Source organism: Povalibacter uvarum (assembly GCF_014202975.1).
Lineage (GTDB): Bacteria > Pseudomonadota > Gammaproteobacteria > Steroidobacterales > Steroidobacteraceae > Steroidobacter > Steroidobacter uvarum.
In genome coordinates, this window is the sequence record NZ_JACHHZ010000006.1 from 519042 (window position 1) to 576712 (window position 57671).

The 57671-nt window shown below is 63.1% G+C and carries 53 protein-coding genes (2 of these 53 cut by a window edge); 27 read left to right on the forward strand and 26 right to left on the reverse strand.

Translation table 11 applies throughout. From position 1 onward, the window contains the following. Positions 1-41: the 3' portion of a hypothetical protein gene (locus tag HNQ60_RS24560; RefSeq protein WP_184335419.1), read on the forward strand. The gene continues 226 nt to the left of window position 1, outside the view; only the last 41 of its 267 coding nucleotides appear in the window; the start codon falls outside the window, past its left edge; it ends in the stop codon at positions 39-41. A 113-nt stretch (positions 42-154) separates the two neighbouring features. On the opposite strand, the gene HNQ60_RS24565 is transcribed toward HNQ60_RS24560, so the two are convergent. Continuing rightward, positions 155-1147 (reverse strand): SDR family oxidoreductase, encoded by a 993-nt coding sequence (locus HNQ60_RS24565; protein WP_184335420.1) that lies wholly within the window; start codon positions 1145-1147, stop codon positions 155-157. 129 nt (positions 1148-1276) lie between these two features. On the opposite strand from HNQ60_RS24565, the gene HNQ60_RS24570 reads away from it, so the two are divergent. Then, the gene (locus tag HNQ60_RS24570) at positions 1277-1435 is read left to right on the forward strand and encodes a DUF3309 family protein (protein ID WP_184335421.1); all 159 of its coding nucleotides are present in this window, start codon (positions 1277-1279) and stop codon (positions 1433-1435) included. 176 nt (positions 1436-1611) lie between these two features. Here the strand turns inward: HNQ60_RS24570 and HNQ60_RS24575 are convergent, their stop codons facing one another. Further along, a complete protein-coding gene (locus HNQ60_RS24575) occupies positions 1612-2148 on the reverse strand; it encodes a hemerythrin domain-containing protein (RefSeq protein ID WP_184335422.1) in 537 nt (178 codons plus the stop codon). 362 nt (positions 2149-2510) lie between these two features. Between HNQ60_RS24575 and HNQ60_RS24580 the strand changes: the two genes are divergently transcribed. Both HNQ60_RS24580 and HNQ60_RS24585 read left to right on the forward strand, forming a co-directional pair. Beyond that, on the forward strand, positions 2511-4538 hold the full coding sequence (locus HNQ60_RS24580; protein WP_184335423.1) for a serine/threonine-protein kinase: 2028 nt from the start codon (positions 2511-2513) through the stop codon (positions 4536-4538). 363 nt (positions 4539-4901) lie between these two features. Beyond that, the gene (locus HNQ60_RS24585) at positions 4902-5789 is read left to right on the forward strand and encodes a dienelactone hydrolase family protein (RefSeq protein ID WP_184335424.1); all 888 of its coding nucleotides are present in this window, start codon (positions 4902-4904) and stop codon (positions 5787-5789) included. A gap of 6 nt (positions 5790-5795) precedes the next feature. On the opposite strand, the gene HNQ60_RS24590 is transcribed toward HNQ60_RS24585, so the two are convergent. Beyond that, positions 5796-6104 (reverse strand): hypothetical protein, encoded by a 309-nt coding sequence (locus HNQ60_RS24590; RefSeq protein ID WP_184335425.1) that lies wholly within the window; start codon positions 6102-6104, stop codon positions 5796-5798. Between the two features lie 251 nt (positions 6105-6355). Between HNQ60_RS24590 and HNQ60_RS24595 the strand changes: the two genes are divergently transcribed. The 4 genes from HNQ60_RS24595 (at position 6356) to HNQ60_RS24610 (ending at position 9779) form a co-directional block, all read left to right on the forward strand. After that, the gene (locus HNQ60_RS24595) at positions 6356-7225 is read left to right on the forward strand and encodes a MipA/OmpV family protein (RefSeq protein ID WP_184335426.1); all 870 of its coding nucleotides are present in this window, start codon (positions 6356-6358) and stop codon (positions 7223-7225) included. Between the two features lie 133 nt (positions 7226-7358). Next, entirely contained in the window at positions 7359-7613 is a 255-nt protein-coding gene (locus HNQ60_RS28405) for a DUF3019 domain-containing protein (RefSeq protein WP_407676467.1), read from the forward strand. Between the two features lie 134 nt (positions 7614-7747). Beyond that, positions 7748-8458, forward strand: a complete 711-nt coding sequence (locus tag HNQ60_RS24605; protein WP_184335427.1) for a response regulator — start codon at positions 7748-7750, stop codon at positions 8456-8458. 10 nt (positions 8459-8468) lie between these two features. Next, entirely contained in the window at positions 8469-9779 is a 1311-nt protein-coding gene (locus tag HNQ60_RS24610) for an ATP-binding protein (protein WP_184335428.1), read from the forward strand. 39 nt (positions 9780-9818) lie between these two features. Here the strand turns inward: HNQ60_RS24610 and HNQ60_RS24615 are convergent, their stop codons facing one another. Further along, positions 9819-10349 carry a GNAT family N-acetyltransferase gene (locus tag HNQ60_RS24615; protein ID WP_221304424.1) on the reverse strand — a complete coding sequence of 177 codons (531 nt, stop codon included), beginning with the start codon at positions 10347-10349 and terminating at the stop codon, positions 9819-9821. 197 nt (positions 10350-10546) lie between these two features. Here HNQ60_RS24615 and HNQ60_RS24620 point away from each other — a divergent pair, with 197 nt between their 5' ends. The 11 genes from HNQ60_RS24620 (at position 10547) to HNQ60_RS24670 (ending at position 23450) form a co-directional block, all read left to right on the forward strand. Further along, the gene (locus HNQ60_RS24620) at positions 10547-12130 is read left to right on the forward strand and encodes a flavin monoamine oxidase family protein (RefSeq protein WP_184335430.1); all 1584 of its coding nucleotides are present in this window, start codon (positions 10547-10549) and stop codon (positions 12128-12130) included. Continuing rightward, entirely contained in the window at positions 12127-12729 is a 603-nt protein-coding gene (locus tag HNQ60_RS24625; protein ID WP_184335431.1) for a c-type cytochrome, read from the forward strand. The genes HNQ60_RS24620 and HNQ60_RS24625 overlap by 4 nt, the downstream gene beginning before the upstream one ends. 26 nt (positions 12730-12755) lie before the next feature. Next, entirely contained in the window at positions 12756-13277 is a 522-nt protein-coding gene (locus tag HNQ60_RS24630; RefSeq protein WP_184335432.1) for a RidA family protein, read from the forward strand. Positions 13278-13870: 593 nt separating this feature from the next. After that, on the forward strand, positions 13871-16462 hold the full coding sequence (locus HNQ60_RS24635; RefSeq protein ID WP_184335433.1) for a TonB-dependent receptor plug domain-containing protein: 2592 nt from the start codon (positions 13871-13873) through the stop codon (positions 16460-16462). 131 nt (positions 16463-16593) lie between these two features. Further along, on the forward strand, positions 16594-17274 hold the full coding sequence (locus HNQ60_RS24640) for an alpha/beta hydrolase family protein (protein ID WP_184335434.1): 681 nt from the start codon (positions 16594-16596) through the stop codon (positions 17272-17274). 3 nt (positions 17275-17277) lie between these two features. Continuing rightward, entirely contained in the window at positions 17278-17478 is a 201-nt protein-coding gene (locus tag HNQ60_RS24645; protein ID WP_184335435.1) for a hypothetical protein, read from the forward strand. Positions 17479-17592: 114 nt separating this feature from the next. Next, on the forward strand, positions 17593-20295 hold the full coding sequence (ligD, locus tag HNQ60_RS24650) for a non-homologous end-joining DNA ligase (RefSeq protein ID WP_184335436.1): 2703 nt from the start codon (positions 17593-17595) through the stop codon (positions 20293-20295). A 92-nt stretch (positions 20296-20387) separates the two neighbouring features. Continuing rightward, entirely contained in the window at positions 20388-21260 is an 873-nt protein-coding gene (gene ku, locus HNQ60_RS24655) for a non-homologous end joining protein Ku (protein WP_184335437.1), read from the forward strand. A 120-nt stretch (positions 21261-21380) separates the two neighbouring features. Beyond that, entirely contained in the window at positions 21381-22232 is an 852-nt protein-coding gene (locus tag HNQ60_RS24660; RefSeq protein WP_184335438.1) for a tetratricopeptide repeat protein, read from the forward strand. 53 nt (positions 22233-22285) lie between these two features. Continuing rightward, positions 22286-22993, forward strand: a complete 708-nt coding sequence (locus HNQ60_RS24665) for a DUF72 domain-containing protein (RefSeq protein WP_184335439.1) — start codon at positions 22286-22288, stop codon at positions 22991-22993. Between the two features lies 1 nt (position 22994). Further along, entirely contained in the window at positions 22995-23450 is a 456-nt protein-coding gene (locus HNQ60_RS24670) for an AAA family ATPase (protein WP_184335440.1), read from the forward strand. Positions 23451-23584: 134 nt separating this feature from the next. Here HNQ60_RS24670 and HNQ60_RS24675 read toward each other — a convergent pair whose 3' ends face one another. The 6 genes from HNQ60_RS24675 to HNQ60_RS24700 all read right to left on the reverse strand — a co-directional run bounded on the left by HNQ60_RS24675 (position 23585) and on the right by HNQ60_RS24700 (position 27856). Continuing rightward, positions 23585-24346: an ABC transporter ATP-binding protein gene (locus HNQ60_RS24675; protein WP_184335441.1), complete on the reverse strand. Its 762-nt coding sequence runs from the start codon at positions 24344-24346 to the stop codon at positions 23585-23587. A gap of 55 nt (positions 24347-24401) precedes the next feature. Beyond that, positions 24402-25160, reverse strand: coding sequence for an ABC transporter permease (locus tag HNQ60_RS24680; protein ID WP_184335560.1), 759 nt, complete (start codon positions 25158-25160; stop codon positions 24402-24404). A 17-nt stretch (positions 25161-25177) separates the two neighbouring features. Then, positions 25178-25615, reverse strand: coding sequence for a cupredoxin domain-containing protein (locus HNQ60_RS24685; protein ID WP_221304427.1), 438 nt, complete (start codon positions 25613-25615; stop codon positions 25178-25180). After that, entirely contained in the window at positions 25612-26238 is a 627-nt protein-coding gene (locus HNQ60_RS24690; RefSeq protein ID WP_184335442.1) for an SCO family protein, read from the reverse strand. Before HNQ60_RS24690 ends, HNQ60_RS24685 begins: the two co-directional genes overlap by 4 nt. Positions 26239-26355: 117 nt before the next feature. Further along, positions 26356-27339: an ABC transporter substrate-binding protein gene (locus HNQ60_RS24695; RefSeq protein WP_184335443.1), complete on the reverse strand. Its 984-nt coding sequence runs from the start codon at positions 27337-27339 to the stop codon at positions 26356-26358. Between the two features lie 175 nt (positions 27340-27514). Next, positions 27515-27856, reverse strand: coding sequence for an MmcQ/YjbR family DNA-binding protein (locus tag HNQ60_RS24700; RefSeq protein ID WP_184335444.1), 342 nt, complete (start codon positions 27854-27856; stop codon positions 27515-27517). 210 nt (positions 27857-28066) lie between these two features. Between HNQ60_RS24700 and HNQ60_RS24705 the strand changes: the two genes are divergently transcribed. Beyond that, positions 28067-28477, forward strand: coding sequence for a hypothetical protein (locus HNQ60_RS24705; RefSeq protein WP_184335445.1), 411 nt, complete (start codon positions 28067-28069; stop codon positions 28475-28477). 21 nt (positions 28478-28498) lie between these two features. Here HNQ60_RS24705 and HNQ60_RS24710 read toward each other — a convergent pair whose 3' ends face one another. The 5 genes from HNQ60_RS24710 to HNQ60_RS24730 form a co-directional block, all read right to left on the reverse strand. Next, the gene (locus HNQ60_RS24710) at positions 28499-29260 is read right to left on the reverse strand and encodes a DUF899 domain-containing protein (protein WP_184335562.1); all 762 of its coding nucleotides are present in this window, start codon (positions 29258-29260) and stop codon (positions 28499-28501) included. Positions 29261-29351: 91 nt separating this feature from the next. Next, positions 29352-30647, reverse strand: coding sequence for an RNA polymerase sigma factor (locus tag HNQ60_RS24715; RefSeq protein WP_184335446.1), 1296 nt, complete (start codon positions 30645-30647; stop codon positions 29352-29354). Then, positions 30644-31006: a YciI family protein gene (locus HNQ60_RS24720; protein ID WP_184335447.1), complete on the reverse strand. Its 363-nt coding sequence runs from the start codon at positions 31004-31006 to the stop codon at positions 30644-30646. Before HNQ60_RS24720 ends, HNQ60_RS24715 begins: the two co-directional genes overlap by 4 nt. Positions 31007-31059: 53 nt before the next feature. Beyond that, positions 31060-31230: a hypothetical protein gene (locus HNQ60_RS24725; protein ID WP_184335448.1), complete on the reverse strand. Its 171-nt coding sequence runs from the start codon at positions 31228-31230 to the stop codon at positions 31060-31062. A 339-nt stretch (positions 31231-31569) separates the two neighbouring features. Beyond that, complete coding sequence (locus HNQ60_RS24730) at positions 31570-32634, reverse strand: NAD(P)H-dependent flavin oxidoreductase (RefSeq protein WP_184335449.1); 1065 nt, start codon at positions 32632-32634, stop codon at positions 31570-31572. Between the two features lie 104 nt (positions 32635-32738). Between HNQ60_RS24730 and HNQ60_RS24735 the strand changes: the two genes are divergently transcribed. Next, positions 32739-33731 (forward strand): ketopantoate reductase family protein, encoded by a 993-nt coding sequence (locus HNQ60_RS24735; protein ID WP_221304429.1) that lies wholly within the window; start codon positions 32739-32741, stop codon positions 33729-33731. A 116-nt stretch (positions 33732-33847) separates the two neighbouring features. Here the strand turns inward: HNQ60_RS24735 and HNQ60_RS24740 are convergent, their stop codons facing one another. Beyond that, positions 33848-34087, reverse strand: coding sequence for a hypothetical protein (locus HNQ60_RS24740; RefSeq protein ID WP_184335451.1), 240 nt, complete (start codon positions 34085-34087; stop codon positions 33848-33850). A gap of 185 nt (positions 34088-34272) precedes the next feature. On the opposite strand from HNQ60_RS24740, the gene HNQ60_RS24745 reads away from it, so the two are divergent. Further along, positions 34273-35055 carry a ParA family protein gene (locus HNQ60_RS24745; RefSeq protein WP_184335452.1) on the forward strand — a complete coding sequence of 261 codons (783 nt, stop codon included), beginning with the start codon at positions 34273-34275 and terminating at the stop codon, positions 35053-35055. Positions 35056-35155: 100 nt separating this feature from the next. On the opposite strand, the gene HNQ60_RS24750 is transcribed toward HNQ60_RS24745, so the two are convergent. The 6 genes from HNQ60_RS24750 to HNQ60_RS24775 form a co-directional block, all read right to left on the reverse strand. After that, on the reverse strand, positions 35156-35398 hold the full coding sequence (locus tag HNQ60_RS24750) for a hypothetical protein (protein WP_184335453.1): 243 nt from the start codon (positions 35396-35398) through the stop codon (positions 35156-35158). Between the two features lie 306 nt (positions 35399-35704). Further along, a complete protein-coding gene (locus HNQ60_RS24755; RefSeq protein ID WP_184335454.1) occupies positions 35705-36412 on the reverse strand; it encodes a DUF6901 family protein in 708 nt (235 codons plus the stop codon). Continuing rightward, on the reverse strand, positions 36409-37764 hold the full coding sequence (gene ppnN, locus HNQ60_RS24760; RefSeq protein WP_221304451.1) for a nucleotide 5'-monophosphate nucleosidase PpnN: 1356 nt from the start codon (positions 37762-37764) through the stop codon (positions 36409-36411). Before ppnN ends, HNQ60_RS24755 begins: the two co-directional genes overlap by 4 nt. Positions 37765-37823: 59 nt before the next feature. Further along, entirely contained in the window at positions 37824-38402 is a 579-nt protein-coding gene (locus tag HNQ60_RS24765; RefSeq protein ID WP_184335455.1) for a L,D-transpeptidase family protein, read from the reverse strand. A gap of 177 nt (positions 38403-38579) precedes the next feature. Continuing rightward, entirely contained in the window at positions 38580-38906 is a 327-nt protein-coding gene (locus tag HNQ60_RS24770) for a hypothetical protein (RefSeq protein WP_184335456.1), read from the reverse strand. A gap of 59 nt (positions 38907-38965) precedes the next feature. Further along, positions 38966-41119 (reverse strand): LysM peptidoglycan-binding domain-containing protein, encoded by a 2154-nt coding sequence (locus tag HNQ60_RS24775; protein ID WP_184335457.1) that lies wholly within the window; start codon positions 41117-41119, stop codon positions 38966-38968. Positions 41120-41613: 494 nt separating this feature from the next. On the opposite strand from HNQ60_RS24775, the gene HNQ60_RS24780 reads away from it, so the two are divergent. Then, complete coding sequence (locus HNQ60_RS24780; protein WP_184335458.1) at positions 41614-42258, forward strand: hypothetical protein; 645 nt, start codon at positions 41614-41616, stop codon at positions 42256-42258. Positions 42259-42327: 69 nt separating this feature from the next. Here HNQ60_RS24780 and HNQ60_RS24785 read toward each other — a convergent pair whose 3' ends face one another. Continuing rightward, complete coding sequence (locus HNQ60_RS24785; RefSeq protein ID WP_184335459.1) at positions 42328-43152, reverse strand: hypothetical protein; 825 nt, start codon at positions 43150-43152, stop codon at positions 42328-42330. 270 nt (positions 43153-43422) lie between these two features. After that, positions 43423-46458, reverse strand: coding sequence for a TonB-dependent receptor (locus HNQ60_RS24790; RefSeq protein ID WP_184335460.1), 3036 nt, complete (start codon positions 46456-46458; stop codon positions 43423-43425). A 424-nt stretch (positions 46459-46882) separates the two neighbouring features. On the opposite strand from HNQ60_RS24790, the gene HNQ60_RS24795 reads away from it, so the two are divergent. The 3 genes from HNQ60_RS24795 (at position 46883) to HNQ60_RS24805 (ending at position 55743) form a co-directional block, all read left to right on the forward strand. Then, positions 46883-49987, forward strand: a complete 3105-nt coding sequence (locus HNQ60_RS24795; protein ID WP_184335461.1) for a discoidin domain-containing protein — start codon at positions 46883-46885, stop codon at positions 49985-49987. A 125-nt stretch (positions 49988-50112) separates the two neighbouring features. Beyond that, positions 50113-54558, forward strand: coding sequence for an ATP-binding protein (locus tag HNQ60_RS24800; protein ID WP_184335462.1), 4446 nt, complete (start codon positions 50113-50115; stop codon positions 54556-54558). Between the two features lie 225 nt (positions 54559-54783). Further along, positions 54784-55743: a PEP-CTERM sorting domain-containing protein gene (locus HNQ60_RS24805; protein WP_184335463.1), complete on the forward strand. Its 960-nt coding sequence runs from the start codon at positions 54784-54786 to the stop codon at positions 55741-55743. A gap of 1 nt (position 55744) precedes the next feature. Here HNQ60_RS24805 and HNQ60_RS24810 read toward each other — a convergent pair whose 3' ends face one another. After that, complete coding sequence (locus HNQ60_RS24810; protein WP_184335464.1) at positions 55745-56863, reverse strand: glycoside hydrolase family 88/105 protein; 1119 nt, start codon at positions 56861-56863, stop codon at positions 55745-55747. A gap of 53 nt (positions 56864-56916) precedes the next feature. Next, positions 56917-57369: a hypothetical protein gene (locus HNQ60_RS24815; protein ID WP_184335465.1), complete on the reverse strand. Its 453-nt coding sequence runs from the start codon at positions 57367-57369 to the stop codon at positions 56917-56919. Positions 57370-57567: 198 nt separating this feature from the next. On the opposite strand from HNQ60_RS24815, the gene HNQ60_RS24820 reads away from it, so the two are divergent. Beyond that, positions 57568-57671, forward strand: the beginning of a protein-coding gene (locus HNQ60_RS24820; protein ID WP_184335466.1) for an alpha/beta hydrolase. The gene runs 1309 nt beyond the window's last position; the window shows 104 of its 1413 coding nt (coding positions 1-104); it begins with the start codon at positions 57568-57570; its stop codon lies beyond the right edge, outside the window.

Genomic DNA, 57671 nt, shown 5'->3' on the forward strand with positions numbered 1-57671 from the left:
TGTTCGTGGTGACGAGCGTGGCGCAGCTGACGGGGGCGTGATGTCACTCGCGCGAAAGCGTGAGTCCATCCGGATTCGGATAGGATGGATTCCCGCTTTCGCGGCAATGACGGAGTGCTTCGCATGACGTCCGACTGAAGTCGGACCCACAGGCCTAATACCCGCCGATGATCGGCAGGATCTCGCCCGTGATGTAACTCGAGCACTGCGACGAGGCCAGAAACACATACGCCGGTGCAATCTCCTCCGGTTGCGCCGGACGTTTCATCGGCGTATCCGAGCCGAACTTGGACACGTCAGCGGCCTTCTTGTCGGCCGGGTTGAGCGGCGTCCACACGGGGCCTGGCGCAATTGCATTCACGCGAATACCGCGTTCGATCAACTGGCCCGCCAGCGATCTCGTGAACGCGTGAATGCCGCCCTTGGTGGTCGAGTAGTCCAGAAGGTGCTTGCTCCCTTCCAGGCCAGTCACTGATCCCGTGTTCAGAATCACGCCGCCCCGCTTCAGGTGCGGCACGGCCGCTTTCGTCATGTAGAAGTAGCCGTAGAGATTGGTCTTGAGCGTTTCGTCGAAATGCTCCTCGGTGATGTCTTCGATGGACTTCGCGTGCAACTGAAACGCCGCGTTGTTCACGAGAATGTCCAGCTGACCGAACTCGTCGACGACCTGTTCGATGGCCTTGGCACAGAACGCCTTCGCGGTCACATCGCCCGCGATCAGCAGGCACCGGCGCCCTTCTTCCTCCACGGCACGCTGCGTTTCCTTTGCGTCGCCGTGTTCTTCCAGATACACGATCGCGACGTCGGCCCCTTCCCGCGCGAACAACGTCGCGACTGCGCGGCCGATGCCGGAGTCTCCACCGGTGATCAGCGCGACTTTATCGAGGAGCTTCTCCGAACCTTTGTAGAAGGGCGCGTCGTACATCGGTGCCGGCTCGAGTTGCGCCTCGCTGCCAGGTTTCGCGATGTGCTGTTTGGGAAAAGGCGGGACTGGATATCGACGCGCGCCTGTTTGCGGCGCCGAGCCGGATTGCTTCGCCTGCGCCTTTTGATCCTTCCTGTCGATCCCACGCTGGAGCTTGCGATGCACCGAAGCCGTCGAGGATGGTCTTTGCCCCTCACGCCGCCGAGCCGCAGTTCGCGCCATGCGTTGATCCTCTCCGCAGATGTATCGCCAGAAGGGAAAGATCACCCATACGCAATTGTTCCTGCGTCGCCCACGAACTTTCGACAGCGATGGGCGTTGTCACAGCACATCACGTCGTGAGGATCCGTCATGTCGCTGGGCACCATTCTTCTCATCGTTCTCATCCTGCTGCTCGTAGGCGCATTGCCGTCGTGGCCTTACAGCACCGGGTGGGGCTACGGTCCCAGCGGCCTGCTGGGTCTCGTGGTCGTCGTGCTCATCGTTCTCCTGCTGATGGGGCGACTATGAGAGCGGGCAGCAGCGCGACGCGCGCAATCGACGATGAGTTTTCCGTCACTCCCGCGCAGGCGGGAGTCCATCCTGATGCAGATTCAGATGGGCTCCCGCTTGCGCGGGAATGACTCGATACTGACTACACCCTCTGGCTTGCCAGCTGATAGCTAGCTGGCCAGCCCGCTTCCGAATCATGCATTCGCGTGCGTTCCCCGCTGCGTCCGCTTTCTGCCGTTCGCCGATGACTCGCCCATCAGCTCCGCCTTACGGGCTGCGAGTTGTTCACCGAGTTCCTTCAGATCCATCTTGGCCTTCTTCGCTTCGGCGAACATGCCGCCGGGCTGCTCCTCTTCCTTGACGTGATGTTTGATCATTTCGGAGAGGACCTTCACCTTGGCATCGAAGAATTCTTCGTCCGGACCGGAGGCTTCGATCTGTTCGATCAGGCGCTTTGCGCCATCGTGTTCGACGATCGCCTCGTGATGAAGCTCCGTATCCTCGGTGGCTTCGAAGAACGCGGGATAGAGGATCTCCTCTTCGATCTGCGTATGGACCCGCAAGGCCAGGCAGATCTGAGCAGCGAGCTGCGTCTTGCGCGAGTCGGCGCGCGCCTTTTCGAACTCGCCGAACCATTTCTCGACCTGACGGTGATCAGCCTTCAGGAGGCTGATTGCATCTTTGCGCGCAGTGCGGGTCGAGGCGCGACGCGCGGTGCTGGAACGTGGCATGAAACTTCTCCTTGCGTTGGCTATCGAGAAGAGAGACGAGAAGGCAACGCGCGCGATCGGAGACAGTTCCTAAGGAGAAGCGGTTAGCGGTTGGCGGTTAGTGGTTAGTTAGGAAAGGAGTCGAGGCGAGTTTGGGCGCTCTGGGACGGCGCACTCGTCGCAAGCGAACGGCAGGAAGAACTGGCCGTTCGTGCGCACACCGTTCATGACATGACTGAGTCGCGAGAGATGTAAGCAATCCGCTCTCGTGGTCGTCCGTTCGGGTGCGTTGGACCCGCGGATCGCGGCTGTTCCGATGGCTCCCATTCGGTAAAAACCGTCTACACTCGGCGTCCCTCCGAGAACAGCAGGATGCTGTGCCAATGTCCGAGTCGATCACCGTTCCCGGCTATCGCATCGAACGCAAGCTGGGCCAGGGCGGCATGGCCGCCGTGTACCTCGCGATCCAGCAGAGCTTCGAGCGCGAAGTGGCGCTCAAGATCATGTCGCCGCTGCTCAACTCGGATCCGAGCTTCACGACGCGCTTCATGCGCGAGGCGCGCATCGTCGCGCACATGCATCACGCATCGATCGTGCCTGTATTCGATGTCGGCGAGCACAAGCCGTATCACTACCTGTCGATGGAATACCTGCCGGGCGGAGATCTCAAGCAACGCATCCTGCAGGGCCTCGGCAGTCCGCAACTGGTCAGTGACGTGTGCATGGCGCTTTGCCCCGCACTCGACCTGGCGCATCGCAAGGGCTTCGTGCACCGGGACATCAAGCCCGAGAACATTCTCTTTCGCGAGGACGGCACACCGGTTCTCACCGATTTCGGCATCGCACGCGCCGTCGACAGCGGCACGTCGCTCACGATGGCCGGCATGCTTGTCGGCACGCCGAGCTACATGAGCCCGGAACAGGTGAAGGGACAGGAACTCGATGGCCGTTCCGACCTCTATTCGCTCGGCATCGTCTGCTACGAAATCCTGACGGGCACCGTGCCGTTCCGCGCCGACTCGACGCTGTCGGTCGCGCTGAAGCATCTGAGCGAGCCGTTACCGACGCTGCCAGCAAACCTCGCGATGTACCAGGCGTTCCTCAACAAGCTCACCGCAAAGGAACGCGGTGAACGCTTTGCGAGCGGCTCGGAGATATTGAAGGCGCTGCGACATCTCGAGTCTCACTACCGCACCGCTGATGTGACCCTGCTGCGGCCGCTCCCGGAGGAACTCAGGTCGGCGCCGTTGCTTCGAACACTGCCAGCGAAGGCGAAGGCATCGGTCATTACGCTTTCCACGCAACTGAAGGACCTGTGGACCAGGGTCCCGCCGCTGCCGAAGATCCCGTGGTCGAAAATCACGCCGTCGAAGCCCGCGATCGACAAGCGCACGGCAATGGGGATCGGCTCCGGAGTCGCGGCACTCCTGCTCGTCGCGATCCTGATCCGCGTACAGAGCAATGAATCGCCCGAAGAGCAAGTCGCACGAGCGCCGGCGCTCGTGGCGGCCACACCAGCGGCGGCGACCGCCTCCCCATCGCTGAGGGAGCAAACAGCAGACAGCTCGATCGCTCCAGCTCCAGTGGCTACAGCAGAACCGGAGGCGATCGCGGAAGAGCTCGACCCTGTTGCCGAAGCCGCGCGTATCGCCCAGCTTGCGGAAGCACGAGCGCAGAGACAGGCCGAACGGCAGCGGCAACTGGAGCAGCAGCGCAGGCGCGAAGCGGAACAACAGGCTGCGGCGCAAGCAGCGAAGCAGGAACAGATTGAGAAGCTGCTCGCGTCCGCGCAGACGTTGTACGCACAGGGCTCGCTGGCTCTGCCCTCAGGCGCGAGCGCGGCCGACCGATACCAGGAAGTCCTTCAACTGCAGCCCGGGCAGCCCGAGGCGATGGCCGGCAAGCAGCGCATTGCGAACGTGCTCGCTCAGGAAGCCGAGCACGCCCGGTCTGTTCGCGATGCCGATGCTTTGCGCCGCCTGATCCCGCAGATCGCGTGGGTGCAGCCGGGTCATCCGAAGCTCGTCGAACTTCAGAGCCAGCTCGCCGCGCTCGAGGCGAGCCCGACGGAACTGACACGACGTCAGGCAGCCAATCTCGAGAAGGCCGCGCGCCACGTAGCCAAAGCGTACGAGCTCATCGAGCGCAAGCCGTATGACATTCGTGCGGCAGATGCGGCGACGGACGAATACGATCGCGCCGCGTCCGCGGTCGCGATGGCACCGGGATTGCCGCTGCTCAAGGAACGGCTGATCTCTTCATACCCGCAGGCAGTGCGCACCGAGCTCAATGACAACGACACCAGGAATGCGCTGAAGATGATCAATCTCGCCCGCAAGCGAAAGTGGCTGAGCCCGGAGCTGGAGCAGATGGAGGCGAGCATTCAAAGAGGGAGCGTGGCGGCGGACTAGGCAACAGCGGGCAGCTCTTGTTGTGGGTCCGGCTTTAGCCGGACGTCAGGCCGACAGGCCTCTGTCGCTTCGCGATGACGTCCGACTAAAGTCGGACCCACAATCAGGACAAGCCAGACAACCCGCGTTGGGCCGACAGGCCTCTGTCGGTGGCGCGATGACGTCCGGCTGAAGCCGGACCCACAACCAGACCAGATGCGGACGCCCGCGCGTCGCTGCGAAGTAATACCCGGCAAACGACAAGCTATTAGCCCGGATAAAGAGAAGAACTATGATGCGGCCGGACGAGCGCCCCTTTTCCGAGTTCTCCCTCTGGCTAGCTGCCAGTGGCTAGCCGGCTAACAGCTTCTCAACGAGCCTCCCATGTCCCGCAAAACATCGAGTGATTTCTCTCCCGAAGTCCTCCGCCTCTTCGACCAATACGTCCATGGCCAGCTCACGCGCCGCGGATTCCTCGACGGGGCAGCGAAGTTCGCCGTCGGCGGCCTGACTGCTGCCGGGCTGCTCGAAGCGCTGAGCCCCCAGTTCGCACAGGCCCAGCAGATCGCGCCGTCGGATCCGCGATTGAAAACGGAGTTCGTCGAGATCCCCGCGCCGGGATACGGCAAGGTCCATGCGTACGTCGCGAGACCGACGGATGCGAAGGGCAAACTTCCCGTGGTCCTCGTCGTTCACGAGAATCGTGGTCTCAATCCGCACATCGAGGACATCGCGAGACGCGTCGCCCTCGACAACTTCATCGCGGTTGCGCCGGACGCGCTTTTCCCGGTCGGCGGATATCCGGGAAATGAAGACAAAGCGCGCGAACTGTTTGGCCAGCTCGACCAGGCGAAGACGCGCGAAGACTTCGTCGCGACTGCGCGCTATCTGAAGGCGCTGCCGGAAGGGAATGGAAAGCTCGGCGTGGTGGGCTTTTGCTATGGCGGCGGCATCGCGAACTTCCTCGCAACGCGCGTACCCGATCTCAACGCGGCCGTGCCCTTCTATGGCTCAGCGGCACCACTCGAAGACGTGCCGAAGATCAAGTCGCCGCTGCTGATTCAGTTCGCAGCAACCGACGAGCGCATCAACGCGCAGTGGCCGGCGTACGAAGCGGCGCTGAAGGCCGCGAACGTTCCCTACGAAGCTCACACCTATCCGGGCACGCAGCACGGCTTCAACAACGACACGACGCCGCGATACGACGAAGCGGCGGCCAAACTCGCGTGGGGAAGGACGATCGGATTCTTCAACCAGCACCTGCGCGGCTGAAGGCCTTCAGAAGCTGGTGGTCTGCCCGGCGCTCGTCACGAACTCATCGATCACGAAAACCGCGGGCGCCATGTCGAGCGTTTCCAGAGGTTCAGTCGGAGGCTGAACCGAGGGCGCGCCGACTGAAGTCCCCGGCCCTTCCGCGACATCACGCGCCTGCGACTGATCCTGCGATGGCGTACCCGCATTGCGCAGCGAAGGCGGCAGGTCGTCGCACAGCGCACCGGACAGCCGCTCGTAGCCTGCGTCAGCGCAAGCGACGAGTCCTGCCGTCGAAAGCACGGCGAGCAATAGGCGGGTGAAAGCCGGTGCCATGATGGAAACGATGCTCCCCTTGTATACCTGTCGATCAGTCTCCAGCGACTCCATCGTCGCCGCGATCGGGGATCGGATCTGTGCCCCTTTTGTAAAAGATGTAACGGCCTGGCCGACGGTTTCGAGACCCGGAGCGGGAACGTACATTTGCGTTACAAATGTCTAAGAACGTTCTACACACCGCCCGGGACGACTCTGCAACAATTGACTCGCGTCCATTCCGGACCGAAGGATTCAGGAACCATTCATCGATGCACGGGTTCGGGCACAAATCGTTGTCCGCCTCACCGGCGATTGCGCTGCTGCTCGCAGCGTTCAGCGCCCCTGTGCTCGCGGCACCCGCCAGCGGCGGCTGCACCGCACCGTCGACCGATTGCGTGGAAGTCGGCCAGCTGAAGCTCAGTGTCTCGCTGGGCGCCGGGTCCCGATCGAATCCGGTGCTGGGCGAGTCCGACATCCCGCTGGTGATCATTCCCCAGATCAGCTACTACGGAAAACGGTTCTTCCTCGAGAACCTGGACCTCGGATTCACGCTCCACGAAGGCGAGTCCAACACATTCAACCTCATCGCGTCGCCCGGTTACGACCGCGTGTTCTTTTATCGCGACGACCTGCAGAATTTCTTCGTCAGCGGCGCCACCGGCGCGGTTTCCGCGGCCGCCCCGCTGCTCGGGCAGGAGGATTTCTCGCAGGAATTCGACGTCCGTCCCCGCCGCACAACCTACCTGGCCGGCCCCGAATGGCTGTTCCAGTACGGAAATTTCGTGGGCCAGGTCGACGCCCTCTACGAAGTCACCGGCCGGCACGACGGATATGAGGTGCGCGCAGCGGTGGCTGCCCCTATCATCCAGTCCGAACATTCACTGGTGATCAGCGCGGGACTGACCTGGAAGAGCGCCGAGCTCGTCCACTACTACTATGGGGTCGATGGTTTGTATGAGCCGGGATCGGCACTCAGCCCGTTCCTCAAGCTCGGGTATACACGAGCCCTGTCGGACCGCTGGAGCGTCAACGCGTTCATCCACTACGAGCGCCTCGGCAGCTCCATCGCTGACAGCCCGATCGTTTCCGACGACGGCGTCACCACGGCGTTCGCCGGCGTCGTATTCAGGATTCTTTAGCGCGATCGCCCTCGCCGCCCTGGCCTGTGGCGTCGCGAACGCGGCCAGCCAGGTCCAGCACGAGAACATCACGCTCGAACTGCAGCCGCGGGTCTGCACGCTTTCCGCCGACGACAACGTCTGCGAGACCACGATCCGGGCTCAGTGGCGCGCGCCGAAAGACGAATCCCTGTGCCTCGTCATCGTCGACCGGCCGGACATCAAGCGCTGCTGGGAGAATTTTTCGAACGGCACCTACAACGTCGAACTGTCGTTCGAAAGAGACCTGACGGTCGAACTGCGCGACCCACAGCTGCGGCAGGTGCTGGTCTCGGAAACGATCGCCGTGATCAAGCAGGCCCTGCAGCTGCGCCGCAAACGGCGCCAGCCGTGGAATCTTCTTTACTAGAAGTTGGATAGCGGATAGCGGATGGCGGATGGTCAAAAACGAAGGAAGCCCGATCGATCCATTGCATGCTGAACTCGACATCAAAGCCTCTGGCTATCCGCTATCCGCTATCCGCTATCCGCCATCCACTTCTCATGAACTCCCCCACCACCCCCCTCGTTCTCCTCGTCGAAGATGACGCCCGGCTCGCTGAGCTGGTGCGGACGTATCTCACCGCCAATGGTTTTCGCGTGAACGTGGAGAATCGGGGCGATCGCGTCGTCGAGCGCGTACAGAGGGAGAATCCCGATGTCGTGATCCTGGATCTCGGGCTGCCGGTGAAGGATGGCTTTTCCGTTTGCCGCGAGCTGCGGACGATCTACTCCGCGCCGATTCTGATACTGACGGCGCGCGACAGCGACATCGATCACGTCGTCGGACTCGAGCTGGGCGCTGATGACTACGTGATCAAGCCTGTCGAGCCGCGCGTGCTCGTCGCACGCATTCAGGCGTTGTTGCGGCGGGGACGAGCGCCGGGCGCCGCGGACGGCCGAACCCTGCGATTCGGCACGCTGTCCATAAACAGCGCAGCACGATCCGTAGCGCTGGGCGACCAGCCAGTGTCGCTGTCCAGCAATGAATTCGACCTGCTCTTCTTCCTCGCGACCCGCGCGGGGCAGATCCAGTCGCGCGAGACGCTCTACCAGCAACTGTATCGTCGCGACTACGACGGTCTCGACCGCACCCTCGACGTGCGTATTTCGCATCTGCGCAAGAAGCTCGGCGACACAGGCAGTCCCGAAAAGATCCGGACCGTCTGGGGACACGGCTACATGTTCGTGTCGGAAGCCTGGGAAACGGCTTGAATCCCTCCGCATGACGCGGCACTTCCTGCAGCTATATCTCCTGATCGTTGCAACGCTGGCGGCCGTCAGCTGGGGCCAGGAGCGCCTCTGGCAGGCCTACGCAAAACGCAACCCGGTGGAGATCGCCGCTGAGAACCCATCGCAGGTTGCGATGCTCGATGTGCTCGAATCACAGTTGCGCGCGCTGCCCGCCGATCGGCGCCGCGAATTCGTCCAGGACCTCGCACACGATAGCGCCGTCGACATCGAGCTCTTCGACCTCAAGGACATCGCGGGCGACGATATTCTCGCGAGCCTCTCGCGTGGCGACGTGGCGTACATGAGCGCGGCCACCGGACAGACGTGGATGCTGAAGCAAGTGAACGGCGATCCCGCGGTGCTCGCGTTTCGCTACGTACCTCACGAGCCGCGTCGAGGTGCTCTCGATTGGACGCTCGCTTTCATGTTCTACGCAGCCATCGCGCTGGTGATCATGATGTGGCTCTGGCCGCTGCGGCGCGATCTGCAGCGCCTCGAACACGCGACGAGCACGTTCGGCAATCGCAACTGGAAGTTCAACGCAGACATCAGTCCACGATCGCAGATCCATCCGCTCGCCCAGGCCTTCCAGCGCATGGCGGCGCGAATCGACGGGCTGATCCGTTCGCACAAGGACATGTCGCACGCGATGTCGCATGAGATCAAGACACCGCTCGCCCGCATGCGCTTCGAAGTGGAAGTCGCCCGATCGGCGACCTCGCCCGAGAAAATGGCCGAGCACCTGACCAACATCAACACCGACATCACCGAGCTCAATGCGTTCGTCACGGCAACGCTCGACTACGCGATCCTCGAACGCGCGGAGGTCGCGCTCAATCTCGCCGGACACGATTTCACGACCATTCTTCCTGCAGTAACGGAATCCGTACGACGCACCAGCCGCACGTCACTTGCGCTGATCTGCGAAGTTGACCCCGCAGCGACCCGCGTTCGTTGCGACGCGCATCTCATGGAAACGGTGTTGCGGAATCTCGTCTACAACGCACTGCGTTACGCGCGCGAAAAAATCGTCGTGAGATTCGCCGTCGAAGACGACACGCGATACACCCTCAGCGTGGAGGACGACGGTCCCGGGGTGCCCGAAGCGGATCGCGAGCGCGTTTTCGAATCGTTCGTGCAACTCGACCACACGCCACAGCACAAGTCCGGATTCGGACTGGGACTCGCCATCGTCCAACGGGTCGTGGAATGGCATGGGGGGAGCGCGGCGGTGGAAGCGGCGACGTTGGGAGGAGCGAGGTTTGTGGTGAGATGGCAGGGCGGCCAGCCATTAGCCAGCTAGCCACTAGCTGCTGGCCAGAAGGAGGATCCGGACTCGCACCTAGCCCGCCTTCGACATCCTCACGAACTCGATCGACAGCTCGGCGCCCAGCGGGTACGACACTCGCTCGTCTGCCTGGTAGCCGCACGCTTCATACAGACGCACTCCCGGCAGCGTCGCCATCATCTCGAATCTCGTGAATCCCCGCGCTCGCGCCGCGCGCTCGCACGCTTCCAGAATCGCCTTCCCGATCCCGCGCCGCGCATGATCCGGATCGACAAAGAACGCCCGGATCTTCGCAGCATCCTTCTCGGGATCCAGGTCACCGACTTCCCGATCGGCACGCGCGTCTCCGCCGAACAGCGTCCGGCGATAACTCCATCCGCCGCAACCCACCAAATGCCCCGCTTCCTCGGCAACGAAGTACGTACCGTCGAGAATGAGCTGCGTATCGACACCGAACGCGCCGCGTAAAGCACCTTCGATCTGCTGCGGCGAGTAGTCCTGCGTGCTGAGCCCGCGCGCGGACCGCGCAATCAGCGCCTGCAGCAGGGGTTTCTCTTCGAGTGTCGCGGGTCGTATCTGGAACATGTCCCGCATTGATCCACGGCAACGAGGGATCGCGCAAGCCGCAGCTCGCACGTCGCCGGTTCATTCGCGCACCGCCCCTGTGCCGTGACGGTGCAATCGCTTCGTCGCGTCATTGAAAAATCGCAGGCGAAGCGCGGTCGCATGCGCTGGCACGCAGATTGAATGGTGACAGCATTGATGTTCACCAGGGGGCGCTGATGTCCGCAGATGGCCTGTTGTCGCGACGCCGGTTTCTGCACCTGGTCGGTGCAGTGGGTGGATCGACAGCCGTGTACCAAGCAGCACTTGGACTGGGCCTCACGCCTCAGGTCCAGCCGATGCGGCGCCCCGATCTCGCACCCCTCGCGCGCGCCGGCAGCAAGTCCGTCGTCATTCTCGGAGCCGGCATTGCAGGGCTGACTGCCGCGTATGAACTGAGCCGCAAGGGCTACGAAGTCACCGTGCTCGAGGCCTCGCATCGCGTCGGCGGCAGAAACCTCACTGTCCGCGGAGGCGATCTCGTCGATGAGATCGGACAACCCCAGATCTGCCGGTTCGATCGTGATCCCGATCTGTACTTCAACGCCGGCCCCGCGCGCATTCCCGGACACCATGCTTCGCTCCTGAGCTACTGCCGCGAGTTCGGCGTGCAACTCGCGCCCTTCGTGAACGACAACCGCAACGCCTGGGTGCAGGATGACTCGATGCTCGGCGGCCAGCGCATCCGCAATCGCGAATACATGGCTGACGCGCGCGGATTCATGGCCGAGCTCATGGCGAAGTCGCTGAAAGCAGAGCAGCTCGATCGACCGTTCACCGCGACTGATCACGGCCGACTGCTGGAGTTTCTGCGGCAGTTCGGCGAGCTCGATCCGCAGTTCCGCTATCGAAGCGCGACGCGCGCCGGCCTCGTCTCCTACGACTACACGCAGCCCGAACCCCACCGCACACCGATCGATTTCAAGGAGCTGCTGCAATCCCGCTTCATGTACCTCATGAGCTTCGGCGAAGCCGACGATCAGGCCGCGATGATGATGGAACCCGTCGGCGGCATGGACCGGATCGTGGCGGGTTTCATGAGCAAGATCAGCTCGCTCGTTCAGACGCGCGCCATCGTCCAGTCCGTGCGGTTGCAAGAGAACGGCGTCGAAATCGTCTACGCTCGCAACGACAGCAAGCGGACGATTCACGCCGATTTCTGCCTCAACAGCATTCCGACGCAGTTGCTGGCGGGTCTCGAGCACAACTTTCCAGCGGACTACTCCGGCTGCTTCTCCGCCATCCCGCGCGGGAAACTCTTCAAGATCGGGCTGCAGGCGCGCGAGCGCTTCTGGGAACGCGAAGGCATCTACGGCGGCATCTCGTGGACGATGCAGGACATCTTGCAGATCTGGTATCCGGCGCACGGGATTCATCGCGACAAGGGCATCCTCCTCGGCGCCTACACTTTCGACGATGCCTCCGGTGATCGCTTCGCTCGCCTCACGCACGCACAGCGCGTCGAGCTCGCGCTTCAGCAGGGCGAGAAAGTGCATCCCGGTTATCGCGAACACATCGAGAACGGCATCAGCATCTGCTGGCATCGCATGAATCACATGCTCGGCTGCTCCGCGCAATGGGACGAGTCGCTGCAATCGCAATGGTTCAAGCGGGCCCAGGCGCCGATCGGCAATCACTATCTGATCGGCGATCAGGTCAGCTATCACCCGGGCTGGCAGGAAGGCGCGATCCACTCTGCGTTCCATGCGATATCGGACATCGACCGGCGGGTTCGCGGCATGGCGACCGTGGTGGCTGCATGAGCCGGCCCCTCTTCGCGACGCTGCTGTTCGTGACAACAATATCCGTAGCGCTCGCGGACGATGTCGATCTGTCGCAGTGCGCGCTCTGTCACGGCACGAACGGCAACGGCAACCCCGCCGTGCGTGCGCCAAAGATCTCAGGCCTCGATGCCGCGTACCTGCGCCGGCAGCTCGAAATCTTCCGCGCTGGCTGGCGAGGCACGCACGAGGCCGATGAACGCGGCAATGAGATGCGTGCCGTGGCCGCCTCACTCACCGATGACGCTGCGATCGATCGCGCTGTTGCACATGTGCGCTCGTTCGAAGTGCGACCGCCCGCGCCGACTGTCGCCGGGGACGTCGAACGCGGCCGGACGCTGTATGAGCAGTGCGCAGCCTGCCACGGCGCGCGAGGCGAAGGGAACGCGGCGATGCAGGCCCCCGCCCTCGCGAACGCATCGGACTGGTATCTGCTGGCGCAACTGCGCAACTATGCGAGCGGCATCCGCGGAACCGCTGAGCCGGAAGGCCCAGGAACGCAGATGCGGGCTATCGCGTTGACGCTGCCGGATGCCCAGGCCGCATCCGACGTCGTCGCTTACATCAACACATTGCGCTGATCCTCGGCGCCACCTGCGGGGTTCTCATGACTGGATTGAAGTTCGTTCGACAGGCCGGCGTGCTGACAGCATTCGGCGCCATCTCACTGTGCGCGTCGGCGCACGCAGCCGACATCGTGCGGCATCCGCTCGGCGGCGGATCAAAATTTCCAATTGCGCGGGCGATCGAAGTGCCTCCGGGCAGCACTTTCATATTTCACAGCGGCATGACGCCGGCGCCCGCCGATCCCAAAGCGCCTGAAGGCAGCGCTGCGTACTGGGGCGACACGAAGGCGCAGACGTTAAGTGTCTTCAAGCGCATCGAGGAGTCGCTCACGTCGCTCGGGCTCGGATTCGGCGATGTCGTTTCCATGACTGTCTATCTCGTCGGTGATCCGGCGAAGCAGGGCCGGATGGATTTCGCCGGGATGATGGAAGCGTACTCGCAATACTTCGGCACCCCGACACAGCCGAATCTGCCCACACGCTCGACCGTGCAGGTGGCAGGACTTGTGGCACCCGGCATGCTCGTAGAGATCGAAGTCACGCTCGCTCGCGCGCCGAAGTAGTCATGGGCCGGGTTCTGGCTGTGGGTCCGGCTTTAGCCGGACCTTATCGCGCCAGCGACAGAGGGCCTTCGGCCCTGACGTCCGACTAAAGTCGGACCCACAGGAAGAACGCAGTGCCCAAGGTGGGGCACTTCCGTAGGCTGCTGCACCAACGAGTATTGCTCCTGCTGCAGCAACCCTCTTCCGCACCGCGCTCCCGCCGCCGTAGCGAATCCCCGTCGCGCGGCCGCCACAGCCGCCGCCTTCCGCGACGGCTCTCAAACGCCTTGAAAACCAGCGGTTTGCGACGGTGCGAGCCACCTCGAAGCACGGATTCCCGAATCGACCCCGAACTGGCCGGCTTATTGCAACAGACCGCGTGCTCGCGACCGCCAGCGTTGTCACCGCAACGACATCGCATGACCGGCCGCAGCGATGCGTGCGCAACGCGCAAGGAAATCGCGATCCAAAGCCAACGACGTAACGCAGCGTCGCCCGGGATCGCACAGCCACGCGGTCTGCCTGCGCAGACAGCCGAAGCGAGGCAGCCACTGGAGGCGGCCGAGGCGCCAGCACGCAACGGGGTCTCACAACTACACGGGAGAATCTGCGTTATGAACAGGCAAGCCATTTCACGGCGTGTCGCAGCACTGGCCCTCATCGGCGGTACGAGTGTCGTCCTCACGGATGTCGCGCTCGCGGCCGACTCGGGCGAGAAACTCGAAGAGATCATGGTCATCGGCTCGCGCCGCACGACCAGCGCGACGGAAACCGTTGCCCCGGTCGACCTCATCACCGGCGAGGATTTCAAACGGCTCGGCACTCCGGAAATGGACAACATGTTGCGAAGCCTGGTGCCCTCGTACAACGTGTCGCAGCAGCCGATCAACGACGAGTCGAGCCTCATCCGCCCCGCGAATCTGCGCGGACTGCCGCCGGACAACACGCTGATCCTCGTGAACGGCAAGCGCCGTCACCGCGGCGGCGTCATCAACTTCCTCGGCGATGGCATCTCCGACGGCGCGCAGGGCGTCGACGTCGGTCCGATCCCCAGCATTGCATTGAAGCAGGTGCAGGTACTGCGCGATGGCGCGGCCGCCCAGTACGGCTCCGATGCAATCGCAGGCGTCATCAACTTCGAGCTCAAAGACGCCTCCGACGGCGCGGCGTTCGAAACGCGCTACGGCGAGTTCTACGAAGGCGACGGCGGTACGATGCTCGCGGCTGCAAACGTAGGGTTGCCGCTCGGAGCCAGCGGCTTCGCCAACTTCAGTCTCGAGTACAGCGAAGGCGACGCAACGTCGCGCAGCGCGCAGCGTGCCGATGCTCAGGCACTGATCGATGCGGGCAATACCGCGGTCGCCGTCCCTGCGATGGTCTGGGGTCAGCCAGAGATCACGGAATCCATCAAGTTCTTCGCGAACACGGGCTTCGACATCGGCGAGTCCGCGAAGGCCTACGCCTTCGGCAACTACGGCAAGCGCGAGATCGATGGCGGATTCTTCTATCGCAATCCGAACACGCGCGGCGCAGTGTTCTCCAATGACGGCGGCGCGACGCTGCTGGTCGGTGACGCCAATCCCGATAACGCAATCACCTGCCCTACGATCGCGATCACCAACAACGTGCCGAACGCCGCGGCACTCGCGCAGATTTCCTCCGGTGGCGCGCTCGACGCAGAGTGCTTCGCCTTCAACGAATGGTTCCCGGGCGGATTCACACCGCGATTCGGTGGCGAGATCGTCGACACGTCGTTGGTGGCTGGGGTCAAAGGCGAGCTCGGCGGCGGTCTGCGCTACGACTTCAGCGCGGGCTACGGCAGCTCGGACGTCCAGTACCTCATCTACAACACCGTGAATGCTTCGCTCGGCCCGGACAGCCCCACTCGCTTCAATCCCGGCGTCAACCACGAGACCGACACGAGCGTGAACGCGGACTTCTCATACCCGGTGGAAATCAGCGCGTTCGCCTCGCCGCTCAACATCGCTTTCGGTGCGGAGTGGCGCGAAGAGGAGTTCGAGATCGAGAAAGGCCAGCTCGAGTCCTACGAGATCGGCCCGTACGCCGAACAGGGCTTCAGCTCGGGATCGAACGGCTTCAGCGGCTTCGGTCCGCAATCGGAAGGTACGTTCTCGCGCCAGAGCATGGGCGTCTACATCGATCTCGAAGCGGACATCACGGAGAAGCTCATTCTCGGCGCGGCGGCGCGCTGGGAAGATTTCGATGACTTCGGCACCACCACGAACGGCAAGCTCTCCGCGCGCTACGAGCTGACCGATTCGTGGGCATTGCGCGCGACCGTCAGCACAGGCTTCCGAGCGCCGACACCCGGACAAGCCAACATCGTGCGCACGATCACGCAGATGGTGAACGGTGAATTGAACGAAACCGGCGTGTTGCCGCCGACCAATCCGATCGCGATCGAACTGGCGGAAGTCGCATCCGATGGCGCCTTCAGCGCCGTGCCGCTCGAACCGGAAGAGTCGGTGAACTGGACCATCGGCACGACCTTCAACGCGGGGCCGATCGACATCACGATCGACTACTTCACCATCGACCTGAAGGATCGCATCGCGCTGAGCAGCCTGATCGCAATCGATCGCACGGACCCCGAGCAGGCCGAGATCCTCGATCGACTGAACGAGGCAGGCGTGCCCGGTGCCACGACGCTGACAGCGTTCCAGTTCTTCACCAACGATTTCGAAACGACGACACAGGGCATCGACTTCGTTGCTTCAACGGCATTCGCGATGGGCGGCGGCGATTCGACCGTGACGCTGGCCGTGAACTGGACCAAGACCGAACTGGAGGAGATCACGGCGCTCGCCGATCAGACTCGAAAGATCCAGCTCGAGGATCAACTGCCCGAGTACCGTGCCGTGCTTACCGGCACCCACGCGATCGGCCCGTGGCGCTTCCTCGCCCGCGCGAGCTACTACGACTCGTTCATCTCCGCGCTCGAGATCGGCGCCGACGCAAGCGGTACTTTCGATGGCGAATACGGCGCGAAAGTCCTGTTCGATGTCGAGGCGGCCTACACGATCGCGGATCGTTACACGATCAGCATCGGAGCCCAGGACGCCTTCGACACGTACCCTGACAAGTTCCCGAACCCGGAGATCAACAGCGGTGCGATCTATCCCGGTATCTCGCCGTACGGCTTCAACGGCGGGTTCTGGTACGCGCGGCTGAACGTGGATTTCTAGAAGCCTCCTGTCACTCCCGCGTACGCGGGAGTCCATCTGTTGACCGGATGGATGCCCGCTTTCGCGGGCATGACGGATGTGTCCGGCGGGCGAGGCTGTGCCAGTTTCGACAGCTGGTGTAGCCTCGCCGGATGGAAGTTCCGGCTGCAGAGCCCCTTACGCTTCGGGTCAGTGAATCTCAGACGGTCTCGGGGCTGCTGATTCAGCCGCCCACGGCGAGCGCCTGCTACGTGTTCGCGCACAGCGCGGGTGCCGGCATGGCGCACGCTTCGATGTCTTCGCTCGCAGAGGGCTTCGCGAGCATGGGCATAGCGACGCTGCGGTACCAGTTTCCATACATGGAGCGCGGCTCGAAGCGCCCCGATCCTCCGCCGCTCTGTCACGCGACAGTTCGTGCTGCCGTTCAGGCGGCGCGGGAACGGATGCCGTCAATGCCACTGATCGCGGGTGGCCGGTCATTTGGCGGTCGAATGACTTCGCAAGCGCAGGCGATTGCCCCGCTGGCCAACGTTCGCGGCCTGGTCTTTCTCGGATTCCCTTTACACCCGGCGGGCAAGCCGGGCATCGAACGCGCCCAGCATCTCGCTGATATCGCGATCCCGATGCTGTTCGTCCAGGGCACGAATGACGATCTCGCCTCGCTCGATCTGCTCCAGCCGATCATCGGCCGACTGGTGCCGCGCGCGACACTGCACATCCTGCAGGATGCGGATCACTCCTTCCACGTACCTGCCCGCAGCGGCCGCAAGGACGCGCAGGTCCGTGAAGAAGCACAGCAAGCCGTCGCGTCGTGGCTCCAGTCACTGCAGTGACTCATGACCGACACACGCAAGCTCAGGATCGTCGCCGCAGTCGTGGCGTCGTTCTGCGCGCTCATCGTGCTGGTGATGGCGCTGCTCATCAAGCACGTGATCACTTTCCAGATGGCGCTGCTGATGCTGATCGCACTGTTCGGCCTGTACTTCGGCTTTGGCGTCCTGGTCGCGGTGTGGCGCTTCATTGGCAAGCTGGAATGAAGAGACGGGGAAGAGAGAATGCATATCGCCCAGCGATCGGGTTCCGGCATGGATACCTAGTTCCGCCCCCGTGATCCCCGTGTCCCCCGTGGAAAATCCCTTCTTGCTCTTGTCATGAAACGCCCGCTCGAGAAGTACGCACAGAAGCGCAAGTTCACGAAGACGCCGGAGCCCGGGCCGAAAGTCGTCACGCGCACAGGACCCCTGCTCTTCATCGTGCAGAAACATGCGGCGCGGCGGTTGCACTACGACTTCCGGCTCGAGCTCGACGGCGTACTGAAATCCTGGGCGGTTCCGAAAGGCCCGTCATTGCAGCCAGGCGAGAAGCGGCTTGCGGTCGAAGTCGAGGATCATCCGTTCGATTACGCGTCGTTCGAAGGCGTGATTCCGGAGAAGGAATACGGCGCCGGCAATGTGATCGTCTGGGACTGCGGCGTGTATTCGCCGGACGAAGGCAGCGAGTACTCGTTCGGCGACCGCGAGGAAGCGGAAGAACGACTGCGTCGGGAACTCGCGAACGGCAAGCTCAGCATCTTCCTGCGCGGCGAGAAACTGAAAGGTTCCTTCGCGCTGGTCCGCACGACGACGGACAAGCAGTGGCTTCTGATCAAGCACAAGGATCGGTTCGTCGGCCCCGATACCCTGCTCGCGCAGAACACATCGGTTCTTTCAGGTGCCACCCTGGATGAGATCGCGGCTGTCGCTGCGCGTGAGCGATTCTCCGCGGGCCTGCTCGCTCCGGCTGGCCCGGCGGAGTCCCTGCCGCGGAACCTCTCGCCGATGCTCGCGGAATCCGGCGATGAGGATCCCATGACGCAGGCCGACTGGAGCTACGAACCGAAGCTCGACGGCTACCGTGTGCTCGCCTACATCGACAACGGCGAAGTGTTCCTGCAATCGCGGCGCGGTATCGACCTGACGCCGATGTTCCCGGAAGTCGTCGAGGACCTGCAGCGGCAATGCATCGACACGATGCTGCTCGACGGCGAGATCGTGGCGCTCGATGGTGACGGTCGTCCGTCGTTCCATGCCCTGCAGAATCGCGCCCAGCGCAAGAGCACGAAAGAACTGACAGCCGCGCGGCGCGAGAACCCGGTGATCTTCCTCTGCTTCGATCTGCTGCACTTCGCGGGCATGAATCTTCGCGGCGCGACGTACGAAGAACGCCGCCGCTACCTGACGCAATGCCTGCTGCCCTCAGCGCACGTGCAGCTGATTCACACCTCGGACAACGCCGAACAGATGTATGGCGCCTCGCTCGCCAGCGGCTTCGAAGGGATCGTGGCAAAACGACGCGACAGCGTGTATCAGCCGGGCAAGCGCGCTGCGACATGGGTCAAGTACAAGTCGACTCGAACCGGTGACTTCGTCGTCGGCGGCTATACCGAGGGACGCGGAGGACGCGGCAAGCTCGGCGCGCTGCTGCTCGGCTACTACAAGAACAAGCAGCTCCACTACGTCGGTCACTCGGGGTCCGGATTCACGGATCAGTCGATCAAGCAGTTCCTTGCGCTGGCCAGTACGCTCGAAACGAAGGAGTCGCCTTTCGTCGGCAAACCGCCGCTGAACGCGCCGGCGACCTGGCTCACTCCCGATCTGGTCGCGGAGATCCAGTTCGATGCGTGGACACCGGACGGCCATCTGCGCAGCCCGGTTTTCCTGCGGCTTCGCGATGACATCGAAGCGAAGGAAGTGCGCAGCGGTCCGGACAGCAAGCCTGCGAAAACCAAGGCGGCGAAGACCCCCGCGAACGACATCGAGCGGGTCGTGCAGCAGCTCGACAACAAGTCGCAGCAGTTGGAGCTCGTCCTCGACAACTGGAAGCTCAGGCTCACCAATCTCGACCGCGAATACTGGCCGGGCGACAAGAGCGGCAAGACTCCGCCGATCACCAAGCGCGAGTATCTGCGCTACCTGGCGCGCGTATCGCCGTTCATGCTGCCGCACCTGCGGGATCGGCCACTCACGATGATTCGCATGCCCGAGGGCATCGATGGCGAGCGTTTCTTCCAGAAGCACTGGGAACAGGCGAAGCCCGAATTCGTCGAGACAGTCTCGGTCTTCTCCGAGCACAAGGAAGGTCGCCACGAGTACGTGATGGGCAACAATCTGCCAACCCTTCTGTGGCTCGGCCAGATCGGCACGCTGGAATTCCACATCTGGCACTCGCGCGCAAAAGTCGCAGCCGACTCGAAGAGCAAGAGCACGGACTACGACAGCTCGATCGAAGCGATGGAGTCGTCGGTGTTGAACTATCCCGACTACCTCGTCTTCGACATCGACCCGTACATCTACTCGGGCAAGGAGGCCAAGGGCGCCGAGCCGGAGCTGAACAAGAAAGGCTTCGCGGTCGGCAAGCGCGTGGCGTTCTGGATCAACGACCTGCTGAAGGAGATGTCGCTGACCGCCCGCGTGAAGACCTCGGGCAAGACGGGCCTGCATGTATTCGTCCCGATCGAGCGCACGGTGACCTTCGATGAGGCCCGCCACATCTGCGAAATGGTGGGCCGGCACGTCATGCAGGCGCACCCGAAGGAGGTCACCATGGAATGGGCCGTGGTGAAGCGCACGGGCAAGATCTTCATCGACTACAACATGAACGTGCGGGGCAAGACGCTCAACGTGGCCTACTCCCCCCGGGGTGTCCCGGGGGCGCCAATTTCCATGCCCCTGACCTGGGAAGAGCTGGAAGCGGCCGAACCGGGGCACTTTACCCTGCGAAATGTGCTCGACCGCTTGGAAAAGGCAGGGGACCGGTGGCATGATGTTCTTTCGATAAAACAGAACCTTGCGAAGGTATTCGGAAGCAAGCGTTGAAATATCACGGTCAAGCTCGTCGGTAAGGCGCCCGCCGGAACGTCCTTGGGGGCCAGGCATTTCCTACCCAGACGGGCAAACAAGAGGCAGCCATGGCCGCACGTTCTATCGGTTCACTGACCATCTCCTTCGGGCTCGTTGCGATCCCGGTCAAGCTCTACAGCGCCACCCAGTCGGGTAACGCGATCTCCTTCAACCTCCTGCACAAGGCCTGCGGTTCGCGCCTCAAGCAGCAGTACATCTGCCAGAAGGAAGGTGTGGTCGTCGAACGCGACGAGATGGTGAAGGGTTACGAGTTCGCGAAGGACCAGTACGTCCAGTTCTCGAACGAAGAGATCAAGCAGCTCGAGGAAGTCGGCACGCACTCCGTCGATATCTCCGAGTTCGTCCCGATCGAAGCCATCGATCCGGTGTACTTCGACAAGACCTACTACCTAGCTCCGGACAAAGGCGCTGCCAAGCCCTACGCCCTGCTCGTCGAAGCGTTGAAGGAATCGAAGCGCTGCGCCGTCGCCCACTGGGCTTCGCGCGGCAAGTCGCACATCGTGGCACTGCGTCCGGTCGGCGATGTGCTGACCATGCAGCAGCTCTACTTCGCTACCGATGTGCGACCGGCGACAGAACTCGATGTGGCCAAGATGGATGTGAAGCCCCAGGAACTGAAACTCGCACGCCAGCTCATCGATCAGCAGTCGGCTACCTCCTTCGATCCCGCGGCCTACACCGACGATGTCCGCGCCCGCGTCGAAGCTGCGATCCAGAAGAAGGTCGAGGGGCAGGAAATCTCCGTCTCGGAAGCACAGCCTGAAACCGGCGGCAAAGTCATCGATCTCATGGAAGCCCTGCGCGCAAGTCTCGAAAAAACCGAGGCCGCGAAGGAAACCGCCTCGAAGCTCGGCCCGCGCAAGGCGCCCAAACGCGTCGAGCAGCCCGCGAAGACCGCACGCCGCGCCGCGAAGAGATAAGATTCTCCACGGGGGACACGGGGCGCACGGGGTAAAGAGGTTCTGGAATTGAACATCCTGACCCCATGCTCCCCGTGCCCCCCGTGGAAATCTTTTCCGGCTGGACACACGACCCCCTTCATGCAGACCTACAGTGCCGCCGACATCGAACGTATCCTGCGCCTCTCGCGCAGTACGTTGCGCGGCCTGATCAAGAGCGGTTTCGTGAAGCCGGAGCGCGGTCCGCGTCGCGAGCTGCGTTTCTCATTCCAGGACCTCATCGTGTTGCGTGCTGCGCGAACGCTGCTCGAAGCCAAGGTTCCTGCGCGTCGCATCAATCGTTCACTGCAGGATCTGCGACGGCATCTGCCTGAAGAAGCGCCCCTGTCGGGCCTGAGCATCGGCGCCGTCGGCGACCAGGTCGTCGTGCGCGACGGCAAGAATCACTTCCACGCCGATAGCGGCCAATACGTTCTGGGGTTCGACGTCAGCGTCGAGAACGGCGTCCTGCGCGTCGTCGAGCGAAAGGAAGAAACGGCGAAGCGTGCCGAGCCCGAGCCTGCCGACATGGAGGAATGGTTCAACCGCGCGCTCGAACTGGAAGAAACGAATCCCGGCGAAGCGCGTGCGGCCTACCAGCGCGTCGTCGACGCCGATCCCGAAAATTGCGCCGCCTGGACCAACCTCGGCCGATTGCTGCACGAAGAAGGCGAAACCCGCGACGCCGAACACATCTATCGGCGCGCCGTCGAGCAGTGCGGCCCCGATCCGGTGCTCATGTTCAATCTGGGCGTACTGATGGAAGATCTGGGCCGTCCGCAAGCCGCGCTCGAAGCCTATCAATCGGCGATCACGGAAGATCCGAGCCTCGCCGACGGCCACTTCAATCTCGCACGCCTCTACGAAGCCATCGGCCAGCAACAGCACGCGATCCGCCACCTCGGCCAATATCGACGGCTGGTAAAGAACGCCGACGTCTTCAGCGATGCGTGATGCCGCCTTCCCTCCGGCTCGTTGCTAGCAGCTAGTAGCTCACAGCTTCCATCATGACCATCTGGGTCGGCACTTCCGGTTACAACTACCCAGAGTGGAAGGGCAGCTTCTACCCCGAGAAGCTGGCGGCGGCCGACATGCTGCCCTACTACGCGCAGCGGCTCTCCACGGTGGAGATCAACTACACCTACTACCGGATGCCGAATGCGAAGACGCTCGAGACCTGGAACGTCGCAACGCCGCCGAAATTCAAACTGACGCTCAAGGCACCGAAGCGCATCACCCACGATGCCAGGCTGCGCGACTGCGCGGACAACGTGAAGTATTTCACCGAGACCGCTGCGAAGCTGGGGCCCAAGCTCGGCGCGCTGTTATTCCAGCTGCCTCCGAGCCTCAAACAGGACCTGGCGCTGCTCGATGCATTTCTCGAAACGCTGCCGCAGGACACGTGCGCCGCATTCGAATTCCGGCATGGATCGTGGCTGAACGAAGAGCTGTACTCGCGACTGCGGGCACGGAATCTCGCGCTGTGCATCGCCGATGGCGAGACGATGGCGACGCCGACGATCATCACAGCCGACTACGCCTACTTCCGACTGCGCGACGAGGGCTACACACCGGAGGACATCGCTGGCTGGGCGCAACGGATTCGTGAATCGACGGTTCAGTGCAAGGAAGTGTACGTCTACTTCAAGCACGAAGAGGCGGGCCTCGGGCCGCAGTTCGCGAAAGTCTTCCTCGACGCACTCGGAGCCCAATGACATGCGCAAAGTATCCGCTGGCGACATACGCAAGGTATCCAAGGTTGCGCTGACTGATCAAAGCAATGCCCGCCTCGTCACGGGCTCGTCATCAGAGGAGCGCTTCCGGAACGCACAGCAACTCGCTCAGTCGGCGGGGCGACAACTGCTGCGGGTGGACCTCGCGCAAGTCGTCAGCAAGTACATCGGGGAGACCGAGAAGAATCTGCAGCAGCTCTTCGAGAAGGCGGAACGCGGCAACTTTGTCCTGTACTTCGATGAAGCGGATGCGCTCTTCGGCAAGAGAACCGAGGTGAAGGACGCGCACGACCGGTATGCGAATATCGAAGTGAGCTACCTGCTCGCCGCCGAGGATCGAGGTATTCCGATCCTGATCGGCACCTCACTCAGCAATCAGTCGCTCGCGCAGTCAAAGGCGGCGCTGACGTTGCAGCGGCCGAGGAAATGGCCGCCCTGACCGTCATTCCCGCGAAAGCGGGAATCCATCCGTTGCTCTCTTCCTGTCGGTCCGACTTTAGTCGGACGTTAGGCAGAAGGCCCGGATCGCTGGCGCGATGACGTCCGACTAAAGTCGGACCCACAGCCGGACTCCTAATCCCCGTAACTATCCACCCCAAGCTCCCGCAGGATCGCCACTCTCAGCTCCTGCGCCTCCGGGCTCGACAGCCGTCGCGGGTGCGCGAACGGCACATCGAACGTCGCCTGGATTCTCGTCGGTCGCGGTGACAGCACCATGATGCGATCGGCGAGATGGATCGCCTCCTCGACGTCGTGAGTGATCAGCATCACCGTGTGGCGCTCTTTCGCCAGGATCCGCAGCAGCTCGTTGCGCATGCGCAAGCTCATCAGCGCGTCGAGCGCCGAGAACGGCTCGTCCATGTAGAGAACTTCCGGCTTCACAACCAGCGCACGGGCGAGCTCGGCGCGCTTCAGCATGCCGCCGGAGAGTTCGTGGGGATACGCCTTCTCGAAACCCGTGAGGCCGACGATCGCAGCGTAGTGATCAGCCAGCTCAGCCTTGTTCGCCGGCGCGTGCCCGTTCAGGCCGAACATCAGATTCTCCCGCACGGTCAGCCACGGAAACACCGATCCGTGCTGCGAGATCAGAATCCCTTTCGCATTGGGCTTATTGCGCGGCTGCCCGTCGATGATCACGGCCCCCTGATCAGGCTGCACGAACCCCGAGATGATGTTCATCAGCGTCGACTTGCCGCATCCCGAAGGACCGACGATGGCAACGAACTCCCCGTCGCGGACCGAAAAGCTCACGCCGTCGACGACGTTCAACGCCGTCCCATCGTCCTTCGCAAAACCCTTGCGAATATTCCGAACTTCTATCTTGGAGCTCTGCATCTCTCTTATCCGCTTCTTGCCAACCGCCAACCGCCAACCGCCAACCGCTTCTGTCTCAATGCCCATACCGCCATCGAACCAGCTTCAACCCTTCGAGCATGCGCATCGTCCCATCGAGCAACAACCCGATCAGGCCGATGATGATCATTCCCGCGATCACCAGGTCGTAACGATTCCCCGCGTTACGCGAGTCCATGATCATGTAGCCGAGTCCCGAGCGCAGCGCGATCATTTCCGCCGCGACGACGACCAGCCACGCGACGCCCAGACCGATGCGCATGCCGACGATGATCTGCGGCAACACAGCGGGAATCACGACCTGCGTGAACAGCGCGTAGCGTGAGACGCCGAAATTCTCGGCGGCGCGCAGATAGCGTTTCTCGATCGTGTGCACGCCCACCGTGGTCTGCACGATCATCGGAAACACGGACGAGATGAAGATCAGGTAGATCGGCGACGCATTGCCGACACCGAACCAGAGAATGGCGATCGGGATCCACGCGATCGGCGAGATGGGGCGCAGGATCTGGAACAGCGGATTCAGCGTTGCGTAGGCGCCTTTCACCCATCCCATCCAGAGCCCGAGCGGGATCGCGACGATCACGGCAATCAGGAATCCCGCGCCGACGCGCATCAGCGATGCGCCGATGTGCATCCAGAGCGTGCCGTCCTCGATCAGCTCGATCGTGCCCGTCACCACCTGCCAGGGCGAAGGAAAGATCACGCTCTTCGTGATGGCCACGCTCGCCCACCAGGCCGCGATGAGGACCGCGAGAACCGCAAGCGCCGGGAGTGTCTGCTGCACCTTTCTCATGTCGTTCTTGTTCTCGATCAGGCTTTCGACTTCGACAACCATTCGCGCGTACGCCAGGCGATCCTCGCCCACGGCGTCGATGGGTTCGGCTCGACGATCACGGTCATCTGACCATTCGCATGCGCCGTGCACGCGAACTGATACTCCGATGCCACTTCAAACGGCAACCGGAAACTCTGCCCGGGCATCATCAGCGCCGGCCCGAATGTCTGCGGCACATCATCCAGATTGCGCAGCAACAGAACGTCGTTCATCCCCAGCGTCAGGCGAATCTCGTTCGGCAGGATCTCCACTGGATCGCCCGCCATGCGTCGCGCCCACGTGCCCTGCGGAATCTCGAAGACCTCCTCGCGCGACGCCGGCTTCTCGATCGGCGCGAAGCCCGCCCACCCCAATGCCGCGAGCACGACACCCGCGAACAGACCAGCAATCACCACGCGCGGGCTGAGAGTCATTCGCTCAGCAGCATCTTCAGATCGTGCGCGTAATCGTCCGGCGTGTGCCCGTATGGCATGAGCGCTCTCAGGACGCCTTTGCGGTCGATCAGATACACATACGATGAGTGCGCGACCATGTAGTTGTCGCCGAACACCTTCTTCTCGGCCTGGATGCCATAGTCCTTGCGAACTGCCGCCAGTTGTTCGCCACTGCCGGTGCCGCCGATGAAGGTCGGATCGAATGTGCCGAGGTACTGCTTCATGCGCGCCGCCGTATCGCGTTCGGGATCGACGGTGACGTAGACGACCTGGACCTCGGCACCCGCGGCACCGAGCTTCTTGCGTGCGGATGAAAGCACCGACAACGTCGTCGGACAGACATCGGGACACGACGTGAACCCGAAGCCCAGGACGACGAGCTTGCCGCGATAGTCGCTCAGCTTGAGCGCCGCGCCGTTCGACCCCTGCAGCGAGAAATCGGGCGCGAGCCGCGGCGGATCGAATACGCCGGCTTTCAATGCCGATGCCGCAGCGCTTGCCGTCGCTGCCACGACCAGGCTGACAGCGGCCAGCAGCCAGCCTGCGCGCGATTGACGCCCTGATCTGGCTGTTGAGCTGCTGAATCGATTCTTTATGGGCATGAAGGGCATGCGGCATCTGTGCGCACCGGGCGCCAGATTCACTTATAGGGCGCCCTCGGCGCCAGGGGCAACGGAAGGTCGATAAATTCTGGCTATCGCGAAGGGGACGCCAGCCAATCAGAGGTGAATGGCTGCCGGCCGGGCGACTCGCGCAAAGCTCTCGTCCATGTATTTCTCGTACGCGATCGGGTGCTTGATCGTGCCGGCGGCAATCGACAGCTGCATCAGTTCTTCGAACTCCGAACGGATCATGCGCAGGTCGCCGTAGGTCACACGGTCCGTCGGATTCTCCATGACGAAGCGGATGATGTTCGGATCCTGGTTGAAGTAGTCGCGCCCGGCAGCGATCTCGACGGCCTTGTTGCGGTTCTCCTGGCGCTGATCGAGCCACGCGCCCGCGCCGAGCACCTGATTGACGAGGTCCTGGACCATCGGACGATTCTCCGTGATCAGCTCTTCGCGAACCGTCAGCACGCAGCAGATGTACTTCGGCCACTCATCCCGCGTCATGCGCAGCGGGCGCGCATAGCCTGCACTCTGTGCGGCTGCGCCGAAGGGTTCGCCCGTGCAGTAAGCGTCAACAGCGTTTGCGTAAAGCGCGGCCGGCATGTCCGGCGGCGGCATCTCGACGATCTCGAGCTGGTCGATCGTCATGTTCTCCTCGGCGAGCATGCGCCGCAGGAACAGGAAATCGACGGCAAAACGGCTGGGAATCGCGATGCGCTTGCCCGTCAGCTCCTTGAACGAGCCGATGCTGGAATCCTTGCGCACCATGATGACCGCGCCGGAACGATGCCCGAGCGAAACGATCTTGACCGGAATGCCCTTGTCCGCGAGATCCATGACGAGCGGCGCGAGCATGTATGCCGCCTGGATGCGGCCCGACATCAGCGACTCCTTGATCTCTGGCCAGCCGCTGTACTTGCTGTACTGGAACTCATAGCGCGGCGCATCGGCCGCCGCGGACTGATTGCTCGCCGCTTTGGCGACGCACGCAACGGGCAGAGTGAGATTGCATGTCACCGGCAGGCCGCCGACGACGAGGGAATTGGGCTTCTGGGAAGCACAAGAGATCAGGCTCGCCGGCAGCGACGCTGCCATGAGACCCTGTAGGAACTGTCTGCGGTGCACGAACACGTCTGGCTTCTCCCGAGCATGACGCCCGTCTGAAGCAGGGCTTGCGCGGATCCAGGGCCCGTGCGGTTCGCTCGATGGAAGGGATTCTAGCCGAACCCGGTGCCGGCGCTGTCAATGCGCCGCAAGCCCGTTCGCGGAATCAGCCGCGACGAGCGTCCAGGGCCTTGAGCGCACTCTTCGGCGCGACGAGACGCCACGCGCGCTCGAGCTGGTCGGCGAAATCGCTGCTGGTGATGCCCTTCAGCAGGACCTTGGTCCAGCCCTGTTCGGCCCACTGGTCGACCGTGAAGGTGTACGGGTCCATGGAAAGGAGCGCGTGCTGGTCGTCCTGCGACAGCTTCAGGATCGCGATCGACTCGACCGGCCAGAGCACGGCATAGGTGTGCTCGCCGACGCGAAAGCCGCGATGGCCCCAGTGATCGTGCTCGTCCGTGCCCGGCAGGGCCATGGCAAGGCGGATGACTTCGTCGGTCCTAATCAAGGGTCCCACCCCTTCTGTTCAATTCGCGGCAGTTTATAGCACCCGCCGGCCCCAAAATCGTGACGTCCGCCGCATTCAGAAAGCCCGGAACGCGCCGCCTGACAGGGTTCCCCTGAAGCTCCTCCCGGAAATGGCGACCGGCCCGGCCGAATTCACCCGGCGGGTCCGGTACCATCCCCTGCAAGTCGTCGAATGTTGCCGGAATCCCCCGTGGGCATTCCCCGCCAGGACATGAAGAAGTTTCTCTTCGAACCGCCCTCCCAGCCACGCGCCAGCACCCGGGAAGTCCTGGTGCCCGCCTCCGTCCGCATCGCCCGCGAAAAGATCGTGGCGAAGCTGCAGGCTGCCAAGGCCCGGGCGACAGCGAAAGCAAAGCTGAAAGCCGCTCGTGAGGAACGTGAGATCGCGCGAGCCGCGCTGAAGATCGCGCGTGCGTTGGATCGGAAGGCGGCCCAGAAGGAACGTGAGGCAGCGAAGCTCGATCGTGAAGCGCAACGCGTGGCGTTCCAGCTCGCTCGTCGCGATCGACTCGAGGAACAGCGATTGGTCCAGCGGGCACGCCGCGAGGAACTGAAACGCAAGCGACGGAAGCAGGCGAGGAAGGCGACGGGTAGGCGCTGAAGAAGGCTCGTCGCTCGCCGCTCATCGCTCGCCGCTTCCCCTCCTCCCACAACGCGAATGCGGCGCTGTGCTCTCGTAGCGATCGTGATGCCTCACCCAGTCCGTGAGATCGAAGGCAGGTCCGGTTTCGTTACGGCCCTTCGGCGCCATGTCGAGATAGTTATAGGCCCCCGTGAGGTGCTCGGCGCTACGCCCATAAGCTGAGTAGGTGCGGAAGATCGCGCCCGTCTCGTCGCGGTAGAAAACACTGACGCCCGGCATTTCCTCGCTGTCGAGCTCGCGCGTTTCGAAGTTGTAGCTCACCGCGCCGCGCGCCAGATCCTCGGCAGTGAACGACACGCCGAAATCAAAGTTGAAGTCGCTCCCCTGGGACGAGACCCAGTGGAATTGCCAGCCCATGCGCCGGCGGAACGCGTCGATCTTCACGTAAGGAGCGCGAGACACCGCAGCGAAGGCGACGTCGTGATGCCGAAGGTGCACGAACGAGGAGTCGACGTGGTCGGCCTGGAATGAACAGCCGACGCAGCCTTCGACCCAGTCGGGCGCGAACATGAAGTGCTGGATGATGAGCTGGCTGCACTCACCGAAGAGATCCGCCAGCGTCTCCTCACCCTTCGGCCCGGTGAATACGTAGGGCTTTGTGACCCGTACCCACGGCAGCTCGCGACGTTGCTGGCGCAGCTCGTCGAGCTGCCGCAGCAGGTCCTTCTCCCGCAGAAGGTGATGCCGGCGAGCGGCGAACCACTCGCTTTCGCTGACGATGGGATGTTTCATGATGCAGATCCTCTTCGCGCACTTCCCGAAGCGGCGGCGATCGCCCTTCGCTTCAAGGACGCGCGGAAAACGCCGGTACCGACGTTCTCGCGGAGGATCTTCAGCTGTTGTGCGGACTGGTCTTGCGACGCGGCTTCTGCGCGTCCTCCGCCTGGCTGCCCTCGATCAGGCGATCGAGATGCGCGCGGATGTGTGCGGCTTCGGCCGCTGTATTCGCGAGTGACAAGGCGCGGTCGAACGCGAGGCGAGCTTCGGCTTTGCGTTCGAGCTGCAAGAGCAGCGCACCGCGAGCGCCGTGAAAGTGAAAGTAGCCGGCCAGCGCATCTGCCAGCGGCTCAACCATCGCGAGCGCGGCGGCGGGTCCATGCACCTTCGATACTGCAACAGCGCGATTGAGCGTCACGACCGGCGAAGGCTGCAACGTTTCGAGCACGGCGTAGAGCCGGTCGATCTCGCTCCAGTCGGTATCTTCGAAACGCGGTGCCTGTGCGTGCGTGGCCGCAATCGCAGCCTGCACCTGGTAGGGACCGAGTTGCCGCATTCGCAGCGCTGCATCGACCAGCGCCAGACCCTCGGTGATCATGTCGCGATTCCACAGGCTGCGATCCTGCATTTCCAGCAGCACGATCTCGCCAGCCTTGTCTAGTCGCGCGGGTGCACGTGCATGCTGGAGCAGGAGAAGCGCAGCGAGCCCCATGAGCTCGCTCTCGCCTGCGAACAGTTGCAGCATGAGCCGTGCAAGACGGATCGCCTCCTCGCACAACGGAGCGCGCAGATGCACTTCTCCGCCGCTCGCTGAGTAGCCCTCGTTGAACAGCAGGTAGACCATCGCCGCAACGGTACTGAGCCGCTCGGCTCTCTGTGCAGCGCCTGGGGTTTCGAATGGAACGTCCGCGGTACCGACGCGCCGCTTGGCGCGCGTTATCCGCTGCTCCATCGCAGCTTCCGTCACCAGGAATGCGCGGGCGATCTCGCGCACCGACAACCCGCAGACGACTCGCAACGCGAGGGCGATCTGCTGCGTCGCCGGCAGTTCCGGATGACAGCAGATGAAGAGCAGGCGCAGGACATCGTCACGGTACTGCGAATTGTCGAGCTTCTCGGCAAGCGGCGTTTCCGCATCGTCCGTGTTCGAGATCACGTCATCCGAGGGCAGCTCCTGCAACCGGCTGTTCCGCCGGACTTCATCGAGCGCCACGTTGCGCGCGACGAGAATGAGCCATGCCACCGGATCGTTTGGCGGCCCATTCACGGGCCAGCGCTTTAGCGCGCGCAGGCACGCTTCCTGGAATGCTTCTTCGGCTGTATCGAGATCGCGGAAATACCTCAGCAGCGCGCCGATCGCCTGCGGGCGCGCGTTCGTGAGAACCGCATCGATCCAGCCGATATCGGTCATGCCAGCGGGGCTCCCGGGAAGAAGCTGTGAACAGGCCGGACTTCGATACAGCCGGGCGGCTCGACGAGCTGCTTCGCAATCTCCTGCGCCTCGGCGAGCGATGCCACATCGAGGACGTAGAAGCCGAGCATCTGTTCCTTCGTCTCGGCAAACGGGCCGTCCAGCACGGCCTTCTCACGACCCGACCGCACCGTCGTTGCGAGCGTTGTCGGCTTCAGCCGCGCCACCGGCCCCATCTTTCCCTGGGCTGCGAGTCCCGCGATCACCTTCTCGTGTCGCGCCATGACAGCTGCATCTTCCTCCGCCGTCCAGGAGCCAACTGCGGCTTCGTCGTTGTAGCAAATGATGGCGTAGAGCATGGGTCGCACCTTGGGAGTCGCCTCAGAAGCCGCGCAGTATGCCCGATGCGTTCTCAGGCCTTGCGACGTGGCTGAATCTGCTGGACGACGGGCGCGGGAACGGTAGGCGCCTGCTTACGCGCCTTCCTGTCGCGGTACTTGCGGGCAGCGAAGAAGGTCAATCCACCGGCGGACGTGGTCCCGGCAACCGCCCAGGCGGCAGCGGCAAGACAAGCAGGGCACATGGCAGGACTCCTGTGGCAAGCGGGGCGATGCTCACAGGACGGGTGGGGACGAGGAGTGCCGACAATTACGGATAGGAAGGGCGATGAGCGGCGAGCGGCGAGCGATGAGCCGGAGATGAGACAGCCGACGGGCAACCCTGCCCTCATGGCTCACAGCTCGTGTGGGTCCGGCTTTAGCCGGACGTTATGCGAAAGCATCTGGCTGGCGGCCAGCCAGCTCCGCGCTATCGCACGACCGCGGGAATGCTTCGCATGACGTCCGGCTGAAGCCGGACCCACAGCAAGCACGAACACCCGAGAGCCACTTCCCTCTCTGGCTACCTGCTAGCGGCTAGCCGGCTAGTCGGCTATTCCTCTTCCCAACTCCTTCGTCAGCTCCCCCGCTCCCACTTCCTTGCAGCCTGTTGCGTTCTGCCCCGCCCACAGCGACGAGAAATCATTACGTCCAGCGGCCTCGGCTTTTGCACGCAGAGGGGCGACGGCGGCGGCGGCGAGCGGGAACTGCGGTGCCAGCGAGCTCATTGGTCCCTGCTCTTCGACCAATCGATTCACGATGCCGCGCGCAGGGCGGCCTGTGAAGACGTTGGTCAGTGCCGTGTGTTGAGCGGTGGGAGATTTCAAAGCGGCGCGATGGATCGGAGACGTCAGCGCTTCGTTGCACAACAAATAAGCGGTGCCGATCTGAACGCCCGACGCGCCCAGGGCCATGGCCGCGGCTACACCCCCACGGTCCGCGATACCGCCCGCGGCTATCACGGGCACATTCACTGCGCGAACGATCTGGGGTACGAGCGCCATCGTGCTGATCTGCGTCGTGATGTCTTCGGTCAGGAAAGACGCGCGATGACCCCCTGCTTCGAGGCCCTGCGCTATCACTGCATCGACGCCGTTGGCTTCGAGCCAGCGCGCTTCTTCGACCGTCGTCGCGGAGGCGAGCACCTTCGCACCCCAGGCCTTCACACGCGTGAGCAACGATGGCGACGGCAGACCGAAGTGGAAACTCACGACACGCGGTCGAAATTCTTCGAGCACCGACGCCATCTCCACGGTGAAGGGCTGCCGTCCGGGTCCCGTGGGAATCGACGCGATGTCGACATCGAATTCGAGGTAGTAGCGGCCGAGAGCCGAGCGCCAGCGACCCTCGCGCGCCAGGTTCGGTTCGGCTGCGCGATGACAGAAGAAATTGACGTTGTAAGGGCGCTGGGTTCCTGCGTGGATCGCAGTCAGTTCGGCGCGCACGGACTCTGCGTTCAGCAAGCCGCACGGCAACGACCCCAACCCGCCTGCATTCGACACTGCGATTGCGAGAGCGCTGCCCTGCGATCCGGCCATCGGCGCCTGGATCAGCGGCAACTCGGTCCCGATCAGCGCCAGCAGCTTCTCCCGCCCCCCGAAGCCCGTCATACACTGCTCGTCATTGCGAAGATGGCCGATCATGACGGCGGCGCGCCTGAAAAGCACCCACGCAGTTCGCGCAATCCGGCATGCAGTTTAAGTATGCTCACGACATGACAAGTTCCGTCGAAAACAGCCCGAAATTCGCCATCCTCGGCGCCGGGGCCCTGGGCTCCATCCTGGGCGCGCATCTCGTCCGCGCCGGCCATTCCGTCGTCATGCTCGTCCGCGAGCGACGTGCGCAGCAGATCCGCGAGGGCGGCCTGCGCGTGAAAGGATTGGTCGACTTCCAGGTCGAAGTCCCCGTGCTGACAGACGCATCGCAGCTGCGCAAAGCGGACGTGCTGGTCGTTGCGATGAAGACGACAGGCACAGCCGCCGCGCTTCAGCCGCTGCGAAACGCGCGGATCGGCGCGGCGTTCTCCGTCCAGAACGGGGTGTTCAAGGACGACGAACTCGTCGACGCCTTCGGACGTGATCGCGTCCTCGGCTCGCTGGCCAACACGAGCGGCGAGTTGCTGGCGAACGGCGATGCGCTCTTCACCCGGAACGTGGATCTGCAAGTCGGCGAGTTGAACGGGGGCCTGAGTCCCCGCGCGAAGGAAATCACTTCGACCATCGATGCCGCCGGCGTGCGTTCGACCGCCGTGCCGGACATCGTGAGTCTCGAATGGTCGAAGTTCGCCGTCTGGGCGAGCTACATGCCGCTGTCCGTGGCAACGCGATCGGCGACCTGGAAATATCTGCTCGATCCCGATATCGCGATCATCGTTGCACGCGTCGTTCGCGAAATCGGCGCCATGGCCCGCGCCCAGAGCATCGCGCTCAGCGACGACTCGATGTTGCCGGTGAAGAGCATGTGCGAGGAAACGGAAGACCAGGCGGTTCGGCGCGTACTCCAGGCGGGCGAGACGTTCAGGACCAAGGCGCCGGAGCACCGCATGTCGTCGCTGCAGGATTTCAACGCCGGCCGCCCTCTCGAGCTCGAGGACACCATCGGCCGTGCCGTGCGGAAGGCAGCCGAGTTGGGCGTGGCGATTCCGGTCGCGGAGTCGCTCTATCGGCTGGTCAGGGGGATCGAGAAGATCGCGGAGAAGAAAGAGTAGGAATTTCCACGGGGCACACGGGGAGCCACGGGGATCGGAACAGGAGATTTCTTCCGAGGTTCTTACCCCGTGGATCCCCGTGTGCCCCGTGGAGATTCTTCCTCCGGGGTCTTCGCTCAGACGCGCTCGACCGCTTCCCGCGAACGCATCAAACGTTGCCGTGCGAACTCGAACAGGAATGCGGACAGCACCAGCGCGATGATCGCCAGCGTGACATGCGGTGCGACGACGAGCGCGAATCCCGTCGCGGCGAAGAGCGCGCATGCAACGAGGAAGCCGATAATCCGGGGCGCCAGATGACGCAGCGCGCCAAAAGCGTCGTCGAGATCGTCGATCCAGAGCAGCAGGAATTCCATGCGGGTGCCTCGATGTTTGCGAAACTCTACGCGGACCGTTGCGGGGTCGATGTGAGCGGACTCACAGCCACCTGCTGCGACCAACGGGCAACCCAGTGACGGTCGTCACAAAGCGAACCTTGCACCTGGATTACCCTCTCCCGTAGGCTGATGAGCAAACGCCCGCCAGCGGCAAGCGGTTTCGCATGCAGAAGATCGTTCTACTGAATCCGAAAGGTGGTTCCGGTAAGACCACGATCGCGACCAATCTGGCGAGTTATTTCGCTGTATCCGGCCTACGGCCAACCCTGATGGACCTCGACGCCCAGGGCTCGAGCACGCGCTGGCTGAGCAAGCGCGCCAAGGGACAGCAGCCGATTCACGGCATCGCCGGTTACGAACGCAACTCACGCGTCACCCGCAGCTTTGCTACCCGTCTGCCGCTCGACACCGAACGGCTCGTCATCGATACGCCCGCCGCACTCGAACCGCAGAACCTGCCCGACATCACCCGCAATGCCACCGCGATCCTGGTGCCGGTATTGCCGTCGGATATCGACATTCACGCGGCGGCAAAATGCATCTCCGACCTGCTGCTGATCGCCAAGGTGAAACGCGAGGACCAGCGCATCGCCGTCATCGCCAATCGCGTGAAGAAGAACACGCTGATGTACAAATCGCTGATGCGCTTCCTGGAGACGCTGCAGATTCCCGTCGTCACCACGCTGCGCGATTCGCAGAACTACATCCGGGCCGCTGAAACCGGCACAGGCCTCTACGAGATGAAGCCATACCTGGTCAGGGAAGATCTCGACCAGTGGCTTCCGCTGATCGGCTGGCTGGAACAGCGTACGCCCCTGACATTACAGCCGGGCGCGCCTGCGATGACATCGATCTTGCGGGCAGGTGCGATTGCACCAACGGCGCCGGCGACTGCGGCTGCTGCGACGCCCACCTTGCCGGTCGGGCAGTTGACGGTCGACGGCTGAGCCGTCCTGTCATTCCCGTGCAAGCGGGAATCCATCTTTCTGAAGGAGTCGTATCAAGGCATGGATCCCCGCCTTCGCGGGGATGACGAGCGATCGCTCGTCACTTCTTGTCCTTGTCCCACCCGTGCTTGACCTTGTCGGTCCAGCTCTTGTAGTTGTTCCAGCTGTGCAGCGAACGCGTAATCGCAGCGTGACGGGAATTGCTCGGCTGGGCCCGGTCGAGCCAGTTGCGCTGTCCTTCGCGCGGCGCATTGCCTGCACGGACGACCGCACCGCCGGTCTCACCGACCCACGCCCGATGCGTTCCGGTCGCTGTCAGCTCATCACCTTTGTGTTCTGACATAGTCGTGCTCTCCTGTTGGAAAGCACGGTAATGATTCGCCCGGTTCTCGCGTGAGGAACTGGATCACAGCGATGTGGTGAAGTCGCGAGACTGCGACTGTGATCGCAATAACCTAGCTGTCACATGCCGCTCAGCGTCACACACTGACGCGGTTTCACACGCTATTTAACAGGCAATTATTTCGACAGTCAGGAGAGGATCGGGAGTTTCACACGGAGTTCACGGAGCACGCGGAGATGAACAAGTCTCGAATCCGATGCCTCCGTGATCGCCGTGAACTCCGTGTGAAATTCCGTGTGCTCTTCTTCAGGACGGTTCGGAAAGAAGCGCCGCGAACGCGGGCTTGATCTCGTCCAGTATTTCGTGGATCGCAGCAGGCACGAGACTGCTGTAGACATCGAGCAGGACGATCGCATTCACGATCGCGTCCTGCCGGCTCGCGGCACGCAGGCGCTGCGCCATCCCGCGATTCACTGCGTGCATGCCGTGATAAACGCTCTCGAGATTCTTCAGATCCAGATCCGCCGTGCCGCCATCGCGCGCCTTGAAATGCTGTGCGACGAGATACATCGCAGCGACGCGATAGGCAGTCTCCGATTCGCTCGAGAACGGCAGATGAAAACGCGCCATCGGCCGGAAAACCGCGGTCCGCGGACAGCCGCTCGACGCCATGATCAGGCCCATCAGCGACGCCAGTGCCTGCTGCGCCGACAGCGTCGCGATGACGCTGCGCTCTTCGCTTTCGACCGTCACACGGACGGTGTCATAGGAGACCAGATCGGCGAAGCCGTCGATGATGCTCGCCAGGTGCAGCGCGGCCGGGCAATGCTTGGTCTTCGCCGCGTCGAGCGGGCATCCCGCGCACTGGTGAAACGGCAGCTCCGTCCATGCGGGCGGATTCGGATCGGGCGCCGAGGTCAGCTGCGCGGTGTCATGGTCCAGCTGCAGGTTGAACACGCGTTCGCGCGAATCCGGGAGCGCGACCCGGTACGTCAGTTTCAGCGGAGCACTCATGCGACCAGCCGGTAGCAGGGCCGGTACTCGCCGGCGATTTTCATGCGTTTTTGTGCGACGAAGGCCGCGAGCAGCTCATCGAGCAGCGTCATGATCTCCCGGTCGCCGTGCAGCTCGAACGGGCCATGCGTTTCGATTGCCTGGACACCCTGCTCCTTCACGTTGCCCGCAACGATGCCGGAGAAGGCCCGGCGCAGGTTCGCCGCCAGGACATGCGGTTCGAGGCCGCGGCGCAGCTCGAGCTTCGCCATGGCTTCGTGGGTCGGCTCGAAAGGCCGCTGGAAATCGGGCGCGATGTTCAGCAGCCAGTTGAAGTTGTAGGCATCGCGGTGGGTTCGTCGGTGCTCGCGTACGGCTTCGACTCCCTTCGCCACTTCGCGCGCGGCCTGGGCAGCATCGCCGACGACGATCTTGTAGCGCCGCTGTGCGGCCTCTCCGAGGGTCGCACCGATGAACCGATCGATCTGCGCGAAATAGTCAGCTGACGACGAGGGCCCTGTGAAGACCACGGGCAGCGGCTGCTCCGCATTCGCGGGATTGAGCAGGATGCCGAGCAGGTACAGGATTTCTTCCGCGGTGCCGGCGCCGCCGGGGAAAACGATGATCGCGTGGGCCGTGCGCACGAACGCTTCGAGACGCTTCTCGATGTCCGGCATGATCACGAGCTGGTTCACGATCGGATTCGGCGGTTCGGCGGCGATGATGCCGGGCTCCGTCATGCCGATGTAACGACCGTCGCGGATGCGCTGTTTCGCGTGGCCGATGGTTGCACCTTTCATCGGGCCCTTCATGGCGCCCGGGCCGCAGCCGGTGCAGACACTCAGCGCGCGCAGGCCCAGCTCGTAGCCAACCTTCTTCGTGTAGTCGTACTCGGCCGAACCGATCGAATGACCGCCCCAGCAGACGACCAGGTCGGGCCGGCCCTTGTAGTCGAGAATCCGGGCGTTGCGCAGGATCTGATAGACCGCGTTCGTGATCGACGCAGGATCGTTCAGATCGAAGCGGTTGTTGCCCAGGATCGCGTCGTGGATATAGACGATGTCACGCAGCACCGCGAACAGGTGCTCCTTGATGCCGCGGATCATCTGGCCGTCGACGAACGCACTCGAAGGCGCGTTGCGGACTTCGAGCTTCACGCCCCAGGCCTGACGGCCCAGGCGGATGTCGAAGTCCTTGTAGCGGCCGAAGATGTCGCGGATGTCGTCCGTCTGCAGGCCAGAGGACAGCACTGCAAGCGCGCAGCGACGGAAGAGCTGGTAGACGCCGCCGTGCCCTGCGCTCAGCAGTTGGGCGACTTCGCGTTGGGAGAGGTTTTCGAGACTGCCGGTGGGCGATACGCGCGCATCCACCAGTGCATCAGGTTCGGAGCTCGAGAGCGAAACGGTAGTGCCGCCCTCACTCGAGGGTGGGGTCACGGCTGGATCTCGATCGGCGTATCTGGCGGCGTCATCAGCCAGATCTCGACCATGTCGGAGTTCGAAACGGCAATGCAGCCTTCGGTCCAGTCGACATTGGAGTAGTAATCGCGCGGCTTGCGCGGGGTGTTCGGCTGGCCGTGAATCATGATCGCGCCGCCGGGCCGCTGACCCTGCTTGCGGGCGCGCGCCACGTCCTGGTCATTCGGGTAGGAAACCTGGATCGACAGGAAGTACTCGCTGTTCGGGTTGCGGCGGGTCAGCTGGTACCTGCCTTCGGGTGTGCGGAAATCGCCTTCGAACTGTTTGTGCCCTTCGGGCCGCAGGCCGAGCGCGATCTTGTAGGTGCGCAGGATCTCGCCGTTGCGCATGAGCTGCAGGGTCCGCTGGCCCTTGCGAACGACCACGGCATCGGCGAGCGGCAGGCCCGCTTCGACGCTCGAACTCGCAATGGCGGACGACGACAGGGGACCTTCGGCGTGCGCCGCGAGGCCAAGGAACGCCAGCAGGCCCGGGAGCGCCCACCGCAGGATCGATCGCTGAATCGGCATTCGTGTCAGTTGAGTTCGCACCATGGCGATAGCACCGCGAGTATAGCCTGCTTATGTTGAGCGGCCAGAGGACGCCAGTCCCCCAGCCTCGTTCGGTGCCTATCTTGGGATGCAGTTCATGAAATGCCGTGACCCGGATCACCGGCTCGCCAGGTTAGGTGAGCACCTTAAGCGCAGTGACGACGGTATCTCACTCCCGGTTCAGGAGGCCGGTTCGAGGTGCACTGCGACACAGCCCTGCCTTTCCGTCCCTGTCTCCGGGACCAGACGGTATCGCTCGCCCGCCGCGACCGAGACGTTGAGTTCGAAGCGACTCGTGCTGGCCGGGTCCTGAATCACGCAATCCACGAGCAGGACGTGGTCGCCTGGCATCACATCGACGCCGCTCTGACCGACGCTCAATGTGCGCCCGTCCACCTGTCGCAGAAGCGCCGACACCGGAAGGCCAGCGGTGAAGCGCAGATCGCCGCTGATATGCGCGACTTCCTTGCTGCTGAGCTTCGGCCCGTCGTAGGCCTGTTGAGTCATGCAGCCGCTCGCGAACATCACGCTCGCTGTCGCAAACCAATGTAGAGATGTGAGGCGCATCAGCCGGCAGGTCCTGTGTTCGCGGGCGCCGCGTTCGCAGCGGCCACGGGTTCGACGGTCGGGATGATCAGTTTCGTGCCGGCACGCAGCGACCCCAGATCCACATCCGGGTTGTACTGCCGCAGCAGCCAGATCGGAATGTTGTAGCGCTGCTGCGCGAGCACCCAGATCGACTCGCCGCTCTTGATGACGTGACTCACGTCGCCGCTGATGCGGAATTCCGTGAAGAACGCTTCCTGCAGTTCGCGGTGATAGGCAACGCGACGCGCTTCGAACTGGTCGGGCGTGACCTTCGAGAAATCGAGCTTCAGCTTGCGACCGATGACCACCGGCGTTGCCGAGGTCATGCGGTTCAGCTTGCGCACCTGGCTCGCGCGAACTTCCAGCCACTCGGCGTAGTGACCGATGGTCTCTGCCGCCTGCACGCGAATCGTGCTGCCGTCATGAACCGAGTAGTCGGCCGGGTCAGCCGATGCAGCGGCTTGCGCACCGGGAACCAGCGTCGGACCCAACTCCTCCGCTTCCCTTTCAGAGGCAGGCTCTGCAGCTTCATTCACGGCCGCGACCTCGGCCACTGCAGCTGCAGCAGGCACGGCGGTATCGACAGGAACCTGTGCCTCAGCCGGCGGCGCAACGCGAGCGGATGCCTGCAACGCCAGCACCTGTCCCTCATAGACGAAGTTGCGGTTGCGGATCTCGTTCATGTCCATCAGCGCCTGTTCGGTCAGGCCGTGCTTCGTGGCGATCTTCGACAGCGTGTCGCCTCGTTTCACGATGTAGCGATTCTCGGTACCGACGACGCCCGTCGGCGCGGCTGCCGGCGGAGTCGGCTCCTTTTCCTTCTCTGCCTGCGCGACCTGAACAGGCGCCTGTGTCGGCTTGCCCGTCGTCGGTAGCGTCAGAACCTGGCCGGCGTGGATGCGATACGGTTTACGCAGACCGTTCATCTCGGCGAGGCGCGCCATGCTCACACCGTATCGGCTGGCGATCACCGAAAGCGTCTCACCGCCACGAACCTTGTGCTTGGTATCGGCAACCTGCGCATCGAAGCGATCCGCGCTTGCGAGACGCGCGACGACTTTGTTCATGTCCATCTCGGCGGGAACCCGGAACTCGAAACCCCGCGGCACGTGGCGCGAGCCGTTCCACACGGTCGGCAGCAACGAGGGATTCAGCTTGCGCAGGATGTCACTGTCGACCTGGAGCGCCGAAGCAAGCTGGCTCGCCGGCACATAGCCGGACATCACCATGATCTGGCTGTTGTCGATCGGATGAAGCTTGACGGGGCCGAAGAACTTCTCGGGATTCGAATCGATCTCGAGCGCCGCGAGGAAGGCGACGTAGAAATTGCGCGACGCGAAGCCGAATGAGCGGCTGCTGTACTCGCGCACGATCGTCGTGATGTCGCTCGTGCCCATGGCTTCCTGCGCGCGGCGCATGCCAGCAGTGCCGTGGTTGTACGCAGTGAGTGCGAGCGGCCACGAGCCGAGCACGATGTGATTCTGTTCGAGGAAGCGACCCGCGGCTTCAGTCGCGATGTACGGATCGAGCCGTTCATCGACGACGCTGTCGATGCGCATGTAGCGGCGGCCGGTGCCGCGCATGAATTGCCACATGCCTGCCGCACCGACTTTCGAATAGGCATATGTGTTGAATGAAGACTCGACGTGGGGCAGCGCCGCGAGTTCCGTCGGCAATCCCATCTTCTGGAAGGTCTTCGCGATGTGACCCTTGTACGCGCCCGAGCGGATCAGGCCTTCGAGGAATCGATCGGACTGACCGAGCTGAAAGCGCACTTCCTCCGACGCTTGCTCGAACCGGGCGCGGCGTGTGCCCTTTGGCCACAGCGCCTGCACGCGCAACTCCTCTTCGCTCAGGTCGGTGGCGCCGGCGGCGAGGCGATCGAGCATCCGGCTGTACTTGCGCTTCGTGTCGTCGATGCGCTTCGAACGCTCCCGCGGCGACAGATCACCCGGGAATTTCATGATTTCGTAGACCACATCGAGCCGCACGGGATCGTGGATCAACCCACCGTCGGTACCCACTTCCGTGTAGATCCGCCGCCAGAAAGCGATGTCGTGCTCTAGCGCAGCCGGACGCGGGAAGGCATCGCTCGCGAAGACTGGGGCAGCCACCAGGGCCAGCAGGATCAAGGAAATGGCTCGAACGGAACGTAGCATCGGCGTTAAGGGGTCTTGAGGGAATGGATGAGTCGTCAAAACAGGCACTTAGACTATGTAAAACACCGGCCATTGCTCAACTGCATGGTTCACAGACTGAGAACGGCCCGCTGGCTGGTTGGCAAAGCGGAGGCGGCCGACCCGGCGCGCACATATATATGCGGGCGCCGACCACTCCGTCATTCCCGCGAAAGCGGGAATCCATCCTGACAAGCACAGAGATGGCCCCCGCCTGCGCGGGAGTGACGGAAATGAACTTGATCTGACGGCATTCGCCCGCGACGGTTCCTTCCTGCTGTGGGTCCGACTTCAGTCGGACGTTATCGCCGCAGGCGATGCTTCGCTGACGTCCGGCTAAAGCTGGACCCACAACAAGAGACCCGCCCGGAGGAACTTCGCAGATCAAGTCGCCTCTAGACGAGACAAGAACAAACCTGCTCGTTTGGGGATGAATCGCGGTCGAGCCCGTGCACTCACAACCTGGCTCTCATTGGCGCGTGCGATGCGCGGCGGTTCTCATCGTCACGATCCTGCATGCGCTGCTGCTGCTCCTGATCTGGAAATCCCGCCAGCTGCTGCTCGTGCACGAGGCGTCCGCCGATCGCTTCATCGAGTGGATTCGAATCGATCCGCCACTGGACAACCCGGTACCCTCCTCTCCGCCCGAGCCGGACTTGATCGCACGAGAGCGAACGATCGAGCTGCAACAACCGTTACCACCTCCGGCATCGACTGCTTCCGCAACTGAGTCGCTACCACCGCGGCAGATCGACTGGAGTGCGCACGGAGCGTATGCGGCAAAGAAGGCGGTCGAGGGTAGCGTCAGCGAACCCTATCGAAACTTCGGCCCGCGCAAACAGGGCCCGCCGCCCGAACCGGGCGCGCCGGCGCTCTTTGAAGAAGAGGAGGAGAAATTCGGTAAGGAAGGAACCGACATCCACGGCGATCCCGTGGTGTGGCTGAGCAAGCACTGCTACCAAGAGCTCGAGAAGACCGTTCAGACCGCGCGCGACTGGGTCGATCCTCGTCCGCGGCTCACGCAGTGCATGTTCAATCTGGGCTCACCCGAACCGCGCGGCGATCTGTTCGAGCATTTGAAGAAGAAGCGGTGAGCGATGAGCTGTGAGCCAGAGAAGAATCTTTCTCCTCTGGCTCACCGATCGCCGTTCGCAGCCTCTTCCTCAGGTCGCCGGAGCCGCTGCTGCCTTGGCCGCGGGAATATTGAACGCCTGCTCGACCTTCGCGACCGCGGCCCCGATGCCGTCGCTTGCGGTCTTCGCTTTTGCCGGCAACGTCTTTCCGGCGACCGAAGCATCGACCTTTCTCACCGCTTCGACGAATGCGACGGCCTCGCCGGAGGCTGGCTTGCCGTCATCGACTCGCGACTTGAGCGCCTTGGCGGCCTTGTGCATCGCTTCGATGCTGCCCTCCGCCGCCTCGATGCCGGCCTTGTCTTCCTTGCCGAATACCGTCTTGAGCTCGCGCTTCAGGTTGTCGCCATTCTTGCCGGCGGCAGCGGCGGCGTCCTGGATCTCGAGGTCGTTCATGCGGCGGGGCGGATTGGTTGCGTTCGGAAAGTTTGATCCGTACGCGCCCGCAAGGTTGTTCAGGCTGGCCTTGAATTCATCCCACTCGCTGCGTCCCTTGAGCGTCGGCGCCTGCGACTGGATGAATTTCTCCATGCCGTCCGCGTAGCTCATGACGGCATTGAGCTCAGCGCTGGCGGCGTACTTCTTGTCGAACCGCTCTTTCAGCCTTTCGATGCTGGTCTTGAAGTCCTCGAGGAAGGCTTTCACGTCCACTTCGCCCTGGGCGCCACGGACCGTTGCCTTCTTGATGTCCTTATCGAGCGCCTTCTGGAAGGTGTTGGCGGACTTTTCGACCTGCTCGATCAGCCCTTCGACGGCCTTGTCCCCCGGCCGGGCGGTCTGGGCAACCGCTGGGAGCGCAATGACGGCGCCGAGAGCCGTCAACGCAACAACGCCCAGGATTCTGGCAATGCTCATAGTGTTCTCACCCTGTCTTGGAGTTGATATTCAGTGCGATCCCGCCTCCCGGCAGCCGCCCGGAGGGCGCACGCCAGTCATCCAAGACTAGCCGTCCGGCCGGTGAATACCTGTAAGGGTCAAGCGCAGTTTTTGCGGGTGCAACAAAGACTGGGCCGGCGGGGGCACCCCGGAGAAGAGTTTCACACGGAGTTCACGGAGGGCACGGAGATGAAGCGGAAGAAGGTTCCTTCTCCGTGATCTCCGTGATCTCCGTGTGAAACTCCGGCCTTACCTCCACGCCGCACTCAACGACAACTTGAACGTCCGCGTCGGCTGCAGCCAGGTGGTCGGCTGGAGGAAGTTCTCGTTGAAGTCGCCGAAGTTGCCGGAGAACTCGTCCCGACCGTCCGGGTTCTGCCAGTTGAAGACGTTGAGCACGTCGAACCGGATGCGCAGGTCGAGGTCTTCCATGACGGTGAAGGTCTTCTGGGCAGCGAGATCGAACTGCTTGAAGCCCAGCGTCGTGTCCGGCTTCTTGGCATCCCAGAAACAGCTCTGCGGGCTCGAGGCCTGGTAGCAGTTCACCGTCGAGTAATACATCGGCGAAGCGAGGTTCAGCTTGCCCGACAACCCGATGCCCCACGGACCGTCATAGATCGCCGTGGCGACCAGCCGATGCTCCGGCACCCCCGTCGACGGATTCCAGCCGAACAGGTCGATCGACGGATAGTCGAAGATGTAGGTGTCATCGTCCTTCGCCGAGTTGAGTCGATTCTCCTCGCCATCGGTGTACGTGTACGCGAAGGTCACGCCCCAGCCGGACGACTCGGTGTACGGCTTCTGCACTGACAGCAGCACCTGTTTCGATTTCGTCTCGACGCCGTTCGTGCCGAGCAGCAGGTTGCCCAGCGTCTGACCCTGGTAGGCCGGATGCTCGCCCCACGGCTGGTTGCCCCAGGTCACGCCCGGCGGGAAGAACGATCCGTCCGGATAGCGCTGGCCCAGCAGGAAGATGATGCCGTCCTGGTACTCCACGTACGCGAGCGTCAATGACGTCAGCCAGTCATGCTCACCCAACGTCCAGCGATCGCGGATCCCCAAGCTGAACTGATCCGAGTAAGGCGTCTTCAGGTCATTGTTGAGCATGAATACTTCGGCGCCGCGCGCGGGATTCGCCGCTGCCAGTGCATCGAGTTGCGCCGGATCGAAATAGATCGGGTCGAACGGTCCGAGACACGTACCTCCGCGCGAGCTGCACTGGGTCGGCGGCGATGTCGGCGAATCGAACCAGTACTCGTAGCGCGGGAAGCTGCCCTTCGTAGTTTCGCGCGCAAGGTACTCGAAGACATTGCGATCGTAGGAACGTCCCGCGCCGCCAAACAGCACGTGACGTTCGTCCTCGGTCAGGTCGAACGAGAAGCCCAGGCGCGGCGCGAAAGCACTGTCGAATGCGTCGCGGTTGTTGCCGGTGCTGATGTACTCATCGATGTTGATACCGCCGAGACGCAGCGCTTCGGAATATGGGGCACCGCCCGCCGCCGGATTCGGGTTGGGCGAGGCCAGCGCATCGATCACGAGCTGCTGGGTGACGTAATCGAGGTACTGCGGCGTCTCTTCGTAGTCGTAGCGCACGCCGAGATTCACCTGCAGGCGATCGGTCACGTCCCAGTCGTCCTGGAGATAGATGCCGTACTGGTGGTTGTCCGATTCAACGCGGATGTCCTCGACCACGCGCGGCGTGCCGAAGATCACGCGCCACGGTGTCTGCGTCGGGTCGTTGATGTCGACGGAGAAATACGGGTTGTACGGCGACTGCGATTCCACCGTCATCTTGATCTGCTTGTACTTCACGCCAGCCTTGATCGTGTGATACCCGGCCAGTTCGACGGAATTGAACGTGATGTCGTTCTGGATTCCCCAGCCTTGCTGGCTGCGGTCGTCGAACACGTTGCCGCCGCCGTACGTCAGCACGATATTCTGCTGGTCGAATCCGCCGTTGAAGAGCTGGAAACCATTGCCATTGGTCACGGGGCGCGGAGTGAACTGCGAATCCTCATAGGTGATATGCGCGTCGTTCGTGAAGAAGTCGCCCGTGTACTGATAGCGCAGATCCCAGCGCGACTCCTTGTTGTCGTTGATCGTGCCGTAGCTCGGCGCCTCGGAATCGCCGAATGAGTAGTCCCCTTCGTCGCGATATTTGGCCGACAGTTCGAACAGGTGCGCGTCGGCCAGTGTCAGGTCTACCTTGGCGAACATCAGATCCTGGTCGAAGTCCTCGTTGAACACGCCGACGAAACCCGCGTAGGCGGGAGGCAACGGTCCGGTCCAGTTGGTCGGGAACACGGTGGCCGGCGACTCGATCTTCTTTTTCTCGTACGCCACGAAGAAGTGCATGCGATCGCGAATGATCGGGCCGCCCAGCGCCATGCCGTATTGCTGCTGCTCGGACGGCGCCTTGGTGTCGTTCTCGATCTCGCGCGGGTCGCGGGCACGCCAGTCCTCGTTGGTCGTGTCGTAGAACGCTTCCGCTTCGAACTCGTTCGTACCTGACTTGGTTGCCGCGACGATCGCGGCGCTGGACACTTGATCGAATTCTGCCTTGTAGTTCGACGTGATGACTTTGTACTCACCAATGGCCAACTGCGGGAACGGATTGCCGCGCGTGCCCTTGTTGGCAGCGGAGCTGTCCGCGAGCTTGCCCTGACCACCGACGCCGCCGCGCGTCACGTAGTTCTTCTGGCCGACACCATCGATGTAGACATTCACGCCATTTGCCGACTGCGCGCCGCTGCGCAGCTCGGTCTGGCCGTTCGCACTCTGAACGAACTGCATGCCCGGCACCGTCTCGGCAAACTGCAGGAAGTTGCGCGAGTTCTGCGGCAGCAACTCGATTTCCTTCAGGGACACGTAGCTCGCCACTTCAGAAGTCTTCGCTTCCACCAACCGCGTTGCCGAGACGGTGACCGAGTCGGTGAGCTCCGTCGCAGCAGCTTCGATGCCCAGGTCGAGCGTCGCACGCTGGCCAACCGCGAGCTGCACGACTCTCGAAGTCGTCTGTCCGTTGGCGGTCACGTCGATCTTGTAAGGACCTGGCGGCAATCCGCCAAGCGTGTAGTTGCCGTTCGCGCCAACCTGCGCCGATCGGGTGAGACCGGTCGCGGTGTTGGTAGCAGTCACTGTCGCACCGGCCGCCGGCGCCTCACCGGAAGTGACTTGCCCTTGCAGCGTCGCACTGGTGGATTGCCCGAACACGCACGGCGCTGTCACGAGCATTGCGCCCGCGATCGCGGCCCGAAGAACCCGATACTTCGTTGAAGAGCTCATCCGATATTCCCCCTCAAGTGAACGCGGACCCGCGGCGAGACTTCGGCAAACCGATTGCGCGCTGTCGCCGTGCGTCGCGCAACACGATGTTCGTTGGCGAATAGCAACGGCGCGATGGCTCCCGGAAACGTCATTTGGTGCCAGTTGCCTGCAGCGTCTCTCGCTGTGGAAGTCGCGGGATCGTCTTGAACTCGACTCCGTTCGAAAAAGTTCCGCGACGCGCGGGAACAATTACTACGCCTGCGAATATCGTCGGTCATTGCGTAGAAGCCACATGCGAATGCACTCGCGCGCAAGCGATGATGCGAGTCGTTTCGCCATCCGTCTTCACGATGCACTCCGTGCGTCGCCGTCGTTCTTGCGTCTGCTCACGGCGACGGCGGATTTTCCCGACACGACAAGAGAGAGACCAAGAGCAAATCGAATGATCGCCGCTTCGCTGATCTGCATGTCTCTTCTGCTCGGAGCAACGAGCGTCCTCGCCCAACAGCTGCCGCCGCGAACGCAATGGCACGCGAGCAGCTCGGCCATCGAGAATCCTGAGCTCGCCTCTTCACACGCGATCGACGGCGACCCGAAGACGCGCTGGGGCGGCGCGTTCTCCGCCGGCCACTGGTGGCAAGTCGACTTCGGCCGCCCCGCCGACATTGCCGGCGCGATCATCCGCTGGGACAGCGGCTTCACCGAGACGTATCTGATCCAGACATCGACTGATGGCCAGCAATGGCAAACCGTCCGCGACGTTCGCGATGGCAGCGGCTTTGTCGAGTACGTTTTCTTCCCGACGACGAGTGCGCGCTACATACGTCTCGCAAGCCAGCCCCGCACCGCCGACTGGGGTGTTTCGGTCTTCGAGTTCGAACCGATTGCCGCTGGCGACGCTCCTGTGATTTCCGGTCTCGGCAGCGACCCCACCGGTGCGGCCGCATGGACGGGAAGTGGCGCTCTGCCGATGACGAACATTTCGAACGACATTGCGACGATGCAGATCCGGTTGCAACGCCCGCTCGAGATCGCCGGCCTGCAGGTGTTCTGGGGCAGCGCACGCACGAGCGCACGCCTTGAAGCTCGCAGAAACAATGAGCCGTGGCGCGTGATCGCGGAAGACCCGGAAGCGCTCGGCGACATGTCGTATCTGGCCGCAGCCACATCGACGACAGAGAACGAGCTGCGGCTGACAGTGAGGTCTGCAACACAAGCGCCAGCGATCCGCGGATTGCGCTTGCTCAGCCCGTCGCAGGCGATGACTTCGCTGAAACGCTACGAAATCAAGGCAGCACGGGACACGCAGCGCCTGTTTCCCGAGCAACTCCATCGCCACCAGGTTTACTGGACCGCCATCGGCATTCCCGGCGGGAAGCAGAAATCCGTGCTCGACGAGTTCGGCAATCTGGAAGCGTTCAAAGGCGCGCCGATGGTCCAGGCGATCTGGCGCAGCGACGGCGGACAGGCGAGGACCGGCACACTGCTCAACCAGCCGACGCAGAGTCTGCGCGAAGGCTGGATGCCCATGCCCACCGTGCAATGGGCATCCGAATCGCTGCTGATGAAGATCGATGCGTTTGCCATCGAGCAGGCTGGCGCGCCAGTGACGCTGGTTCGCTACCGGCTGGCCAACACAAGCAGCACTCCGCTGCGAGGGCAGCTCGCACTCGTCGTTCGACCGCTGCAGGTGAACCCACCCTGGCAACACGGCGGCATCGCTGCCATTCGCGACATCGCCGTGAATTCGTCGGACGAAGGCGCTTCCGTGCGTATCAACGGTCGCGAGTTCCTGCAATCGCTGACACCGATCACGGCAGCGGCTGCCGCTGCGTTCGGCTCACATGGCGAGACCGAAATCACGGCCGCGATCGCTTCCGGAAAACTCCCGAACACCCGCGCTGCAGGCGATCCGCAGGGACTTGCATCGGGTGCGCTGACCTATCGCGTCGACGTGCCCGCGCGATCTGTGCGCGATGTCGTACTCGCTTTTCCGCTGGGCAACGAACACGTCGACTTCAACTCCCCTTCCCTGCCCCCAGCGCCGACGCTGGATCGCTCAGCCCTCCTCGGATCGACCCGCGATGCCGGCGCAGCGTTCGATGCCCTCGCCGAGCGAGTCGCGTCGCAGTGGCAGTCCACCGTCGGCCGCATCCAGCTCTCGCTGCCCGATCGATCGCTGATCGATACCGTTCGCGCGCAGACGGCATACATGCTGATCAACCAGACAGGCCATGCGATGCAGCCTGGTCCGCGCAACTACAATCGCTCTTTCATTCGCGACGGCGCCGCGACCGCATCGATCCTCGCGCGCATGGGCATGGGCAAAGTCGCTCGCGAGTACTTGCGGTGGTATTCGGATCACGCCGTTCATGCGAACGGGCTCGTGTCGCCGATCCTCAACGAGGACGGCTCCGTCAATCGCGGCTTCGGGTCGGATCTCGAGCACGACAGCCAGGGCCAGTTCGTGTGGCTCGTCGCGGAAATTGCCCGCGTCGATGGCGGCGTCGAAAGCGTGAAGGAGTACGAACCCAAAGTGCGCCTTGCACTCAAGTATCTTCAGGAGCTCCGCGAGCGAACGATGGTTCCCGGCTACCTTGCGGAACGCGAAGCTCCACGGCGCTTTCATGGGATCCTCGCGCCGTCCATCAGTCACGAGGGCTACTCGGTTCCAACACACAGCTATTGGGACGACTATTGGGGACTGAAGGGCTGGCACGATGCGATCTGGCTGGCGGAAGGCTGGGGGAAGCCGGATCTCGCGAAGTGGGCGCGCGAACAGTACGAAGCGCTGCGTTCATCGATGCGCCAATCGATCCAGACAACGATGGCCTGGAAGAACATCGATTTCATTCCGGCATCGGCGGACACGGCGGACTGGGATCCGACGAGTGTCTCGATCGGTATCGATCCCGCGAACCAGATGGACCTGATGCCGCGGGCGGCACTGAAGCATACGTTCGATCGCTATCTCGGCGAGGTCCGCAAGCGCGACGAACCGAACGCCCTGTACGCGTACACGCCCTACGAGATCCGCAACGTCCTGACCTATGTGCATCTCAACGAGCCCCGGCAGGCGAACGAACTGCTCACGAACTTCGTGCGCCATCGCCGGCCAGCCGCGTGGCATGTCTGGGCCGAGGTCGTGCATTCGCTCGAACGGCGCGACAGATACATGGGCGACATGCCTCACACCTGGATCGGTTCTGAGTACGTGCGTTGCATCTTCGGCATGCTCATGCGTGAAGACGGGCAGCGGCTGCGCCTCCTGCCGGGAGCGCCGCCGGCATGGCTCGCAGGCGAAGGAATTCGTATCGGTGAGCTGCCTGTAGCCTATGGCTCATTGACGATGACGGCGAGTCAGCAGGACAGGAAACTGCAGCTCACGCTCGGGTCAGGCCTCGATGAAGGCACACAGACCAGTGTCTCCTGGCCGTCGCGAACGAAGCCCGTTCGGGTCAGCGTCGATGGCAAGACCGTCACGGACTACGATGACAATGGGATCGACCTGGACCGTCCGTTCAAGAAACTCATCGCTCAGTGGTGACAGCGCCGCGTCCGTGACGAGAAGGGTCGGGGCGCGGAACTTTGCCGCTCCGTAGTCAGTTAGCTCACAACGGATCTCAGCGAGAAAGAAAACAGTCAGCAGCTATGACCACGGACCCAGGGGCCTTGGCCTCCGCGCGCGCAGGGCTCTTCATCGGCACAGGGCCGATGGCCATTCACATGCGCAACCGGGATTGGGAGAGCACGCCGCTCGGCCCGCCGGAGAAATGGCCGCACAGCCTGCAATCCATGGTCCGCACGCTGCTCACATCCCGATACCAGATGTGGATGGGCTGGGGTCCTGAGCTCGCGTTCTTCTACAACGACGCCTACAGCCCGACGCTCGGCGTGAAGCATCCCTGGGCGCTGGGCCAGCCAGCCGCAACAGTGTGGAAGGAGATCTGGGGTGATGTCGGGCCGCTCGTTCGTCATGTCATGACGACGGGCGAAGCGACGTACAACGAGGGAATGCTGTTGTTCCTGGAACGCAGCGGATTCCCCGAAGAGACCTATCACACCTTCTCCTACAGTCCGCTGTTCGACGATGGCGGCAACATCGCCGGCATGTTCTGCGTCGTGGTCGAGGAGACTGAAAGAATTCTCGCGGAGCGCCGGCTGGCCACCCTGAGCAAGTTGTCGGCGAATACTGCCGGCATCGGCTCCGAAGCACAGTTCTTCGAAGCAGTGGCACGGCAGCTGGATGACAATCTGCGCGATCTGCCGTTCACTTTGACGTACGCCATCGACGAGGGCCGCGAAACCGCGCGGCTCGTCGCTGCGTCCGGAATCGATGCCAGCCATCCCATCGCCATCCCATCGCTGACACTCGCCACCAGCCCATGGTCGGTTCATGGAATGCAGGGCGGGTCCGTCCTCACCACGAACCTCGATCGCCTCTATTCATCGCTGCCGATGGGCGCCTGGAAGAAGCCTGCGACCGATGCGCTCGTCGTTCCCATCGGGCAGCGGACGGGCAACGAGCCGGCCGGGTTCTTCATCGCCGGGCTGAATCCCTATCGGCCGCTGGATGCCTCGTATCGCAACTTCATCGAGCTCACCGCCAGCCAGGTCGGCGCCGGGCTCGCCGGTGTCCGTGCGCTCGAGCAGGAACGAAAACGTGCGGAAGCGCTGGCGGAGATCGACCGCGCCAAAACGACTTTCTTCTCCAACGTCAGCCACGAGTTCCGCACGCCGCTCACGCTGATGATGGGTCCGCTCGAATCGCTGCTGGCCCAGCAGACGTCGAGCGAAGTGCATTCGCAGGCCGAGCTCGCGCATCGAAACTGCATGCGGTTGCTGCGACTCGTCAACAACCTGCTCGAGTTCTCGCGCATCGAAGCGGGTCGCGTGAGCGCCGACTATGAGCCGATCGACCTGGGCGAATTCAGCAGCGAGATCGCATCGAGCTTCCGATCGGCCATCGAACGCGCCGGCCTGACGCTGCGGATCGAAGCAGCCCGGCTGGTGCAGCCGGTCTATGTCGACCGGGATATGTGGGAAAAGGTCCTGCTGAACCTGCTGTCGAACGCGCTCAAGTACACGCTGGAAGGCGGCATCACCCTGACGATCGGCGTATCCGTCGACGGCCGCCGCGCCGAGCTTCGCGTCGCGGACACCGGCATCGGCATTCCCGAAGCCGAGTTGCCCCGGCTCTTCGAGCGCTTTCATCGTGTCGAAGGCGCACAGGGCCGCAGCTTCGAAGGCACAGGCATCGGGCTCGCTCTCGTGCAGGAACTGCTGAAGCTGCACGGCGGCGACATCTCTGTTGCGAGCGAACCCGGTCAGGGATCGGTATTCACGGTTTCGCTTCCTTTCGGCAGCGACCATCTTCCTGCTGCTCGCATTCGTGAGTCGTCGGCTCAACCGGCGAAGGTGAAAGCCGCTCCCTTCATCGAGGAAGCACTGCGCTGGCTTCCCGCTGCGACGCGGCCCCTCGAAGCAGCAGCGAATCAGACGACGATCGGCACCGGCAAACGGGTCTTGTTCGCGGACGACAACGCCGACATGCGCGAGTACGTCGGCCGGTTGCTCGTGAACCAGGGATATGACGTCGAAACCGCCGGGGATGGCGAGGAAGCACTCGAAGTGGCGCGCGCGGGGCGTTTCGATCTGATCGTCAGCGACGTGATGATGCCGCGACTCGACGGATTCGGCCTGCTGCGTGCGATTCGCAGCGAACAGCCGATCGCTGACACCCCGCTCATTCTCTTGTCCGCGCGAGCAGGCAACGAAGCGACGGTCGAGGGATTGAACGCCGGCGCGGACGACTACCTGATCAAGCCGTTCACGGCCAGCGAGCTGATCGCGCGCATCAACACCAATGTGCAGATGGCAAAGATTCGCCGCGAGGCCGCTCGAGCCGTGATGCTCAGCGAGCAACGATTCCTGATGAGTCAGGAGCGGCTGGGCCGAGCCCTCTCCACCGGCCGCATCGCCGTGTACGAGTGGAATCTCGACGAGGACCGGCTGAGGATTCACGGCGCGCTCGCAGAAGCCTTCGGTGTTTCTGCAGCGGTCGCCTCGGACGGCTTGCCTTTGCAGCGCTTCGTCGACGGCATTCATCCCGACGATCGCGAGCGCGTGATGAAACAGGTGCAGCGGAATGTCGGCCAGAACGAACCGTTCGACACCGAGTATCGATTGCTCGGCGGCGGGCAGAACCGGACAGTTCTCTCCCGAGGCCGCGTAGCGACGCTTGCGGGCGGCGAACGCAGCTTCGTGGGCGTACTCATCGATCTCACCCAGGAGAAGGAGGCCGAACAGCGGCTGCGCGCCAACGAGGAGATGCTGCTCGAACAGACCCGAGCGCTCCAGATCCTCAACCGCGTCGCGACCCTGATCACTGGCGAGAAGGACATCGGCCGTGTCGTTCAGGCGATCACGGATGCCGGCGTCGAACTGATCGGCGCACAGTTCGGCGCGTTCTTCTACAACGTGCTCGACAAGGCCGGCGACTACTACATGCTGTACACGCTCTCCGGGGCGGCACCGGAAGCATTCTCGAAGTTTCCGATGCCGCGCAAGACGGCCGTGTTCGGCCCGACCTTCGACGGCACCGGAATCGTCAGATCCGACGACATCACGATCGATCCGCGCTACGGCCACAACACGCCCCATCGCGGAATGCCTCCTGGCCATCTTCCCGTTCGCAGCTACCTTGCCGTACCAGTGCGATCGGCGGGCGGCGAAGTCCTCGGGGGCCTCTTCTTCGGACACGCGAAGACGAAGCAATTCAGTCCCCGCGCCGAGGAGCTCATCATCGGCCTGGCGAGCACCGCTGCGGTCGCCATGGACAATGCGCGACTCATCGAGGCCGTGCAGCGCGAGCTCGATCAGCGACGCAAGGCCGAAGCCGATCTGCAGACCCTGAACGCAACGCTCGAACAGCGCGTGCTCGACGAAGTCGCCGAACGCACCAAGGCCGAGGAAGCGTTGCGACAGGCTCAGAAGATGGAGGCGGTTGGCCAGCTGACGGGCGGCGTGGCGCACGACTTCAACAATCTGTTGACCGTCATCATCGGCGGGCTGGATACGATCCGTCGGTCGAAGCCCGGCGACGACGCCAGAGTCAAGCGCGCTGCCGACATGTCTTTGCAGGGCGCGCAACGTGCTGCCCACCTTACGTCGCGTCTGCTCGCTTTCTCGCGACGGCAACCGCTCGATCCGCGCCCGCTCGACCTCAACATCATGGTGCGTGACATGACCGAGCTGCTGCATCGTTCACTCGGCGAGAACATCGAGCTCGAAGGCATTCTCGCGCCCCGCCTGTGGGTGTCGGAGGTGGATCAGAACCAGCTCGAAAGCGCGATCATCAACCTCGCCGTCAACGCGCGCGATGCGATGACGGAGGGCGGGAAGCTGACGATCGAGACGGCGAACACCACGCTCGACGAAAAATACGCGGCAACTGATGCGGAAGTGATTCCGGGCCAGTACGTCATGGTCGCGGTGAGCGACACCGGCACCGGCATGACCCCCGACGTGCTTGCCCGCGCGTTCGAGCCTTTCTTCACGACCAAGGAAGTGGGTCGCGGCACCGGCCTCGGCCTCAGCATGGTGTACGGCTTCGTCAAGCAGTCCGGCGGACACGTCACGATCTACAGCGAAGTCGGCGAAGGAACGACCGTCAAACTCTACTTCCCCCGCTACCAGGGCGGCACGACCGCGCGCGAGGTGCCGACACCGACCCCGGTGCCGAGTGCCAGCGACGAGGAAGTCGTTCTCGTCGTCGAGGACAACGAGGAAGTTCGCAGCTACAGCGTGATGATTCTCACCGAGCTCGGCTACGGCGTGCTCGAAGCGAGGGACGCCGAATCGGCAATCGCGATCCTGGAGAGCGCACCGCGTGTCGATCTGCTTTTCACCGACGTCGTGCTGCCCGGCAAGACGGGGCGCGTGCTCGCTGATCTCGCCCGCGAACGCTGGCCGAACCTTCCCGTGCTCTACACGACCGGCTACTCACGCAACGCCATCGTCCATCACGGCCGCCTCGATCCCGGCGTACATCTGATCACGAAGCCATTCACCTTCGAAGAGCTCGGCAAGCGCGTGCGGGATCTGCTGGACAAGTGAGCGCGCGAGCTTTTCGCTGACAGACATCTCCCGAGTCGGCCGCGTTTACACCAAAGGACTAGTAGCGCCGCGCGGTCGACGGCGAGCTCATCCAAAACAGCGACACAGTTCTCAGTCTGCGCATCGATTCGATGCCCTTTGGGACGATTCTGTCGCATCGGCGGGGAACGGCACCTCGCTTGCAATGGTTGTGGTCAGGGATTCACCACGACTGCGAATGCGACCATGCCGAAGATCTGTGCGATTGCGCTGACACTCATCTGCCTCGTGGCTACCGTCGCGGATACGCCGGGCGTTAGTCTTTTCGGCGGCCCCGCAATAACGACGGGCGAACCTCCGGCGGCGACCGCGCCGCTCGAAGTCGTCGAGTTGCCCAACATTCTGCTTGCCTCGGACTCGACCATCGCGCACCCGGTCGATCGCGCGACCTGGGCACCGCTCAGCTTGAACGCTGCCGATGCATTCGAGCAGGAAGAGACGCAGACGGAAGTGCTCGGTTCCGGCTCCGTCGGTGGCGCGAACTACGATCATCCGACGCTCCTGTTCCGCATCGGCACGTCGATGCGCGCCGGGACTTCGAATACGTCAGGCGGCGGCTCGCGGCCGGGCCCGTCCGGAACATCCGGAGGCGCTGGCGGCGGCGCGCAAGAGGAACCCTCGAAGGGCGACAACAGCTCCGCCGCGCCGACCGATCCAACGACCGGCGGTGACGAAGCAGGTTCTGGCCCGACTGTCCCTAACGACAACCCGGTGCCTTCCGGGCCTTCCGACAACACCGGACCCACGGACAGCGATTCCTCGTCTGGTTCGAACGAAACGCCACCCACTGAAGGCACTGCGCCGCCGTCGTCGGATCACCAGCCCGATGCGGGCAACCCGACGCCTGAAGGTCCCGGAGACGCTGCACCGCCCGTGACCGAAGCGCCGCCGTCGCATACGGAAACACCGCCGGGCGACAGCACGCCGCCCGATCACGGCGATCCTTCGCCGCCGGCGAATGAACCTTCCGCGCCGGAAGAGCCGCCGCACGAGGAACCGAACGACACGCCGACTTATCCGTCGTATCCCATCGACGATGTTCCCGGCCATGGCACACCGATCCAGGTGCCGGAGCCTTCGTCACTCGGACTCCTCGGCATCGGCCTCGCGGGATTGCTCGCTCGTCGTCGCCGCCGCGCGAACTGATCTATTGCGATAGATCCAGGATCGCGGCACCCGCGAGCAGGAACGCGCCCACGCCATAAAACTGCGTATCGTCCCGGGTCACGTGCTCGGGCCGGTCGCTGACCTGCTGGACGAAGCCGAGCCGGCCGTCCGCGTGCACGGCGTTCGTCAGAGCGCGCCATCCCTTTTGTACCGCGGGCTCATACATCGCGCGATCCAGCAGACCGACGTCGATTCCCCACGCCAATCCGTAGACGAAGAATCCGGTGCCGCTCGATTCGGGCGGTGCGCCCTTCGTCGCAAGCAGCGAAGGCGACCAGTAGCCATCGGTCTTCTGCAGCGTCCTCAGCTTCGCCGCCATCTCCCTGAAGAGCGTTTCGTACATCGGTCGTGACGGATCGTTCGCGGGCAACTGCGACAACACCCGAACGAGCCCCGCGAAAACCCAGCCGTTGCCTCGACTCCAGAAGAGCTTGCGACCTTCGCTGTCGCGCTGCTTGAAGAAACGGCTGTCGCGATAGAAAAGGTGTTCCTGGGGATCGTAGAGATAGTCCTTCGTCGCCTTGAACTCGGCGTGTGCGTAGTTGGCGTAGTGCGCATCACCAGTCGCGACACTCAGTCCGATCCACACCGGCGGTGCCATGAACAATGCATCGCACCAGCACCACCGATCCCAGCAGGAAGTCTCCGACTCTGCATCGAGGCCCACACGCGGCGGCGTTGCGAGGATTTCATCGAAGCGGCGACGCAACGGCGCGATCGCATCGGCCCCGGCACCGTTGGTCGCGGCCCAGAGATAGCTCATGCCGATCGCGTGATCGTCCGCATGATACTTGCGCTCACCCAACCGCCAGTTCGCCTTGCGCCCATGATCGAGCACGGCATTGCGAAAGCGCGGCGAAGAAGAACGCTGCGCCAATTCGGTCAGCCCCGCATAGAACGCGGCCTGCTGCCAGCTGCGCGGCTCGGTGGTTTCTTCGCGATAGATCTGGATCGAACTGACGGGGTCGAGATGGGCGAGCTGCCAGTCGGCCACCTTCTCCATCGTCGCGAGTACCTGTCGTGAGTCCAGCGGTTTCTCGACCGCATGCGCCGACAGCCAGGAAGCAGACACGAGGATGCCGACGGCGATGAATCGCACGCGAAAAACTCCGGAAGGCAGATGTCGATCCGAGAATACCGCAGACGTCAGAGTCAGGGCGTCCCAAGCGCCTTCAGCTCGGCCTTCAGGTCACTGAGCCGCGACTCGCTGGCGTCGAGCTGCTTCTCGACCGCATCGAGCTGACCCCGATACTCCTGATCGAGCATGAGCGCATCTTCCATCTGGTTGCGGGCCCGCTCGGCAAAAGCGTCCTGCGAGCCCGCGGACTGTTCCTGCAATGCCTTGGCCTGCGCCTTCAAGGCCGCCAGTTGCGCTTCTCCCTCGGCCTGGTGGGACTCGACGAGTGCGGCGATCCGCAGTTTCTCGGACTGCAATTGCGCCAGCTCTGCCCGTGCGGCCTCGATCCGGGCCTGCAACTCGCTGCGTCGCTGGACGAGGTCCTGCGCAGCAGGTTCGGTGACTGCTGAAGGCGCTGCAACCGCTGGCCCAGCGACCGCCGCCGATCCATTCGCAGCCGTTGCTGAAGAATTCGCCGGAGAATCCACGGACTGGCCGCAGCCGCCGGCTCCCGCCGCGGCTATCAAGGCAATCAGAGACTGAACCGATCGACCCCGCATCCGGCACCCACTGTTGACTTGTCCTTAGTTGACGACGGCTCGATGCCGGGAGGAGCATACGCTCCGCGAATTTGCCTCGACAACTTGAACCGCGGCGACCTTCGAGCGCCGCGACAGGGGGAATCCATGCGTATCGCGCGAATGCTCGCCTTGCGATCATGGCAGTTGTGGGTGGCGCTGTCGCTTGCCTGCTTCGGTCTTCCGAGCCTTGCCCAGGTCGACGATCCACC

Bases quoted from the DNA above. Each gene is read 5' to 3' on its own strand.
- HNQ60_RS24630 (WP_184335432.1), top strand. From the start codon at position 12,756: ATGACTGGATTGAAGTTCGTTCGACAGGCCGGCGTGCTGACAGCATTC.
- HNQ60_RS24805 (WP_184335463.1), top strand. From the start codon at position 54,784: ATGCCGAAGATCTGTGCGATTGCGCTGACACTCATCTGCCTCGTGGCT.
- HNQ60_RS24690 (WP_184335442.1), bottom strand. From the start codon at position 26,238: ATGCCCATAAAGAATCGATTCAGCAGCTCAACAGCCAGATCAGGGCGT.
- HNQ60_RS24715 (WP_184335446.1), bottom strand. From the start codon at position 30,647: ATGACCGATATCGGCTGGATCGATGCGGTTCTCACGAACGCGCGCCCG.
- HNQ60_RS24765 (WP_184335455.1), bottom strand. From the start codon at position 38,402: ATGGTGCGAACTCAACTGACACGAATGCCGATTCAGCGATCGATCCTG.
- HNQ60_RS24605 (WP_184335427.1), top strand. From the start codon at position 7,748: ATGAACTCCCCCACCACCCCCCTCGTTCTCCTCGTCGAAGATGACGCC.
- HNQ60_RS24570 (WP_184335421.1), top strand. From the start codon at position 1,277: ATGTCGCTGGGCACCATTCTTCTCATCGTTCTCATCCTGCTGCTCGTA.
- HNQ60_RS24675 (WP_184335441.1), bottom strand. From the start codon at position 24,346: ATGCAGAGCTCCAAGATAGAAGTTCGGAATATTCGCAAGGGTTTTGCG.
- HNQ60_RS24585 (WP_184335424.1), top strand. From the start codon at position 4,902: ATGTCCCGCAAAACATCGAGTGATTTCTCTCCCGAAGTCCTCCGCCTC.
- HNQ60_RS24615 (WP_221304424.1), bottom strand. From the start codon at position 10,349: ATGTTCCAGATACGACCCGCGACACTCGAAGAGAAACCCCTGCTGCAG.
- HNQ60_RS24735 (WP_221304429.1), top strand. From the start codon at position 32,739: ATGACAAGTTCCGTCGAAAACAGCCCGAAATTCGCCATCCTCGGCGCC.
- HNQ60_RS24750 (WP_184335453.1), bottom strand. From the start codon at position 35,398: ATGTCAGAACACAAAGGTGATGAGCTGACAGCGACCGGAACGCATCGG.
- HNQ60_RS24590 (WP_184335425.1), bottom strand. From the start codon at position 6,104: ATGGCACCGGCTTTCACCCGCCTATTGCTCGCCGTGCTTTCGACGGCA.
- HNQ60_RS24790 (WP_184335460.1), bottom strand. From the start codon at position 46,458: ATGAGCTCTTCAACGAAGTATCGGGTTCTTCGGGCCGCGATCGCGGGC.
- ligD (WP_184335436.1), top strand. From the start codon at position 17,593: ATGAAACGCCCGCTCGAGAAGTACGCACAGAAGCGCAAGTTCACGAAG.
- HNQ60_RS24785 (WP_184335459.1), bottom strand. From the start codon at position 43,152: ATGAGCATTGCCAGAATCCTGGGCGTTGTTGCGTTGACGGCTCTCGGC.
- HNQ60_RS24755 (WP_184335454.1), bottom strand. From the start codon at position 36,412: ATGAGTGCTCCGCTGAAACTGACGTACCGGGTCGCGCTCCCGGATTCG.
- HNQ60_RS24635 (WP_184335433.1), top strand. From the start codon at position 13,871: ATGAACAGGCAAGCCATTTCACGGCGTGTCGCAGCACTGGCCCTCATC.
- HNQ60_RS24640 (WP_184335434.1), top strand. From the start codon at position 16,594: ATGGAAGTTCCGGCTGCAGAGCCCCTTACGCTTCGGGTCAGTGAATCT.
- HNQ60_RS24725 (WP_184335448.1), bottom strand. From the start codon at position 31,230: ATGTGCCCTGCTTGTCTTGCCGCTGCCGCCTGGGCGGTTGCCGGGACC.
- HNQ60_RS24680 (WP_184335560.1), bottom strand. From the start codon at position 25,160: ATGAGAAAGGTGCAGCAGACACTCCCGGCGCTTGCGGTTCTCGCGGTC.
- HNQ60_RS24620 (WP_184335430.1), top strand. From the start codon at position 10,547: ATGTCCGCAGATGGCCTGTTGTCGCGACGCCGGTTTCTGCACCTGGTC.
- HNQ60_RS24595 (WP_184335426.1), top strand. From the start codon at position 6,356: ATGCACGGGTTCGGGCACAAATCGTTGTCCGCCTCACCGGCGATTGCG.
- HNQ60_RS24580 (WP_184335423.1), top strand. From the start codon at position 2,511: ATGTCCGAGTCGATCACCGTTCCCGGCTATCGCATCGAACGCAAGCTG.
- HNQ60_RS24575 (WP_184335422.1), bottom strand. From the start codon at position 2,148: ATGCCACGTTCCAGCACCGCGCGTCGCGCCTCGACCCGCACTGCGCGC.
- HNQ60_RS24730 (WP_184335449.1), bottom strand. From the start codon at position 32,634: ATGACGGGCTTCGGGGGGCGGGAGAAGCTGCTGGCGCTGATCGGGACC.
- HNQ60_RS24770 (WP_184335456.1), bottom strand. From the start codon at position 38,906: ATGACTCAACAGGCCTACGACGGGCCGAAGCTCAGCAGCAAGGAAGTC.
- HNQ60_RS24720 (WP_184335447.1), bottom strand. From the start codon at position 31,006: ATGCTCTACGCCATCATTTGCTACAACGACGAAGCCGCAGTTGGCTCC.
- HNQ60_RS24670 (WP_184335440.1), top strand. From the start codon at position 22,995: ATGCGCAAAGTATCCGCTGGCGACATACGCAAGGTATCCAAGGTTGCG.
- HNQ60_RS24565 (WP_184335420.1), bottom strand. From the start codon at position 1,147: ATGGCGCGAACTGCGGCTCGGCGGCGTGAGGGGCAAAGACCATCCTCG.
- HNQ60_RS24745 (WP_184335452.1), top strand. From the start codon at position 34,273: ATGCAGAAGATCGTTCTACTGAATCCGAAAGGTGGTTCCGGTAAGACC.
- ku (WP_184335437.1), top strand. From the start codon at position 20,388: ATGGCCGCACGTTCTATCGGTTCACTGACCATCTCCTTCGGGCTCGTT.
- HNQ60_RS24660 (WP_184335438.1), top strand. From the start codon at position 21,381: ATGCAGACCTACAGTGCCGCCGACATCGAACGTATCCTGCGCCTCTCG.
- HNQ60_RS24610 (WP_184335428.1), top strand. From the start codon at position 8,469: ATGACGCGGCACTTCCTGCAGCTATATCTCCTGATCGTTGCAACGCTG.
- HNQ60_RS24695 (WP_184335443.1), bottom strand. From the start codon at position 27,339: ATGGCAGCGTCGCTGCCGGCGAGCCTGATCTCTTGTGCTTCCCAGAAG.
- HNQ60_RS24685 (WP_221304427.1), bottom strand. From the start codon at position 25,615: ATGACTCTCAGCCCGCGCGTGGTGATTGCTGGTCTGTTCGCGGGTGTC.
- HNQ60_RS24665 (WP_184335439.1), top strand. From the start codon at position 22,286: ATGACCATCTGGGTCGGCACTTCCGGTTACAACTACCCAGAGTGGAAG.
- HNQ60_RS24645 (WP_184335435.1), top strand. From the start codon at position 17,278: ATGACCGACACACGCAAGCTCAGGATCGTCGCCGCAGTCGTGGCGTCG.
- HNQ60_RS24795 (WP_184335461.1), top strand. From the start codon at position 46,883: ATGATCGCCGCTTCGCTGATCTGCATGTCTCTTCTGCTCGGAGCAACG.
- HNQ60_RS24740 (WP_184335451.1), bottom strand. From the start codon at position 34,087: ATGGAATTCCTGCTGCTCTGGATCGACGATCTCGACGACGCTTTTGGC.
- HNQ60_RS24625 (WP_184335431.1), top strand. From the start codon at position 12,127: ATGAGCCGGCCCCTCTTCGCGACGCTGCTGTTCGTGACAACAATATCC.